The organism is Micromonospora marina, from assembly GCF_900091565.1.
Lineage (GTDB): Bacteria > Actinomycetota > Actinomycetes > Mycobacteriales > Micromonosporaceae > Micromonospora > Micromonospora marina.
The window spans coordinates 112,365-167,350 of record NZ_FMCV01000012.1; the positions used below are offsets into that span (position 1 = coordinate 112,365).

A 54,986-nucleotide genomic window follows, 5' to 3' on the forward strand; every position below is an offset into this window, starting at 1 on the left:
CCGGCCGGGTGCGTGGTGAAGACCGCCGGTGTGCCCGAGGAGTGCCTGATCTTCCGCGGCCCGGCCAAGGTCTACGAGTCTCAGGACGACGCGGTGACCGCGATCCTCGCCAAGGAGATCGTCGCCGGGGACGTGGTGGTGATCCGGTACGAGGGCCCGAAGGGCGGCCCCGGCATGCAGGAGATGCTCTACCCCACCTCGTTCCTCAAGGGCCGTGGGCTGGGGCGCTCCTGCGCGCTGCTGACCGACGGCCGGTTCTCCGGCGGCACCTCCGGCCTGTCCATCGGGCACGTCTCCCCGGAGGCGGCCTCCGGCGGGCTGATCGCGCTGGTCCGCGAGGGCGACGAGATCGTCATCGACATCCCGGGCCGGTCGATCGAGCTGAATGTGCCCGCCGACGAGCTTGAGGCGCGCCGGGTGGCCGAGGAGAAGCGGGACCGCCCGTACACCCCTGTCGACCGGCAGCGTCCGGTGTCGGCGGCGCTGCGCGCGTACGCGTCGATGGCGACCTCGGCCAGCGACGGCGCCTACCGCCGCGTCCCCGAGTGACGTAAGGAAGGGCCCCTTCTTAACGCCTCCGGTAGAGGAGGGGGCCCTTCTTAACGCCCGCGCGCCGGTAGGATCCGGCGGCGTGGAGACGACTGTGAGTTACGCGCGACTGGTCCGGCCGGCGATCGACCGGGTCTACGTGGGCGCCCGCTGGGCAGCCCGCGCCCGGATGGAGGCGTTCTACGCCGAGCGGGGCTGCACACTCGGCGCGGAGAGCAGCTTCTTCTCCGGAGTGCTGGCCCGGCCGATGCCCGCCGAGGCGCTGGCCGACGGCCTGGTCTACACGTCCGGAAGCATGGCCGAGGAGCTGGAGCAGGGCGTCGTCGTCCGGGACGCCGACGGCGCCTGGCACCTCACCGAGCTGGGCCGCGAGCTGACGCTGTTCGCCCAGCGGGCGACCGGTGAGGCCGCCGAGGAACTGTGGACCATGCTGCCCGGGGTGCTGCCCGGGCTGAGCGTCGTGCCCCGCCTCGCCGACCTGGTCGGCCGGGTGCTGACGCACGCGCAGGCCAGCGGCGGGCCGGTGTTCCGGGCGATGTCCCCGCCGTACGAGCCGGAGGGCGCCTCCCCGGCGCTGCTGCTCGTCACCCGGCTGGGCTCGCTGCGGCACCACCGCGCCGACGCGCACCGGGCCGCGTGGCGGGCCGCCGGGCTGACCGCCGACGAGATCCGCGCGCTGCCGGACGGCCCGCGACGCGCGGCGATCGAGGCGGACACCGATCGCCGCGACGAACCGGCGTACGCGGCGCTGACCGAGGCCGAGCGGTGGGAACTACTGTCCGGCCTCGCCGCCCTGCCCAACTAGCGCCCCGCGGCCTCCACCGCCACCGGGTGGAACGCCATGGGTGTCTACGGACCCTTTTGACACCCATGGCGTTCCACTCACCGCTGGGTGGGGTCCTCCTCGGCCGGTGCGGTGCCGTCGACGGGCAGGCCGAACTCCGCGGGCGAGTTCTCGTCGGTGCCGTCCAGGTCCGCGTGCGGGTCCTCCGGGGTGACGTCGTCGGGGTCGGCGCCTCCGGCGTGCAGGTCGGACAGTTCAACCGGATCAGTCATGCCGTCCTGGTACCCCGCAGGTGCCGCCCGAACCCGCCGGGACGTCAGCGCGGCCGGTGCCGCTCCAGGCCGTCGAAGAGCAGGTCGAGGGTGAACTCGAACTCGGTCTGACTGTCGCACCAGCCGAGCGTCGGGTCCGCCGCGTCGTGCGTCTCGGCGGCGACCATGGCGGCCAGGTGCGGCAGTCGTTCGGCCAGCGCCGCCATCTCGGCTTCCTCGGCCTCCGCGTCGGTCTCCTCACCCGCCGACGGCTGGAACACCTCCTGCGAGAAGCCGAGCGCCAGGCTGCCGAAGGCGTGCAGCGCCCGGTGGGCGATCCGGTACGAGAAGCCGCCGTCGACGAGTGTGGCGACGATGCCGTCGTAGTAGACGTACAACCCGGCAGGGACGGCCGGACGGCCGGTGAGCAGCGCGGGGGCCCACGGGTGCCGCAGCATGACCGCACGCGCTCCGAGGAAGCGCAGCCGCAGCCGGGCCCGCCAGTCCGCGCGGGCCGCGTCCGCCTCGGCCCGGTCGGCGGCTGAGGTGATCTCGGTGACGACAGCGTCCACGAGGCCGTCGAGCAGCCCGCCCTTGCCGGGCAGGTGGTGGTAGAGCGACATCGCCTCGACACCGAGTTCGGCGGCGAGCCGGCGCATCGTGAGCGCCGCCATCCCCTCGGCGTCGACCAGGGCGATCGCGCTGACCAGGACGCGCTCGCGGCTGAGCGGGTCCCGCGGTTTCCGCGCTCCCATCCGGCTCTCCATCTCCTCTTGACCTTACAACGTATGGTCTGCCTTACGACGTAAGGCAGCCGTTCCCCAGCGACGGCGCGTCGCACACCCCTAGGAGCCGCCATGCCACAGCTGATCCGCACCGCCCGCGCGACCGGGCTGTTCTACCTCGGGCTCGCCGTCAGCGCCGCCCTGGGGTTCCTCACCGCCCGGTCCATGATCTTCGACGCCGGCGACGCCGCCACGACGCTCGCCAACCTGGTGGCCCACGAGTCGCTGGCACGCGCCGGCATCGCCCTCGAACTGCTCGTCGTCCTCACCCAGACGCTCACCGCCGTCTGGTTCTACCGGCTGTTCCGCACGGTCGACGGCACCGCCGCGGGCAGCATCGCCGCCTTCGGGCTCGTCAACGCCGTCGCGATCCTCGGCAGCGCCGCCGTCCTCGCGACGGCGCTGCAGGTCGCGACCGACGGGCCGGCCGACGCCGGCACCATCCAGCTGCTCTACCTGGTCAGCGGAAACCTGTGGGAGGTGGGCGGGCTCTTCTTCGGGCTCTGGCTGGTGCCGATGGGCTGGTGCGTGCTCCGGTCGGGTTGGCTGCCCCGGCCGCTGGGCTGGGTCCTCGTCGCCGGTGGCGTCAGCTACGTCCTCATGACGTTCGTCGCGTACCTCGCCCCCGGCGCCGGGATCGCCGGCGACCTGCTGGTGGTCCCCGCGACAGTGGGCGAGTTGTGGATCCTCGGCTATCTGATCGTCTTCGGCGCGCGGAAGCACGCGGAGACGACCGCAGGCGCGCGGAAGCGCGAGGAGACGAGTGCGCCGCCGAGCGCCCGGGCGACGCTCAGACGAGGTCGTTGACGCAGCGCAGGACCGGGCGTCGGGTGAGCGCGTCCGCGTCGAGCGGGCCGGGCGCGTGCACGGTGAACGTCGCGCTCTCCCCCGGCAGCAGCGTCACCAGCGCCCGGTCCACCTGCGCCGCCGGCCACCGCGCGTCGCGGTCCTCGGCGAAGAACCACAGCGCGCGCTCCGCGACGGTGAGTGTCACGACGGCGGTCCGCTCCCCCGCCGGTACGGCGACCTCAGCGGTGACCCCGGCGACCGCGGCGCGTACGGTCGACGGCTCGTCGGCGGCCCGCTCGATCTCGGCGTGCGGCTCGACCCGGCCGGTGCCATCGGCCACCGTGACCACCGGCCGGACCGACGCGAACCGGGCGGTGGACCAGGCGTGCAGGCCCCGGGGAGTGTCGCCGGCGCCGCCGTCCCGGCGATCTCCGGCGGAGCGGCGGTCGCCGGAACCGTCAGTCACCACAGTCGGTGACACAAAGTGGCCGGCGCGGCGTGCAGTAGCGTCACCAGACGCCGGTGACCCGGCGGACGAGAGCGCCCGCGAGGGCCGGACACAGTGGAGGAACGCTGCGGTGAAGCGGCCGACCATCGCCGACGTCGCCCGGCGCGCCGGGGTCTCGAAGGGTGCGGTGTCGTACGCGCTCAACGGGCAGCCCGGGGTCTCCGACGCGACCCGCCGGCGGATCCTCGCCATCGCCGCCGAGATCGGGTTCCGTCCGAGCAGCGCCGCCCGCGCGCTGTCCGGCGCCACCGCCAAGGCGGTCGGCCTGGCGCTGTGCCGCCCCGCCCGGATACTCGGCATCGAGCCGTTCTTCATGGAGCTGATCAGCGGCGTCGAGGCCGAACTGTCGGCCCGGTCGTACGCGCTCACCCTCCAGGTGGTCAGCGACCAGGAGGCCGAGATCGCGGTCTACCGGCGGTGGTGGGCCGAACGCCGGGTCGACGGCGTGCTCGTCTGCGACCTGCGCACCGACGACCGGCGCGTGCCGGTGCTGGAGGAACTGCAACTGCCGGCGGTGGTGATCGGCGGGCCCGGGCACACCGGCGGCCTGGCGAGTGTCTGGGCCGACGACGCTGCGGCCCTGGTCGAGACCGTGGAATACCTGGTCGCGCTCGGTCACCGTCGCATCGCCCGGGTGGGCGGGTTGCCCTCGCTGCTGCACACCGAGATCCGCACCGAGGCGTTCACCGGCGTGTGCCGGCGGCTCGGGCTGGACGAGGCGACCACCGTGTGGTCCGACTACACCGGCGAGGAGGGCGCGCGCGCCACCCGCCGGCTGCTCAGTTCCGCCGGCCGCCCGACCGCGGTGATCTACGACAACGACGTGATGGCGATCGCCGGGCTCTCGGTGGCCCAGGAGATGGGCCTCACAGTGCCCGCCGACCTGTCCATCGTGGCCTGGGACGACTCACCGCTCTGCCGCCTGGTGCACCCGCCGCTGACCGCGCTGGGCCGGGACATCCCGGCGTACGGCGCGCATGCCGCCCGGCAACTCCTGGCCGTGATCGCGGGCGAGCCGGCCGCCGTCGTGCAGGACGAGACCGCGCACCTGACGCCACGCGGCAGCACCGCCCCACCTCGTACGACGAGCTACTGAACCGGTTCAGCTCACCGGGCGGTGGACGGGTACTCCTCGAACCACGCCTCGACCCGCTCGGCGGTCGCCGGGCGGGCCAACGCGAAGCCCTGACCGTACCGGCAGCCGGCCCGCCGCGCGCCGGCCACCTGCCCCTCCGACTCCAGCTCCTCGACCACCAGGTCCACGCCGAGCCGGTCGGCCAGGTTCGCCACCACGTCGATCAGCGGACGTCGTCCGTCCCCGCCCGGGCCGACCAGGTGCGGGCCCACCTTGAGCAGGTCGATCGGCAGCCGGCGGAGCTGCGCGAGCGAGGCGTGCTCGGCCCGGAAGTCGTCGAGCGCGATCCGCACACCGACCGACCGCAGACCGGACAGCCGGGCAACCACTGTGGACAGTTCCGCGCCCACCACCGGCTCGGCCACCTCCACCACCAGCCGTTCCGGCACCACGTCGTACGCAGCCAGCGCCGTCGCGGTACACGCCACGAAGTCCGGTGCGGCCAGCTCGCGCGGCGTCACGTTGACCGCCATCCACAGCTCGCGGCCGCCCTCCGACCACGCGGCGAGCTGACGGCAGGCCCGGTCCAGCACCCACCGCCCGATCTCGCCGGTCAGGTCGAGGTCGGCCGCCACCGGCAGCAGCTCGGCCGGGAGCACGGTGCCCAGCGCCGGGCTGCGCCAGCGCAGCAACGCCTCGGTGCCCACCGGCGTCCGGTCGGCGAGCGCCACCACCGGCTGGTAGACCAGGTCCAGCTCACCGCGCGCCACCGCGCCGGGCAGCTCCCGCTCCAGATCCAGGCGGCGGACCAGCTGCTCCTCCAGGTAGGCGTCGTACCACTCGACGCGGTCCCGGCCGAGCTGCACCGCCCGGCGGCGGGCCAGGTCCGCCTGCCGCAGCACGTCCTCCGGATCACCGCCGCCGGTCTCGGCCAGCCCGACGCTCACCCCGAGCCGGGCGACGCCTCCCGGCCGGGGGTACGGGTCGGTCAGCGCCGCCAGCAGCCGCAGGCCGAGCGCGTACGCGAGCACCGGTCCGAGATCGGTGAGGACGGCGTACTCGGAGTCGCCGAGCCGGGCGACCAGATCGCGCGTCTCGGAGCCCGCCCGCAGCCGGCGCGCGGCCTCGGCCAGCACCGGCCGCTCCGCCACGGCGCCGCCCACCCCGTGCAGGTCCACGACGAGCAGCGCGCCACCACTGCGCTCCGCCATCGCCCGGACCAGATCCGCGCGCGTCAGGCACACCGGCCCGGCCGACCGGGCGTCCGGTCCGAGCCGGCGCCGCAACCACGCCTCACGGGCCGCGAGCCGCTGCACGCGGCGGCGCTGGTCGGCGGCGGCGAGCAGCTCACCCACCATGATCGGCGGAATGACGGCCAGGCCCAGGGCCATCGCGCCGGTGCTGAACTCACCGGCCGTGCCCAGGTGGATTCCGGCGGCCAGCGCGGCGATCCCGGCCGGCGCGGTGAGGCGGGGCCAGGCGGCCGGCGCCGCGTCCCGGCCCGGCCGTTCACCGCCCGAGGTGCGCCGGGCGCCGGAGGCGGTGAGCAGCGCCCCGGCCACCAGCGGTGCAGAGACGAGCGGCAGCGCCCGGTCCGGCGCGTCGTACGCCAGCAGCACCACGAGCAGCGTCAGCCCGCCGAGCGTCAGCACGGTCCCGGCGTGGCAGCGCGCGGCGGCCGGCCGGCGGCGGCGTTCGGCGACGGCCGCCACGGCGAGCACGGCGAGCACCACCGCGCCGCCTGCCGCGACGACCCCGGCGACGCCCGGCACCGGGCCGTTCGGCAGCAGCATCCAGCCCGCGAAGACCAGGCTGACGCCGAGCGCCAGCACGTCGACGGTACGGCGCACCAGTTCCGGGCCGGACAGCCGCGACCGGCCCGGCAGGCGCAGCAGGCCCACCACGTGCAGCGGCCCGGTGAGGCACAGCCCGGCCAGCGCGATCGGCAGCCGGTGGGCGGGGTCGCTCAGCGGCAGCACCGCGACGGTGAGCCCGGCGACCAGGACGGCGCCGTCCAGGACGGCCGCGACCCGGCGGGACAGCGCTGCCCGGCGGGCCCGCCGCCCGGTCCTCGGGTCGAGCGCCGCCGCGTCGTGCGTGACGGTGAGATACAGCGCTCCGGCTGCCGGTGCGGGACGACCTGGCGACGCAGGACGGCCGGTCGACGCAGGGCGGTCCGTCGGCGCGCAGCGGTCCGTCGGCGCGGGACGGTCGGGCGGGGTGGCGCCGCCGGCGAGCCAGGCGAGCCGGACGCAGGCGAGAGCGAAGCCTCCGGCGACGGCGAGCGCGGCGGCGGAGGGGCCGGGCAGGACACCGGCGACGCCGGCCAGGAGAAAAGTCGCGCCGGTGAGCGACACGACGACATCGGGCAGGGCTGATCGCCGACGGGGATCGGCGGGAGGAGGGACGGGCACGGCGGTCGCCTTCGTGAGGGGGCACGGGGGCGGTGCGGTTGCGGTGCGCGGTACGACGTGCGGAGCCGGAGCGGGGCGGGAACGCATCGGCGGGGACCGCTGCGGCCACGCCTAGAAACGATTCCGGACGCGCCCGGTGACGTCACCGCACCAGTGACGTCCATCACATCAACATCTGGCGGCAGAGTGGCCAGGCGCAGAAGGGCGGGCGCGAAAGAGCGGGCACGGCGGGTGGCCTGACGGGGCGGTGCGGACGCCCGGGGGTGAGGTGGAGGGGACGGATGGGATCATCGGAGGGTGAGCCGCGCCGATACCGTCCGTTTCCGTCACAACCAGGCCATCCTGGTCGCCGCGATCGTCGCCTCCGTGGGCGCGCTGCCGCTGGCCTCCGCCCGCTGGTGGCTGCTCTGGGTGCTGCTCGTGCCGCTCGCCGTCGCGGTCTGGGCGTGGCGCGCCGGCACCGACGCCGATGCCCGGGAGCTGCGGCTGCGGGCGCTCGTCGGGCAGCGCCGGGTGCCGTGGAACCGGGTCGCCGAACTCGCCGGTGACCCCCGGGGCCGGGCGGTGGCCCGGCTCGACGACGGCGAGGTGGTGATGCTGCCGGCCGTACGCGCCACCGAACTGCCGAGGCTGATCGCCGTCACCGGGCAGGAGCTACCAGGCACCGGCAGCGATCAGTGAAGCCGCCGGCGGCCAGCAGCGCCACCGGCGATCAGTAGCCGTCGACCACCCGGTTCGTCAGCTCCGTCCCGGCGGCGTACCGGCGCAGCTGCTCGCCCACCAGGCGGTACGCGCGGGGCAGCAGCCCGCGTACCGAGCCGGCGACGTGTGGAGTGAGCAGCACGTTCGGCAGCTCCCACAGGGGATGGTCGGCGGGCAGCGGCTCCGGGTCGGTGACGTCCATCGCCGCGCGCAGGCGGCCCGAGGTCAGCTCGGCGACCAACGCCGGGGTACGGGCCACCGGCCCCCGGGCGGCGTTCACGAGCAGCGCGCCGTCGGGCATCGCGGCGAGGAAACGCTCGTCCACCAGGCCCCGGGTCTGCTCGGTCAGCGGCACCAGCAGCACCACCACATCCGCCTCCGGCAGCAGCGCGGGCAGCTCGTCCACCCCGTGCACGCCCTGGTCGGGGCGGGCCGTACGGGCCACGAGCGTGAAGCTCACCTCGAACGGGGCGAGCCGATCGCGGACCGCGGTGCCGATCGAGCCGGCGCCGACGATCAGCACCCGCTTGCCGGAGAGTTCGTCGGTGGGCGCCACCTCGTCGTACGCCCACTCGCGCCGCGCCTGCGCCCGGGCCAGCGGCGCGAACCCGCGCAGCGAGGCGAGGATCGCGGCGACCACCCATTCGGCGGTGGGCGAGTCGTGCACGCCCCGGGCGTCGCAGAGCGTCACGCCGTCGGGAATCCGTCCCACCCAGGCGTCCGCCCCGGCGGAGAGCAGTTGCACCACCTCGACGTCGGGCAGCTCGGCCAGGAGCGCTCCGGCGTCCGGGCCGGACAGGAACGGCGGCACCCAGAACCGCACCCCGGCCGGGGACGACGGGAGCCGCCGCGGGTCGTCCAGCAGCTCCACGGTGACGCCGGGCGGCAGCTCGCCGAGCAGCCGGCGGCCCTCGGAGTGCGGGATCCATGCCTTCACGACCGCCGACGATATCCGCCCCCGACCGGCGGCGCGGCGTGACCCGTGACGAACACCCCGCGAGGCATGTCGTGACGGCCCGGCGGGGTATAACCGAGGGCGGGACGCCGGTCGGGTGTTCCGCTTGCTGAGGGCGGTGGCGATGAGCGAGGACGGCCCGGGGCGAAGGTCCGTGCCGATTCCGGCACTCGCCGACCCGGACCGGTTGCGCTCACTCGACGAGACGCGGCTCGACGCCGTACCGGACGAGGCGTTCGACAGGTTCGCGCGGCTGGTCGGCGACCTGCTCGACGTACCCGTCGCGCTCGTCTCCCTGGTCGACGCCGACCGCCAGTTCTTCCCCGGCGCCACCGGGCTGCCGGAGCCGTGGGCGGCCCGCCGGGAGACGCCGCTGAGCCATTCGTTCTGCCATCACGTGGTCGACATCGAGATGCCGCTGGTGCTGCCCGACGCCCGCCTCTACCCCCGGGTACGCCTCAACCTGGCCATCGAGGACCTCGGCGTGGTCGCGTACGCGGGCATGCCGCTGACCGACCTCGACGGGCGGGTGCTCGGCTCGCTCTGCGCGATCGACAGCAAGCCCCGGGCCTGGACGAAGGAGCAGCTGCGTACGCTCGCCGACCTGGCCGCCGCGTGCTCCTCGGAACTGCGGCTGCGCATCGCGGTCCGGGTAGCCGAGCAGGCCCGCCGCCGCGCGGAGGAGGCGCACGACCGGCTCGCCATGCTGGCCGGGATGAGCGAGATGCTCGGCGGCACACTCGACGTGGCCACTGCGGTGGACCGGCTCGGGCACGCGATGGTGCCGCTGCTCGCCGACTGGTGCCTGATCACGCTCGTCGACCCGGCCGGCCGGCCGCGCACCGTCACCGGCGTACACCGGGACGCCGGGTGCGAGGCCGACCTGGCGCGCTTCGCCGGGCTGCTGACCACCGGGCTCAGCGCGGAGTCGCAGATCCGGTCGGTCCTGCGTACCGGCCGGCCGGTGGTGCGCGCCGAGGCCGGCCTGGACGACGTGGCGCGCGGCACCACGCACCCGGAGCTGGTGCCGCTCGCCGAACGGCTCGGCGTCGGGTCCCACCTGACCGTGCCGATCACCGCCGCCGGGGACCGGGTCATCGGAGCCGTCACGCTGGTCAACCGTCAGGGGCGGCGCGGTTTCGACGCCAGCGACCTGCGCACCGCGCAGGACATCGGGGTACGCGCCGGACAGGCGGTCGGCAACAGCCGCCTGTACGGCGAGCAGCGGCACGTCGCCGAGGTGCTCCAGCACAGCATGCTGCCGAGTCTGCCGGCCGTGCCGGGGATCGAGCTGGCCGCCCGCTACCTGCCGGCCGCCGACCGGGTGGAGGTGGGCGGCGACTGGTACGACGCCTTCGTCCAGCCCGACGGCGAGCTGATCGCCGCGATCGGCGACGTCGCGGGGCACGACATCGAGGCGGCGGCCACCATGGGCCAGTTGCGCAACCTGGTGCGGGGCAACGCCTACGGGCGGGACGATCCGGTGGAGGACCTGGTGGCCCACCTCGACCGGGCGATGGGCGGGCTGCGGGTACCCACCGTCGCCACCGCGGTACTGGCCCGGATCCGTCCGGCCGACGAGGGGCTGCGCGTCTCCTGGTGCAACGCGGGGCACCCGCCGCCGCTGCTGGTCCGCGCCGACGGCACGGTCTCGGTGGCGGGCGGTCGCGGGCCGCTGCTCGGCCTGGCCCGGCCGCCCCGGCGCACCGGCCGGACGCTGACCCTCGCCCCGGGCGACACGCTGCTGCTGCACACCGACGGGCTGATCGAGCGCCGGGACCAGCCGATCGACGAGGGGCAGGCCGACTTGATCACGCACCTCGGTGCCGGCGGGCCGGGCGTACCGCTGGATCTGCTCTGCGACCGGCTGCTCGCCGCCGCGCAGCAGTGGGAGGACGACGTCGCCCTGCTCGCGCTGCGGGCCGGCTGAACCGGCACTCCCCCGAACGGCCGGACGCGGACAGGTGTGCGTGTGACGTACCCGGTTCGCCGGTCCGCCCGGCTAGGCTGGGGCGGGTGAGCCCGCGTCTTGCGTACCCCCGTGTCCGCCGCCTCCGCACGGCGCTGGCGGCGTCCTGCGCGGCGCTGCTGCTCGGCACCGCCGGCTGCGCTCTCGGCGAGCCCGAGCCTGATCCGGCCGGCGCGCCGCCCAACCTGCCGACACCGTCGAGCACCGCGAGTGCCGGCGGGGCCGGCCAGCAGGTGGTGGCCACGGTGCTGGCCAAGGGGCTGGAGGTGCCGTGGGGCATCGCGTTCCTGCCCGACGGCGGTGCGCTGGTGACCGAGCGGGACAAGGGACGGATCCTCCAGGTCGGCCCGGAGTCCGGCCCGGACGGACTGGCCGTGCGTCCGGTGCAGACCGTGCCGGACGTGGTCGCCGGAGGCGAGGGCGGCCTGCTGGGCATCGCTGTCTCCCCCGCGTACGCCCGGGACCGCACGGTCTTCGTCTACTACACGGCCGAGGACGACAACCGGATCGCGAAGATGCAGCTCGGGCAGGCGCCGAAGCCGATCCTGACCGGCATCCCGAAGTCCGGCACGCACAACGGCGGCGGGTTGGGCTTCGGGCCGGACGGCCACCTCTACGCCAGCACCGGGGACGCCGGGCGCACCGAGAACGCACAGGACGCCGAGAGCCTCGGTGGCAAGATCCTCCGGATCACCCCGGACGGCAAGCCCGCGCCGGGCAACCCCACCGCCGGGTCGCCGGTGTGGTCGACCGGTCACCGCAACGTCCAGGGCTTCGCCTGGACGTCGGACCAGAAGATGTACGCGGTGGAGTTCGGTCAGAACACCTGGGACGAGATCAACCAGATCAACAAGGGCGGCAACTACGGCTGGCCCCGGGTCGAGGGGCGCGGCGACGACAAGCGCTACGTGAACCCGATCACGCAGTGGTCCACGGGTGACGCCTCCTGCTCCGGCCTGGCGGCGGCGGACCGCCTGCTGGTCGCCGCCTGCCTGCGCGGCCAGCGGCTCTGGCTGGTGGAGCTGGCCGGCAACGGTACCGTCCTCGGTCAGCCGCGCGACCTGCTCACCGGCCGGTACGGTCGGCTTCGCGCCGCCGCCGCGGCGCCGGACGGCTCGCTCTGGGTCAGCACCTCGAACCGGGACGGGCGGGGTACGCCCATCCCCGAGGATGACCGTATCCTGCGGCTGGTCTTCGCCGACGGGGGCGCTGGCCGAAGCTGATCCGGCCCGCCGGGTTTGCCAAGATCGCTCAAGGGGCAGGTCAGGATCTCACAATGGACGGTCACGAGAACGAACAGCACCGCGCCGGGGACGAGACGTCTTCGGAGCACGGGCGCGCCCGCCGCTTTCCGGCGTGGCGGCCGGGTCACAGGCTGCGCCGGCTCGGTGTCGTACTGGCTGTGTTCGCGGTTACGCTCGGCGGCATCCTGGTCGGCACGTACGCGGGCGGCCACGTCGGCACCGACATCGGCCCGTTCCGGGCCGAGCTGAGGCTCAGCCCGTCGCTCAGCGGCGGCACCACCGTCGACATCCCGCCGCTGGGCGCGCTGCTGCTGGACAGCCACGACGGCCCGGCGTACCTGACCGTCGAGGTCGGCTCGCTGGACCAGGGGCGCACCGAGGCGCTCATCGGCGATCCGGCCAGCATCAGCCGGGCCAGCCAGTCGGCGGTCCAGGACGTCCGCGACGGCGTGATGCGGCTCGGGCTGCGTACGCTCGCCTCGGTCGTGCTGGCCACCCTGCTGCTGGCCGCGCTCGTGTTCCGCGACGTCCGGCGTACCGCCTGGGCCGGCGGCCTGGCGCTGGTCGTGACCGCCGGCAGCCTCGGTGCCGCCGCGAGCACCCTGCGCCCGCAGGCGATCGAGGAGCCGCGGTACGAGGGCCTGCTGGTCAACGCGCCGGCGATCGTCGGTGACGCGCGGCGGATCGCCAACGACTACACCAAGTACGCCGAACAGCTCCAACGGCTGGTCGGCAACGTCAGCAAGCTCTACACCACCGTCTCCGCCCTGCCGGTGTTGCAGCCGTCGCCCGGCACCACCCGGGTGCTGCACGTGTCGGACATCCACCTCAACCCGACCGGCTGGCAGCTTATCCGTACCGTGGTCGAGCAGTTCGGCATCGACGTGGTGATCGACACCGGCGACATGACCGACTGGGGCAGCGAGCCGGAGGCGTCCTTCGTCGGCTCGATCGGCCTGCTCAAGAAGCCGTACGTGTTCATCCGCGGCAACCACGACTCGCCGCGCACCGCCGCGGCGGTAGCTCAGCAGCCGAACGCGATCGTGCTGAACAACTCGATCACGACGGTGGGAGGGCTGACCATCGCCGGCATCGGCGACCCCCGCTTCACCCCGGACAAGGAAACCTCACCGGCCGGCAGCGGCCTCACCTCGACCGTCGCCGACCAGGTGATCGGCGTCGGCGAGAAGCTCGCCGCCACGATCGAGAAGTCGCCGCGCAAGGTCGACATCGCGCTCGTCCACGACCCCGCCTCGGCCGGCCCGCTCTCGGGCGCCTGCCCGCTGGTGCTCTCCGGGCACACCCACAACCGGCAGGTGTCGAAGCTGCCGCAGGTCGAGGACGAGCAGCCGACCACGCTGATGGTGCAGGGTTCCACCGGCGGGGCCGGGCTGCGCGGCCTGGAGGGCGAGAAGCCGACCCCGCTGACCATGACGGTGCTCTACTTCGACGAGCAGAAGCTGCTCCAGGCGTACGACGACATCACGGTGGGCGGCACCGGGCAGTCGCAGGTCAACCTGGAACGGCACGTCATCCGCGACCCGGCCAAGGGCGACGAGGTGCCGGTCACCCCGACCCCGACGCGTGGACCCTCCGAGTCGCCGTCGCCGGGTACGACCACGCTGAGCCCCACCCCCACCAGCTGACCGTCCCGCTTCTGCCGCCTTCCGTGAGGCGGTCGGCCGCCACTCTGCCGCACCGGCAACCGGTCACTCCGCGTCACGAAGCCGTCCGGCACCGGGATACCTCGCCGGAGACTTTGCTCTGCACCCATCGGCGCGGCAGATACTGAGGGTCGCCGCGTGGATGGGTGCAGAGCGGCGACCCGTCCATCCCGCCCCAGCTCGGAGCGGCGCTGCGGGTATGGCTGCAGAGCAAAGGGGCCGAGGCGTGATCCCCGGTGCCGCCAGAGGTGGCTACTCTCCGCAACCGCGCCAGCCATGACTCTCCGTGAGGGGACCGCGGCCGCGCCGCCCGGATCGGCGCTGACGCGACCCGAGCCGGGAGTCGATCCGGGACCGCCGGCGGCAGGAGCACCTCCACCGCGAGGCCCCGGCCGCCCGCCCCCGCAACGGGACGCGGTCAGCGCAACGGGACGCGGTCAGCGCAACGGAGGCGCCTCAGCGCAGCGCGATCGCGGCCAGCGCGGCGTTGACGATGCTGCCGGGCAGCAGGTCGTGCAGCTCGTACAGGTCCCGGACGCTGCCGGACTGGCCGAACTCGTCCACGCCGAGCGGCACCGCCGGGGCGCCGACCGCCGAACCGAGCCAGGCCATCGCGTGCGAGGCCGCGTCGTGCACGGTGACCACCGGCACCCGGTCGGCGAACGCCGACCGCAGCGCGCCGGGCACGCTCGGCACGGTCGCGGTCCGCACGCCCTGGCGCAGCGTCCGCTGCCACGCCCGGTAGAGCCGGTCCAGGCTGGTCACATCGACCACGTGCGCGGCCACACCCTCCTCCGCCAGCTCCGCGGCGGCCGCGAGCACCTCCGGCAGCACCGCACCGGAGGCGGCGAGCTGCACGACCGGGGCATCAGCCAGATCGGGGTACGCCTGGTGCGCGTCGACGAGCCGGTACGCGCCGGCCACCACCTGCCGTCGCAGCACGGCGTCCCCGAGTCGCGCCCGGGCCGCCTCGAACGGCGCCTGGTCGATCGGCCGGGTGCTGAGCCGGAAGTAGTACGCCCCGTCCTCGGCCGGAGCGGCTGTGGCGGCCGGAGCGGAGCCACCGGCGATCTGCCCGAACGCGTCGCAGAGCAGCCAGTCGAGACTGCCGGCGTACGCGGGCTCCAGGAACGTCACCCCGGGCAGCTCCAAGCCGACCGAGGCGGTGATGGTGGACTGGTGGGCCCCGCCCTCGGGGGCCAGCGTGATGCCGGACGGGGTGCCGGCCACCACGAACCGGGAGCCGGAGTACGTGCCGTAGAGGAACGCGTCGAGTCCGCGCAGCACGAACGGGTCGTAGACGGTGCCCACCGGCAGCAGTGGCTGGCCGGACAGGTCCCACGACAGGCCGAGCTGGCCCAGCAGCAGGAACAGGTTCATCTCCGAGATGCCCAGCTCGATGTGCTGCCCGGCGGGGCTCTCGGTCCAGCGCAGCATCCGGTCCTCGGTCCAGGACCGCTGCTCGGTCGGGGCGAAGACACCAGTCTTGTTGATGAATCCGGCCAGGTTGGTCGAGGTGGCCACGTCCGGCGCGGTGGTCACCAGGTAGGGCGCCACCTGCGGATCGCGGGCCAGGTCGACGAGCACCCGGCCGAAGACCTCCTGGGTGGAGACCGGCTTGTTCGCGCGTACCCGCGTGGTCTCCGGAACGGTGACGCCCAGCGCCCGCTCGCGCGGCGGGCGGGACAGCGCCTCCCGGCGCTCGCCGGCCCGGATGCCGGCCGGGGACGCCGGGTCGAGGCGGTCCCACTCGGTCTCGGCGGTCAGGCCCTGCGCGGCGCGCAGCGCGTCGACCTGCTCGGTGGTCAGCAGCGCCGAGTGGTTGCGCGGGTTGCCGGCGATCGGCAGGCCCCAGCCCTTGACCGTGTACGCGAAGACGACGCTGGGCCGGTCGGTGACCGCGTCGCACTGGGCGTACGCGTCGAGCATCGCCTGTGCGTCGTGCCCGCCCAGGTCGGTGACGAGCGGGCCCAGCTCGTCGTCGCCGATGTCGGCGACGAACGCGGCCACCTCGGCCGACGCGCCGTCCAGGAACTGCTTGCGCAGCGCCGGGCCGGCCAGCCCGAACAGCGACTGGTACTGCTCGTTGGGCATCCGGTCGATCCAGTCGCGCAGCGTCTCACCACCCGGCCGGGCGTACGCCTCGGCCAGCTTGCGGCCGTACTTGACCTCCACGACGTGCCAGCCGGCCGCCTCGAACTGGCCACGCCACTGGTTGATCCGGATGCCGGGGACGACCCGGTCCAGCGACTGGCGGTTGAAGTCGACGAGCCACATCACGTTGCCGAGCCCAGTGGTGGCCGGGTCGGCGACCGCCTCCCAGATGTTGCCCTCGTCCAGCTCGGCGTCGCCGATGATGGCGACGAACCGGGAGTGCGGGCGCGGGCCGAAGTGCGCGTCGACGTAGCGGCGGGTGACGGCGGCGAACAGCGGCGCGGCGGCGCCCAGGCCGACCGAGCCGGTGGAGAAGTCCACCTCGTCCGGGTCCTTGGTGCGCGACGGGTACGACTGGAGCCCGCCGCGCGCCCGCAGCTTCGGCAGGTACGACTTGTCGAGGTTGCCCAGCAGGTACTGGATCGCGTGGAACACCGGCGAGGCGTGCGGCTTCACCGCGACGCGGTCCTCGGCGTCCAGGTGGTGGAACCAGAGTGCTGTCATCGCGGTCACCAGGGAGGCACTGGACGCCTGGTGGCCGCCGACCTTCACCCCGTCACCGGTGTCGCGGTCGTGGTTGGCCGCGTCGACGATGCGGGTGGCGAGCCAGAGCACCCGGCGCTGGATCTCGTCGAGGACGTCGAGGTCGTGCTGGTTCACGGTGACTCCATCCGGGCGTCGCCGTTGACGCCCTGTCCGGGAAGGGGGTGGCGAGGCGTTAGGAAGGGCCCCTTCCCATGCACCAGGCGTTAAGAAGGGGCCCTTCCTTACACGTCAGGCGCCGAGGCGGGCCAGGATCAGCTCGCGGACGGTCTTCGCGTCCGCCTGGCCGCGGGTGGTCTTCATGACCGCGCCGACGAGCGCGCCGGCCGCCGCGACCTTGCCGCTGCGGATCTTGTCGGCGACGTCCGGGTTGGCGGCGATCGCCTCGTCCACGGCGGCGGTGAGCGCGCCGGTGTCCGAGACGACCTCCAGGTTGCGGTTGGTCATGATCTCGGTCGGCGAGCCCTCGCCGGCCACCACGCCCTCCAGCACGGTACGGGCCAGCTTGTCGTTGAGCTTGCCGGCATCGACCAGGCCCTGCAGCTCGGCGACCTGGGCCGGGGTGGCGCCCACGTCGGCCAGCTCCACGCCGGTCTCGTTGGCGCGGCGGGACAGCTCACCCAGCCACCACTTGCGGGCGGCGGCCGGGGTGGCGCCGGCGGCGACAGTCGCCTCGATCAGCTCGACCGCGCCGGCGTTCACCACCGACTGCATGTCGAGGTCGGACAGGCCCCACTCCTGCTGGATCCGCTTGCGGCGCAGCCGCGGCAGCTCCGGCAGGGCGGCCTTCAGCTCGGCCACCCACGCGGTGTCCGGGGCCAGCGGCACCAGGTCCGGCTCCGGGAAGTACCGGTAGTCGGTGGCGGTCTCCTTGGACCGGCCCGACGTGGTGTCGCCGGTGTCCTCGTGGAAGTGCCGGGTCTCCTGCGTGATCCGGCCGCCGGCCTCCAGCACCGACGCCTGGCGCAGCATCTCCGAGCGCACCGCCCGCTCGACCGAGCGCAGCGAGTTGACGTTCTTGGTCTCGGTGCGGGTGCCCCACTCCTCGCCCGGCCGGTTCAGCGACGTGTTGACATCGCAGCGCAGCGACCCCTCCTCCATCCGCACGTCGGAGACGCCGAGCGAGCGGATCACGTCGCGCAGCTCGGTGACGTACGCGCGGGCGACCTCGGGCGCGAGCGCTCCGGTGCCGGGGATCGGCTTGGTGACGATCTCGACGAGCGGGATGCCGGCCCGGTTGTAGTCGACGAGCGACTCGGTGGCGCCGTGGATGCGGCCGGTGGCGCCGCCGACGTGCAGCGTCTTACCGGTGTCCTCCTCCAGGTGCACCCGTTCGATGCCGATGCGGACCAGCTCGCCGTTCACCTCGACGTCCAGGTAGCCGTCGAAGCACAGCGGCTCGTCGTACTGGCTGATCTGGAAGTTCTTCGGCATGTCCGGGTAGAAGTAGTTCTTCCGGGCGAACCGGCACCACTCGGCGATCGAGCAGTTCAGCGCCAGCCCGATCCGGATGGTCGCCTCGATGGCGGCCTTGTTCGCCACCGGCAGCGAACCGGGCAGGCCGAGGCAGACCGGACAGACCCGGGTGTTCGGCTCGCCGCCGAAGTCGGTCGGGCAGCCGCACCACATCTTGGTGTTCGTGCCCAGCTCGACGTGGGTCTCCAGGCCGATCACCGGTTCGAAGCGCGCGACGACCTCGTCGTACGCGGGCAGTGTCGTCGTCATCTGAGCTCCAGGCGCGATCCGGACAGAACCGTTCCAGCCTAATCGGCTGGCCCGGCCACCCCGCTGCCGGGCTTCGAGATCACCGCGCGGGGCGTGCCACGCCCGCATGGGAGAAGCAGCGCTGGGGTACGAGTCGACGATGACGAATGCGGGGGACGACTCGACGACACGGCGCGGCCGCGATGAACCAGCGATACCACCAGTACTACCACACAGCCGGCAGGTCGTGGTGGCCGTGGTCGCCGTCCTCGTCGTGGCGGTGACGCTCAGCGCGATCCAGTGGTACCTCTCCGATGACCCGAAGCCCGAGCGCTTCGGGGTTCTGCTGCGCGACCGCGTCCCCGGCGTCGTCGGCACGATCGTCGGACTCCTCCTCGCGCGCTGGCTGACCGGTTCCGGGCGGCGCTGGCAGAAGAACCGATGAGCCGAGGGCCGGTGACGACCGGCACCGTGCTGGTGGCCGGGGCGGTGGCTCTCGGCATGCCCGCGTTGGCGGCCGGGATGTGGGCGACCGGAGGCGAGCGCGACTACCAGGACGTGGTGGGCCTGTTCCTCGTCACGGCCGTGCCCGCACTCGTCGGTGCCGGTGCGGCGCTGCTGCTCGGGCGGCGCCTGGTGCCGCGGATGCGTCCCTCCTCCGCAAGCCCGGCCGCAGCCGTGCGGGACGCGCTGCGCGCGGGCCGCGCCACCGATCCGGCCGTGGACGCCGCCGCCCGCCGGGAGGCCCGCCGCTACCTGGCGGCGACGGAACGCTCCGCGACGACGGCCGGGCCCGGGACGGACGTCACTCGGGTGCCGTGAAGCGCCGCCGCCGGTTGTACGCCAGCACGAGCAGGATGCCGCCGACCGAGAAGGCCACGACGCTCAACAGCAGCAGTACGAGCGGTGAACCCGGTCCGGTGATCGGCAGCCACGCGCCGCCCACAGTCGACGGCGAGGCGGTCGGCTGAGGCGTCGCGGGGAGGCTGCTCTCCGACGGCGTGGCGGCCGGATCGCTCGGCGTCGGCGTGGCCGCCGGGGCGGTGGGAGTGGGCGTCGAGCCGGTCGGGGGCGCCGTCGGGGTGCCGGGGGTCCGGGCGGCGACGGTCAGCGAGACCTGCTTCGTGGCACTGGTGCTGTATCCCTTCGCCGCGACGGTGAAGGCGAACGTGCCGGCCTTGCTCGGGGTGCCGCTGAGCTTGCCCTCCTCGTCGAGGGTGAGACCGCCCGGCAGGGCACCGGCGGCCACGGCGAATGCGATGTCCGAGTCACCGTCGGCGGTGAAGCGGAAGGAGTAGGGCTTCCCGACGGTGGCGGCGGGCGGTTCACCGGAGGTGAAGGCGGTCGCTGCCACGGCGACGACGACGATGGCGTCCTGCTCGTCGAAGCGGTTTTTCTGGTCGGTCATCCGCAGCGTGAACGGGTACGTGCCCGGCGTGGTCGGCGCGCCCCCCAGCGACGTCCCCACCACGAGCATCCCCGGCGGCAGACTCCCCGACACCACCGACAACCGGTACGGCCCGGTACCACCTGCCGCCTCGACGGTGTGGATCGCGTACACCCGCCCGAGGTACATGACCGGCCGCGGCTTGCCCGACGTGATGGCGACCTTCTGTTCGCGTACCTCGATCGTCGCCGACTGCTCGTCGAAGAGGTCGTTCTGGTCGGTCATCCGCAGCGTGAACGGGTACGTGCCAGGGGTGGTCGGCGCGCCCCCCAGCGACGTCCCCACCACGAGCATCCCCGGCGGCAGACTCCCCGACACCACCGACAACCGGTACGGCCCGGTGCCGCCTGCCGCCTCGACGGTGTGGATCGCGTAGACCTGCCCGAGGTACATGACCGGCCGCGGCTTGCCCGAGGTGATGGTGACCGTCCCGGCGGCGGGTTGCGCGGCGGCGGGTTGCGCGGCTCCCAGCAGCAACGCCGCAACCATCGTCAGGGCCATGACCGGGCGAAGTGTCCCCATCGCACATCCAGGTCTCGGTCGGAACCGCTCGCGGCCGCCAGCGGGGCAGAATCCAGTCGATTCAGCAGACTCGGAGTCTATGCAACCAGCGCCAGTGATCCGGCACAATCCACTTGCCGGCGTGCGTCGTGTCGCCGCGACGACAGCCGCGCCCGGCGCGGTCGTGGTGACCGCACCGGGCGCGGGACGTCTTCCGGTACGGAGGCGGACGGCCCGCCTCCGTACCCCTGGGGTCAGAGCGTCGGCGGGGTGAGCGTGCCGACGGCGCCCTCCAGCGCGGCGGCGACCCGGTACATCCGGTCGTCGGCCAGGGTCGGCGCCATGATCTGGAAGCCGACCGGGAGCCCGTCGGACAGGCCGCACGGCACGGAGATGGCCGGGCCGCCGTACAGGTTCGCCGGGATGGTGAACAGGTCGGCCAGGTACATCTGGTACGGGTCGGCGGTGCGCGACCCGATCGGGAACGCCACGAACGGCGTGGTCGGCGAGATCAACGCGTCGACCTGCTCGAACGCGCTGGTGAAGTCCCGCGTGATCAGCGTGCGGACCTTCTGCGCCTGGCCGTAGTAGGCGTCGTAGTAGCCCGATGAGAGCGCGTACGTGCCGATCATGATGCGCCGCTTGACCTCGGGGCCGAAGCCGGCCTCGCGGGTCAGCGACATGACCTCCTCCAACGACCGGTTGCCGTCGTCGCCGACCCGCAGGCCGAACCGGACGCCGTCGAACCGGGCCAGGTTGGAGGAGCACTCGCTGGGCGCGATCAGGTAGTACGCCGGCAGCGCGTAGCTGAAGTGCGGGCAGGAGACCTCGACGATCTCCGCACCGAGCTTCGCCAGCGCCTCGGCGGCGTCCCGGAACGCGGCCATCACGCCCGGCTCCGCGCCCTCACCGGTGAACTCGGTGACCACGCCGAGCTTGACGCCGGTCAGGTCGCCGGTGGCGCCGAGCCGCGCCGCGGCCACCACGTCCGGCACCGGGACCGGGATCGAGGTGGAGTCGCGCGGGTCGTGCCCGCCGATCACCTGGTGCAGCAACGCGGCGTCGAGCACGGTACGCGCGCACGGGCCGGGTGTGTCCAGCGACGAGGAGAACGCGACCAGGCCGTAGCGGGAGGTGCCGCCATAGGTGGGCTTCGCGCCGACCGTGCCGGTGACCGCACCGGGCTGGCGGATCGAGCCGCCGGTGTCCGAGCCGATCGACAGCGGCGCCTCGTACGCGGCCAGCGCCGCCGCGCTGCCGCCGCCGGAGCCGCCCGGGATCCGGTCGGTGTCCCACGGGTTTCGGGTCGGCCCGTACGCCGAGTATTCGGTGGAGGAGCCCATCGCGAACTCGTCCATGTTGGTCTTGCCGAGCATCACCGTGCCGGCGTCGCGCAGCCGCTCGACGATCGTCGAGTCGTACGGCGGGCGCCAGCCCTCCAGGATCTTCGAACCGACAGTGGTCGGCACGCCCTTCGTGGTCAGGACGTCCTTCACCGCGACCGGCACACCGGCGAGCGGGCCCAGTTCCGCACCGGCGGCGCGGCGCTCGTCCACGGCACGCGCGGCCGCCAGGGCCCCCTCGGTGTCGACGTGCAGGAACGCGTGCACCCGGTCGTCGACGTCGCCGATGCGGTCCAGGTGGGCCCGGGTGACCTCGACCGCGGAGGTCTCGCCGCTCGCCACCAGTCCGGCGATCTCGACGGCACTGAGCCTGGTCAGGTCGCTCATGCCGGCACTCCGCTTCGCTCCGTGCCGTCACGACCGACAGCCACGCTGAGCCTGATGATTCGCTCGCTGCGCTCGCTCATGAGGCCACATCCTCGTCCAGGATCCGCGGTACGCGGAACCGCTGTTCCTCGGCGTCGGGGGCGCCCGACAGCGCCTCCTGCGGGGTCAGGCCGGGCCGCACCACGTCCTCGCGGAGCACGTTCGTCAGCGGCACGGAGTGGGACGTCGGCGGGATGTCCGCCGCGGCGACCTCGCCGACCTGCGCGACCGACTGGAGGATCACACCCAGCTGGCCGGCGAAGGTGTCCAGTTCCTCCTCCGTGACGGCGAGCCGCGACAGTCGCGCGAGGTGCGCGACCTCCTCGCGGGAGATGGCGGCCATCAGTGCCCCCTTCGTGGCTGTCCTGAGACGTCTGCGGTGGGCCGGCCGCGCGTACGGGCGTGCTCGACGACGCGCGGTGACCGGAGCGAGTCTATTGTCCCGCCGTCACGACGACGCCTTCGACTCCCCCTCCGGCGCCGGACCGCTGCGGCTCCCCGCCTCCGCCGGGCGCACCGGACGGTAGCGGGACAGCCACGCCACCAGGTCCTCGGCGGGCATCGGCCGGGCGTGGAACCAGCCCTGCGCCACGTCGCACCCGGCGGCGTGCAGCATCCGCCAGGTGCGCTCGTCCTCCACCCCCTCGGCCACCACCCGCAGCCCGAGCGCACCGGCCAGCTCGATCGTCGAGCGGACGATCGCCGCGTCGTCCGGGTCGTCGGCCATCCCGAGGACGAACGACCGGTCCACCTTCACCTCGGACAGCGGGAGCCGGCGCAGGTGCTGCAGCGACGAGTAGCCGGTGCCGAAGTCGTCGAGCGCGATGCCGACGCCGATCCGGTGCAACTGGGTGATGCTGGCGAGCACCCGCCGCGGGTCGGCCATCAGCGCGCCCTCGGTGATCTCCACCTGGAGGCGCTCCGGCGGCACGCCGTACCGGTTCAGCCGGTCGGCGATCTGGTCGGCGATCTCACCGGTGTGCAGGTCACGGACGCTGACGTTGAGCGCGGCCCGCAGCGTGAGCCCGGCCGCCGACCACTTGGCGAGCTGCTCCACCACGTCGTCCACCACCCGCCGGGTGAGCAGCCGCATCACCGCGCTCTGCTCGGCGACCTGGATCAGCTCGCCCGGGTCGACCATGCCCCGGCGCGGATGCCGCCAGCGCAGCAGCGCCTCGACGCCCACCACCTCGCCGGTCGCGATGGCGATCTGCGGCTGGTAGTACATGGTGATCTCGCCCGGGTGCCCGGCCTGCTCGTCCGGCTCGGCCGTCGTACTCCCGTCGGCGGTCGGCCCGACGACCCCCGGCGCGCCGGTGCTCACGGCGGCCTCCGCGTCGTGCCCGGTGTCGGCCTCGCGGCCGGTGCCGGCGTCCGGCACCGGCTCCCCGCCACCGACGACGAGCGGTGCCGCCACCGGGGCGGCGGCACCGCCCCGGGCGGCGTGGCGGCGGATCGGGTCGGCGCCGGTGAGGATCCGTTCGATCAGGTCGTCGTCGTGCCGCTCCTCGACGCGCTCGCGGCGACGCCGCAGCCACCGGTTCGGCCGGTCGCCGGACCGCCGTCCGCCGTCGCGCGCCGGACGCTGGTTGCGGGCCGGGCGGTCGGCCCGGACCGGCAGCGCCGCCTCCAGCGCGGCGCCGTCACCCCCGCGTACGCCGATCGTCTCCCCGCCCTGCGCGGACGGGCCGGATTCCAGCACCCGGCGCAGGTCGGCCAGCAGGCTCAGCCGCTCGGCCGAGTTGTGGTCGGACTCCGGCGCGTAGACCGCCACCGTGTCGTTGCGGTGCTTCGCGTCGTACATGGCCACGTCGGCGTGGCGCATCAGGGTGGCGAAGTCCTCGCCGTGGTCGGGGTAGAGCGCGATGCCGATGGCACCGCCCACGTCCAGCGGCAGCCCGTCCAGCGGCACCGGCTCGGCGAGCGCGGCGACCACCCGGTCGGCCCGCTCGCGGGCCTGGTCGATGTCGGTGAGCCGGGGTACGACGATGGCGAACTCGTCGCCGCCGAGCCGCGCCACCATGTCACCGGCGCCCACGGCGCCCATCAGCCGGGCGCTCACCTCGACCAGCAGGCGGTCCCCCACCGCGTGGCCGAGCGCGTCGTTGACGTGCTTGAACCGGTCGAGGTCGAGCAGCAGCAGCGCCAGGTGAGCGTCCGGCGCGCCCCGGGCGGCCCGGTCGCCGTGCAGGTGCACCTGCTCGGCCACCTCGGTCAGCAGCGCCTTGCGGTTGGGCAGCCCGGTGAGTGGGTCCACGTCGGCGAGCTGTTCCCGTTCGGCGGAGAGCCGGGCCATCCGGTAGACCGCGAACAGCGGCACCAGCACCAGCGGGATCAGCGCCGCGCTGGCCCGGGCGGCGGCCACCAGCACCGGCGCGAGCAGCAGCAGCGAACCGGTGGCGAGCAGTTCGTAGGCCAGGCCGCTGCGGACACTCGGCCACCACCTGTCGCCGAAGCGCAACCGGACCGCGGAGCTGACCAGCCCGTAGTTGACCACGAACCAGGCGAGCGTCGCGCCGCCCACCGCCGCCACGTCGGTCCAGTGCAGACGGCCGCCGCCGAACAGCTCACCCGGGCCGAGCCGGGTGACCGCGTACGCGGCGGCGAGCGCCCACGCGTACTGCGCGACGTTGAAGCCGGTGCGCCAGGGGGCGTACCCGAGCCGCCAGCCGCTGACCGCGACCGCCACGGCCTGCACGGCGACGGCCGGGCCGAAGCCCCAGCCGAGCAGGATGGCGAAGGTGAAGCAGGTCGACGGGAACACCGCCGACGTCTGCCGCCGGCCGGGTGGGACGAACGGGCGGGCGTCGCAGGCGACGGCGAGCGCCGCCATGGTCCAGAACGCGGCCGGCAGTTCGCTCCACCGATCGGCGAGCGCGACGAGCGGGCCGGCCGAGACCACCAGGGCGACCACGCCGATCGCGCCGACGAAGCCGAAGAACGGCCCGTTCCGCCCGGGCGGGACGGAGTTGCGCGGGTCGCCGGTCTCCATCGCACCTCCCGGGGAACGTCCTGGCGCGCGCCGTCACGCGTCGTACGCCAATGAAACGCCCTCCGAGGCGATTTCCCCGACACGACAGTCACGAATCGGTCGTAGTCGTAATTAACTTGGTATCCGCCGGACAATCGCTGTGACCAGCCTGTCAGTCCTCCACCCGGGCCACCTCGCGGGCGGCCTCCGGGCCGGAGTCCAGCAGCACGCGGAATCCGTCCTCGTCGAGGATGGGCAGTTTGAGCGTGGCGGCCTTGTCGGCCTTGGAGCCGGGATTGTCGCCGACCACCACGAAGCCCGTCTTCTTGGAGACCGAGCCGGTCACCTTGCCACCCCGGGCCTGGATCGCCTCGGCCGCCTGGTCGCGGCTGAACCCGCTGAGCGTGCCGGTGACCACCACAGTGACGCCGTCGAGCGGTCGCGGCCCCTCGTCGGCGGCCTCCTCGGCCATCCGTACGCCCGCCTCGGCCCACGTGCGCACCACGTCGCGGTGCCAGTCGACGGCGAACCACTCCTTCACGCTCGCCGCGATGGTCGGGCCGACGCCGTCCACCGAGGACAGCTCGTCCTCACCGGCGGCCTCGATCGCGGCGACCGAGCGAAAGTGCCGGGCGAGCGCCTGGGCGGCGGTCGGGCCGACGTGCCGGATGGACAGCGCCACCAGCACCCGCCACAGGTCGCGTTCCTTGGCCTCGGCGAGGTTGTCGAGCAGCTTGGTGGCGTTGCTGCCCAGGCTGCCGTCCTTGTTGACGAAGAACGGCGACCGGCTCAACTGCTCGGCGTCGAGCTGGAACAGGTCGCCCTCGTTGGTGATGATCTGGGCGTCGAGCAGCGCCGCCGCGCCCTTCTCGCCGAGCACCTCGATGTCGAGCACCTTGCGGCTGGCCAGGTAGAAGACCCGCTCGCGGATCTGACCGGGGCAGGCCCGCCCGTTGGGGCAGCGGATGTCGACGTCGCTCTCCTTGGCCGGCGCGAGCGGCGTGCCGCAGGCCGGGCAGGTGGTCGGCATGACGAACGGGCGGGCGTCGGCCGGCCGCAGTTCGACCACCGGGCCGAGCACCTCGGGAATCACGTCGCCGGCCTTGCGCAGCACCACCGTGTCGCCGATGAGCACACCCTTGCGCTCGACCTCGCGGGCGTTGTGCAGGGTCGCCAGCGCGACTGTGGAGCCCGCCACCCGGACCGGTTCGAGGACGGCGAACGGGGTGACCCGGCCGGTGCGCCCGACGTTGACGTCGATGTCGAGCAGCTTGGTGTTGACCTCCTCCGGCGGGTATTTGAAGGCGATGGCCCAGCGGGGTGCCCGGCTGGTCGAGCCGAGGCGGCCCTGGATGGAGACCGGGTCGACCTTGACCACCACACCGTCGATCTCGTGCTCGACGTCGTGCCGGTGCCTGCCGTAATAGGCGATGTAGTCAGCGACGCCGGCCAGGTCGTCCACCACCCGCCACCGGTCGCTGGTGGGCAGCCCCCATGCCTTGAGCGCGGCGTACGACTCGGACTGCGCGGCCGGCCGGAACCCGGTGCGCGCGCCGATGCCGTGCACCACCAGGCGCAGCGGGCGGGAGGCGGTCACCCGCGGGTCCTTCTGCCGCAGGCTGCCGGCAGCGGCGTTGCGCGGGTTGGCGAACGGCGCCTTGCCCTGCTCGACCAGGCTCGCGTTCAGGTCGGCGAACGCGGCCACCGGGAAGTAGATCTCGCCGCGTACCTCGATCAGATCCGGCACGTCGGGGAAGTCGCCGGCCGGGGCCAGCCGCGCCGGCACGCCCTTGATGCTCCGCACGTTCGCGGTGACGTCCTCGCCGGTGCGGCCGTCGCCCCGGGTGGCGGCGCGCACGAGCCGGCCCTTCTCGTAGGTCAGGTTGATGGCGAGCCCGTCCACCTTCAGCTCGCACAGATAGGGCACCGGGCCGCCCGCGTCGCGCTCGACCCGCTCGGACCAGGCGGCCAGCTCCTCGTCGGCGAAGGCGTTGTCGAGCGAGAGCATCCGCTCGGCGTGCGCGACCGGCGTGAAGTCGGTGGAGAAGGTGCCGCCGACCCGCTGGGTGGGCGAGTCGGGGGTGCGCAGCGCCGGGTATTCGGCCTCCAGCGCCTCCAGCTCCCGCAGCTGCCTGTCGAACTCCGCGTCGGTGACGGTCGGCGCGTCGAGCACGTAGTAGCGGTACTGGTGCTCGGTCAGCTCCTGGCTGAGCGTGGCGTGCCGCTCCCGGGCCGCCGGGGTCGGCTCGGCGCCCGCCGCCGCGTCCTGGGCCGCGTCGACCGCTGGGGGAACCGCTTCTTCGGACACACCGCCGCCTTCGGACACCGCTGTCGCCTCCCGTGCTCGTGCTACCCGGGAACCGTAGCGGTCGGCTGTGACAGTCATCCGGCCACCCACGCCGAGCAGGGCGAACGGGTACCCGTCGCGCCGTTCGGGCGGCCCGGTCCCGGCCGTGCGACGATCGCGTCGGCGGTACTGGGCGACAACGGTCGGAAGGCGGGCGACGGATGCGCGACGGGGTGATCTGGGCGCTGGTGATCGTGGCCTGCGTCGCGGCCGGCTGGCTGTGGGACGAGTGGCGGCGCCGGGCGGCCGGACGCGCCGCCGGGACGCGCGACCGGGTCGACGGACGGCGGCCGCGCTCCGGCCGTGGCAGCCGGACCGGCGGGCCGGGCACCGACCGGCCCGGTCGCGGGCGTGGCGACGGGCGGACCGGCGGTGACCGGGCCGGCACCGGGCCCCGGGGTGACCGCACCGCGACGCCGCCGAGGCCGCGCGGCGCCGGGCGGACCGGCCGGGACGAGCCCCGGCCCGGGGAGATCTGGTGGGCCGACGTGCCCTACGCCGACGGCACCGGCTCCAAGGTGCGTCCCTGTCTGGTGCTGCGGGTCGACGGCCGGGACGCCGAGGTACTGAAGATCACCAGCCAGGACAAGTCGGACCGGGACGACCACCTGCCGATCCCGACCCGGGACTGGGATCCGGACGCCGACCACGACAGCTACCTCGACGTGAGCGAGCCGATCCCGGTGGCGCTGGACGCGTTCGCCGACCGGGCCGGCACCTGCGACCCGGACCTGTGGCGGGGTGTCCGGCGGCTGACTCACCTCACCGGCTGACGCCGCCTCGGCCCGGCCTCACCCGGGCGGCGGGTCACGCCGCCGGTCCCCGGCCGTCACCGGTTGAGCCGGCGCCGGACGCCTCCCCGTCGAACGCGGCGGCGAGCGCGGTGAGCTGGCCGGCGTACTCGATCCGGCCGGCCCACCCGGCGGGCCAGGCGGCCATGCCGTGCGCGGCCCCGACGAACGCGCCGGCCAGCGCGGCGATGGAGTCCGAGTCACCGGCCGTGGTGGCGCCCCGGGCCAGCGCGCCGACCGGGTCGTCGGGGTGGCGCAGTGCGCAGAGCAGCGCGGTGGCGAGCGCCTCCTCGGCGATCCACCCCTCGCCGGTGAGCCGGCACGGGTCGCCGCCGTCGTCCGGGCGGTCCAGCGCCGCCTCCAACCGGCCCAGCACGCGCAGGCAGTCGGCCCAGCCCCGGGCGACGAACTCGGCCGCGCTGGTCTCGCCGGGCCGCTGCCACAGGTCACCGAGCCAGTCCTCCCGGTAGACGGTGCGCTGCTCCCGGGCCCGGTCGGTGAGCAGACCGGGCAGCTCCGGCAGTGCCGCGCCGTCGCGCAGCAGCCGGACCGCGTACGCGGTCAGCTCGCTGGCCGCCAGCCCGGTCGGGTGGCCGTGGGTGAGTCCGGCCTGGAGCTGGGCCAGCCCGGCCATCGTGTCCAGGTCGACGTCGAGCAGCCCGACCGGCGTGACGCGCATGTTCGCGCCGCAGCCCTTCGAACCGGCGACCGTGGCCTCCTGCCAGCGGGCACCCCGGGCCAGCTCGGCGCAGGCCCGCAGGCAGGTCATGCCCGGGGCACGGTTGTTCTCCGGGCTGACCGACCAGTCGACGAAGCGCTGCCGCAGCAGCGGCTCCACCGCCCCGGCCGTGTACGCGGGCGCGTCGTGCAGCGCCCACGCCACCGCGAGCGCCATCTGCGTGTCGTCGGTGACCAGAGCCGGGTCGCCGGTCAGCTCACGCGGACCGGACGGGCCGTAGCGCCGGATGATCTCGGTGACGGTGAGGAACTCGGTCGGCTTGCCCAGGGCGTCGCCGTAGGCCAGGCCGAACAGCGAACCGGCGGCGCGGCCGGTGGCGGTGGAGGGGGTCACGGTGGCGATCATGCCCCCGCCGCGCAAGTGGCGGAAGATCAACCCCAGCAGAGGCAGAACGGATGGCCGGCCGGGGCGGCGTAGACCCGGAAGCCCTCCCCCTCACCGGGGAGCCGCCGCGCGCCGAGCGCCAGCGCCGCCGGTCATCGTGCCCGGCGGGTACGACGGAGACGTCAGTCCTCGGCGAGCCGCCGGCCCGCGTCGCGGCAGGCGGTGAGCACCGCGCGGGCGTACCCCGGGGTGGCCCCGGCCAGGCCGCACGCGGGAGTGACCACCACCTGCTCGGCCAGCCGACGGCGGGGGAAGCCGAGCTGGCCCCAGACCCGCCGGACCCGGTCGGCGACCTCGGCCGACGTCGGCGCCCGGCCGGACGGCGGCGGCAGCGTCGGCGCGGCCCCGGCCAGCAGCCCGAGCCCGGCGTCGATCGCCTCGCCGAGCGGGTCGAGGTCGGCGACCAGCGACAGGTCGAGCGCGACACCTGCCGCCCCGGCGGTCCGGATCAGCTCCAGCGGCACGTCGGGCGCGCAGCAGTGCACGAGCGCCGGGACGCCGGCCGCCCCGATCACGTCGCGCAGCAGCCCCCGCGCCGTCTCGGTCTCGACCGGACGGTGGGTGCCGAAGCCGCTCTCGGTGGGCACCCGGCCGGCCAGCACCGCCGGCAGCGACGGCTCGTCGAGCTGGAGCAGCACCGAGGCGCGGGGCAGCCGCCGGGTCACCGCCTCGACGTGCCCGCGCAGTCCTTCGCCGAGCGAACCGGCGAGGTCGCGTACCGCACCCGGGTCGCGCAGCATCCGGCCGCCGATCGGCAGCTCCAGCACGGCGGCGAGGGTGAACGGGCCGGCGGTCTGGACCTTGACCGGCCCGGCGTACTCCTCGGCCTGCTCGGCGAGCTGGTCGAGGTCGCGTTCCATCAGGTCCCGGGCGCGGCGCAGATCCCGGCCGGGGCGCGGGGCGATCCGCCAGCGGGCCGCGTACAGCTCGACCGGGAGTTCGACGAGCAGACCGGCGGTGCGGCCGATGATGTCCGCGCCCGGCCCACGGGCGGGCAGCTCGGGCAGGTGCGGCAGGGCGGGCAGCTCACCGAGCACGATCCGCTGCGCCTCGGCGATGTCGGTGCCGGGCAGCGACCCGATCCCCGTCGCCGCACCGGTGGGCCAGGGCCACGCCTGCTCAGTCACCGCAGCAGCCTATCCGCTGCCCGCCGGAGGGCGGACGGGGACGCGGCCCGGTGGTGCCGCACGCCGCCGGGCCGCTGTCAGCCGGTGATGGTGGCGGAGCCGAGGACCACGTCGCCGGCCGGGTCCGGCCGGTAGGCCACGATCGCCTGGCCGGCGGCCACCCCCCGGACCGGGCGGCGCAGCGACGCGCGCAGGCCGTCGGCGTCCACCTCGACGGCGGCCGGCACCACGTCGCCGTGCGCCCGCAGCTGCACCCCGCACTCGACCGGCCCGGCCGGGCGCGGCCCGCCGGTCCACACCGGGCGGGTGGCGCGCACGTCGGAGACCTCCAGCGCCTCGGCCGGCCCGACCGTCACCGTGTTCGTGATCGGGGTGATGGACAGCACGTAGCGGGGGCGGCCGTCCGGTGCCGGGCGGTCCAGGTGCAGGCCGCGCCGCTGCCCGACGGTGTACTGGTAGGCGCCGCTGTGGCTGCCCACCACCGCGCCGGTGAGCGCGTCCACCACCTGGCCCGGCGCCTCGCCGAGCCGCTCGGCGAGGAAGCCGCGGGTGTCGCCGTCGGCGATGAAGCAGATGTCGTGCGAGTCCGGCTTGTCGGCCACGGCGAGGCCACGCCGGGCGGCCTCCGCGCGCACCTCGGCCTTCGTCGAGTCGCCGAGCGGGAAGATCGACCGGTCGAGCTGCGCGCGGGTCAGCACCGCCAGCACGTACGACTGGTCCTTGGCCGCGTCGACGCTGCGCCGCAGCAGGCCGTCGGCGCCGAGCCGGGCGTGGTGGCCGGTCACCACCGCGTCGAAGCCCAGGGCCACGGCCCGGTCCAGCACCGCCGCGAACTTGATCTTCTCGTTGCAGCGCAGGCAGGGATTCGGCGTACGCCCGGCCGCGTACTCGGCCACGAAGTCGTCCACCACGTCGTCGTGGAACCGGTCGGCCATGTCCCACACGTAGAAGGGGATGCCGAGCACGTCGGCGGCCCGCCGGGCGTCCCGGGAGTCCTCCAGGGTGCAGCAGCCCCGGGCGCCGGTGCGGTAGGTCTGCGGGTTGCGGGCCAGGGCCAGGTGCACGCCCGTCACGTCGTGCCCGGCCTCCACCGCCCGTGCCGCCGCGACGGCGGAGTCCACCCCGCCCGACATCGCCGCCAGAACCCTCACCGGCCCACTCCCCTCGTCCTCACCGAGGGTATCCGGGTCAGCGGGGCGTGCGGAGGGCGGCCGCTCGGCGGGCCCGCTCCACCGCGGCCGGCAGCGCCGCGATCAGCGCGTCCACGTCCGCGCCGGTGCTCGTGTGCCCGAGGGTGAAGCGCAGCGAGGACCGGGCCCGGTCGTCGTCGGCGCCCATGGCCAGCAGCACGTGCGAGGGCTGGGCCACGCCGGCCGAGCAGGCCGACCCGGTCGAGCAGGCGATGCCCTGGGCGTCCAGGAGCAGCAGCAGTGCGTCCCCCTCGCAGCCCGGGAAGGAGAAGTGCGCGTTGCCGGGGAGCCGGTCGGCCGGGTCACCGTTGAAGATCACCTCGGGGACGGCCTGCCGGACCCGCTCGACCAGTTCGTCGCGGAGCGCGGCGATCCGGGCGGCGTACTCCTGCTGACCTTTGACCGCGCTCTCGACGGCGACCGCGAACGCCACGATGCCCGCGGTGTCCAGCGTCCCGGAGCGGACGTCGCGCTCCTGGCCGCCGCCGTGCAGCAGCGGGGTGGCCGCCACGTCGCGGCCCAGCAGCAGCGCGCCCACGCCGGCCGGGCCGCCGAGCTTGTGGCCGGTCACGGTGAGCGCCGACACGCCGCTGGCGGCGAAGTCGACAGGCACCTGCCCGACCGCCTGGATGGCGTCGGTGTGGAACGGCACCCCGTGCTCGGCGGCGACGGTGGCCAGCTCGGTCACCGGCTGCACGGTGCCCACCTCGTTGTTCGCCCACATGGCGGTGACCACCGCGACGTGCGCGCCGTGCTCGGTCAGCTCGGCGCGCAGGCGTTCCGGGTCGAGCCGCCCGGTCGCGTCGACCGGCAGCCAGCCGGCCTGCGCGCCCTCGTGCTCGACCAGCCAGTCCACCGCGTCGAGGACGGCGTGGTGCTCGACCGCGCTGGAGACCACCCGGACCCGGTCGGCGCGGGCGGCGCGGCGAGCCCAGAAGACGCCCTTCACGGCGAGGTTGTCGCTCTCGGTACCGCCGCCGGTGAAGATCACCTCGGAGGGGCGGGCGCCGAGCGCGGCGGCCACCCGCTCGCGGGACTCCTCCACCCGCCGCCGGGCCCGGCGACCAGCCGCGTGCAACGACGAGGCGTTGCCGACCTCGCGGGCGACAGCGACGTACGCCTCGAGTGCCTCGTCCAGCATCGGGGTCGTCGCCGCGTGATCAAGGTATGCCATCACGGTTCAGCCTAACGGCCTGCGTACCCGGCACCGGGGGCCGGACCGCCCCGTCCCACCCGGGGCGGTCCGGCCCGCTCACGCGGAACGGCAGTGATCACGCGGGCACGGCGGTGACCACGATGTTGTCCCGGTAGCTGCGGGTGTTCGCGTCGAACGGCCCGCCGCAGGTGATCAACGTGAGGCGGGGCTTGCCGTCGCGCGCGAAGTACCGCTCCAGCGGGATCTTCGACTTCCGGTACTCCTCCCGGGCCACCACCCGGTAGGAGCGCTCGCGGCCGTCCGAGCCGGTGGCGGTGAGCCTGTCCCCCCGGCCCAGCTCACGCAGCCGGAAGAACGCGCCCTTGCCCTGCTCGGCGCTGTCGACGTGCCCGGCGATCACCACCGAGCCGGCGTCGGTCTCCAGCCCCGGGCCGTAGCGGTACCAGCCGACCTGGTCCACGCTGGGCGGCACCTCGAACTCGTCGGTGCGCTCGTTGACGCCCACCGGGTTGACGGTGGCGGTCACCCGGATCGGCGGGATGCTCAGCTTCACCGGCGGCACGGTCTCGCTGCCGGCGGGCAGGGTGCCCGGGTTCACCGGGACCGCGCCGCCGCCGGCCGACGCCGACGCCGGCGGCGTAAGCGTGGCACCGGCCAGGGCGGCCACCTCGTCGCCGCCGACGTCCTCGGCGGGCTCGGATCCGCACGCCACCACTGTCGCCAGGGTGAGCGCGGCGGCGCCGGCGGCCATCGCCGCCAGCGCCCCGCGGTTGCGCACCGTCACCGGCGACCGGCCCGGGCGGTTGCCGCCACCCGCGCCCCGCCGCCGACCAGGAGCAGCACGCCGGCCCCGGCCAGCACGTACCACCAGGTGTCCACGCCGGTGCCGGCCTGGCCGCCGGTGCCGCTGGGCACGCCGCCCGGCGCCGAGTGCAGACCGCTGATGGTCTGGGCGACCACGCTCAGGTTCTTCGCCTCGGCCGAGCCGATCGCGTAGACGATGGTGGCGGTGCCCTCCTTGAGGTTCAGGTCGGCCGGGCCGATCGCGACGGTGTCGGTGCCGGCGAGCACCACGTCCGCCTCGACCGAGCCGGCGTCCACGTCCGCCTTGGCCTCCTTCGGGTTGGTCAGGTCCTCGAAGACCGGCGTGCCGCCGGCCCGCACGTCGACGGCCGGGGCGGCGGCGGTGTGCCGGACGATCAGCCGGGCCTTGCCGGCGCCCACCTTGGACACGTCGTTGACGAACGGGGTGATCTGCGGGTTGCCGTCGGCGCTCAGGTGGGCGGCGAGGCTGATGTTCGCCCCGCCGGGCACCGCGGCGTCGTCCACCTTCAGGATCGCCTTGTCGATCGCCTCGCCCGGCTTGGTCAGGGCGATGTCGTAGTCGCCCTCGGGCAGGGTGAGCGGGCCGGCGACGTCGCCGGGCTTGAAGTTGTTGAGCGTCTTCTCGCCGTTGACGTACACGTCGACCGGGGTGTCCGGGATGCCGTGGACCACGGAGACCTTCGACGAGGCGGCGTAGGCCGGGCTCATGGTGGCGGCGCCGACACCGGCGAAGGTGAGGGCGGCCACCGCGCCGCCCGCGGCGACCCGACGGAACATCGCGTACTGCATTGTCTGCCTCCTGGTGGTTGATGCTGATTCGTCAGGCCTGGCTTGCAGAACGGGTTACGCCGGCCCCGTCGCCCCCGGATGCGCCCGGATCGGATTTCTTTTTCCCGTCTCCGGGCGCATCCGCCGGAGGCTCCGGCGACGAAGGAGAGGTGACGAGGGTCGTGACCGACACACCGGGAGAGTGGGGCGAGGGCTGTGGGAGTTACAGTCGGGCATGCCCCACGGAAGGCGAGCCGCCCGGTGACGGCGGCGAGGCAGGGCCCCGAACCGCCGCCGGGTGAGGACGACCTCGCCACCCGGTTCCGCGACGGCGACGAGGCGGCCCTGCGACAGGCGTACGACAGGTACGGCCGAGCGGTGCTGCACCTGGCCACCACGACGCTTGTGAACCGCAGCGACGCCGAGGACGTGACCCAGGCGACGTTCGTCGCCGCCTGGCTCGGCCGGGAGACGTTCGACCCGGCGAAAGGCTCACTGGTCGGCTGGCTGCTCGGGATCGGGCGGCGCAAGGTGGTCGACCGGATCCGGGCCACGGCCCGGGAGACCCGGGTGGTCGAGACGGTGAAGCAACTGCCGGAACCGGCCTCCACCGGCCCCGACCCGGACACCGTGGTCGACCGGCTGGTGGTCGCCGACGAGCTGGCGCGGCTCCCCGACGAACAGCGCCGGATGCTCGAGCTGGCGTTCTACGACGACCTGACACACCAGCAGATCGCGGCGGTGACCGGAGTGCCGCTCGGCACGGTCAAGAGTCACATCAGACGCGGCATGCAGAGCCTGAAACGCAGATGGGAGGTGGACGGTGCAGCACCTGGACCACGACCGGCTGGTCTTTCTGGCGCTCGGTGAGAGCGAGGCGGCTGACGGCGAGGCCACCCATCTGGACACCTGCGACCACTGCCGGAGCGAGATGGAGACGCTCCAGCACGTCGCCGGGCTCGGCGCGGGCACCCAGGGCCTGGCCGAGCTGCCCGACCCGCCGGAGCACATCTGGCAGGGCATCGTGGCCGAGATCCGGGCCGCCGAGGAACTGCCGGCGCTGAGGGAGCGGCGCCTGCCGCGCCCGGCCGACCCGGTGGAGCCGGCCGCCGTACCCGTCGTGGCACGTCGTCCGCGGCGGAGCCGGCGCTGGCCTGGGTGGGCGACCACGGTGGTCACCGCCACCGCCGCCGCGGTGATCGGTGTGGCCGGCACCGCCGCGGTGCTCGGCGGCGGCGAGCCGGCCGATCCGCAGCCGCCGGTGCTGGCCAGCGCCCCGCTCGCCGCGTTCGGTACGACGCCGAAGGACGCCTCCGGCGACGCCCGGGTGCTCGGCGACCACCGATTGCATCTGCACGTGACGAATCTCCCGACCGTTCCGGGGTACTACGAGGTCTGGCTGATCGATCCGAGCACGATGAAGATGTTCTCCGTGGGTACGCTGAGCGACGGATCAGGGGACGCGCTCCTGCCGATCCCCCCGAACGTGGACCTGCGTACCTACACCGTGGTCGACGTCAGCGCGGAACAGTACGACAACAAGCCCGCCCACTCCGGCGACAGCCTGCTGAGGGGCACCCTGACGGGCTGATCGGCGGGCCGGCTCAGCTCCCCGGCCCGCCGATCAGCTCCCTACGAAGAAAGGCCGCCGCCCGGTGCACCGGGCGGCGGCCCTTCTTCACGCGGCGCTCACTTGCGCTTGCGGATCTCCTCGGCGGCCTGCGGGACGATCTTGAACAGGTCGCCGACCACGCCGTAGTCGGCCAGCTCGAAGATCGGCGCCTCGCCGTCCTTGTTCACCGCGACGATGGTCTTCGAGGTCTGCATGCCGGCCCGGTGCTGGATCGCACCGGAGATACCCAGCGCGACGTAGAGCTGCGGGGAGACGGTCTTGCCGGTCTGGCCCACCTGGAACTGGTGCGGGTAGAAGCCGGAGTCGACCGCCGCGCGGGACGCGCCGACCGCGCCGCCGAGCAGGTCGGCCAGCTCCTCGACCAGCTTGAAGTTGTCGGCGTTGCCGACACCGCGACCGCCGGAGACGACCACCGAAGCCTCGGTCAGCTCGGGGCGGGAGCCCTTCTGCTCGGCGACCCGGTCGACGACCTTCGCGAGCTTGTCCGCGTCGGTGACCGACACGGTGAGCTGCTCGACCGCCGGGGTGGCCGCGGCCGGGGCCGGGTTGAGCGAGTTCGGCCGGACGGTGACCAGCGGCAGGCCCTTGGTGACCTTGGACTTGACGATGGTGGAGCCGGCGAACGCGACCTGGGTGGCGGTGCCGTCGGCGGCCAGGCCGACCACGTCGGTCAGGATGCCGTTGTCCAGCTTGACCGCCAGGCGGGCGGCGATCTCCTTGCCCTCCTGCGAGGAGGCGAGCAGCACGGCGGCCGGCTGGACGCGCTTGACCAGCTCGGCGACCACGGTCGCCTTGGGGGCCACCAGGTAGCCGTCGATCTCCTCGCCCTCGGCGGCGTAGATCTTCTCCGCGCCGTACTCGCCGAGCTTGGCGCTGAGCGCCTCGGCGGCACCGGCGCCGCCGAGGACGACAGCACTCGGGGTGCCCAGCTCGCGGGCGAGGGTGAGCATCTCGAGGGTGACCTTCTTGACGCCGAATTCCTTGGTGGCTTCGACGACGACGAGAACCTCAGACATGTCCAGACCCCTCACACGAACTTCTCGGTGGCGAGGAACTCGACCAGCTTCACGCCGCCCTCGCCCTCGTCGGTGATCTTCTCGCCGCCGGAGCGCGGCGGGCGCTTGGAGTGCTCCACCACGGCGCTGGTGGCACCGTCGAAGCCCACCTCGGCCGGGGCCACGCCCAGGTCGCCCAGGGAGAGCGTCTGCACCGGCTTCTTCTTGGCGGCCATGATGCCCTTGAAGGACGGGTAGCGCGGCTCGTTGATGGTGTCCCAGACGGAGACCACGGCCGGGGTCGAGGCGGTGACCACCTCGTAGCCCTCCTCGGTCTGCCGCTCGACGGTCAGGGCGGACCCGTCGACGGTGAGCTTGCGCGCGCCGGTCAGGGCGGCCACGCCCAGCCGCTCGGCGATCATGTGCGGCATGACCTGGACCCGGCCGTCGGTCGACTCCGCGCCGCAGATGACCAGGTCGGCGCCCAACTGCCCGAGGGCGGCGGCGAGCACCTTCGAGGTGGCCACCGCGCAGGAGCCGTGCAGGGCGTCGTCCACCACGTGGACGGCCTTGTCCGGGCCCATGGAGAGCGCCTTGCGGATCGACTCGGTCGCCCGGTCCGGACCCATGGTCAGGATGGTGACCTCGCCGCCGTGCGCCTCCTTGATCTTCAACGCCTCTTCGATGGCGTACTCGTCCATCTCGTTGATGACGTTGTTCGCCGAACCGCGGTCGACGGTGTTGTCGTCAGAACGCAGGTTGCGGTCCGCGCCCGAATCGGGCACCTGCTTGACGAGTACGACGATGTTCATCGCGCTTCGACGACCCTCCTGTTTGGTGTAGCGATCACTCGCCCGGTCACGGGCGCAGCCTCCCGCGTGACGCAACGTGGGTCAACCGCGGGCTGCTGTGCACTTCCCCACGAGGCAATGTTACCCGCAAGTAGCATGGTCGCCCCGGCGGCCCGGAGTGACCCAACTCACCACCGTCACGCCGGCTCGGCAAGCGCACGCCGGATCTTCTCGATGGCCGCCGCCTCGGCCGGCTCGATCCCCCGGTGCGCCTGCGCCACCCGCTCCGCCGCGGCCAGCACCACCGACCGGTACGTCTCGACGTCGCCCGACGACTTCGCGGACAGGATCGCCACCGAGCGGCCCAGCGCGGGCAGCACCACCGACTCGACCTCCAGGGCCGAGTCCCGGGGGAGCTGCGGCAGCGGCCCGGTGGTCAGCGCCTCCTTCACCACGCCCCCCACCTCGGCGAGCGCGCCGGAGGCGGCGAAGCTCTCCCGCACCATGGCCAGCACCCCGGGCACGGCGTTGGAGACCAGGAACACGGCACCGAACGCGCCGGTCTTCAGGGTGAGCCGTTCGTCAGCCGTCAACCGTTCCATGATCACGGAGTGTAGACGTAGGCCGTGGCGGTGGTGACCGCAACGAGCCCGAGCCGCTCCAGGATGGGGCGGCTGTCCGGCGAGCAGTCCACCTGCAGCAACGCCTTGCCGCGCTGCTGGGCCAGCCGCGCCCGGTGGGCCACGAGCGCCCGGTAGACGCCCTTCCTGCGCCACTGCGGCAGCGTCGAGCCGCCCCAGAGGCTGGCGAAGCCGGTCCCGCGCTGGTAGCGGATCCAACCGGCGCTGATCACCATCTCGCCCGCCTCCGCCACCACGATCGTGATCGACTGCGGATCCGCCTCGATCTCCCGGAGCAGGCCGATCACCAGGTGGCTGCGGTCTTCGTGCCAGACCTCCTCCTCCATCGCCGCGATTCGTTCCAGGTCGGCCCGGCTGGTGACCTCACGCAGGCGTACCCCCTCGGGGAGCACCGGGACGGCGGCGGCGAGCGGAGCGACCGGGCCGACCACTACGGTCTCCTGGTCCTCCGGCACGAACCCGGCGGCGCGCAGCCGTTCACCCAGGTCGGCCGGCTCGTCGTGACCGGCCGCCTTCCACTCGACCGACTCGCCCCGGTCCCGGAAGACCTCGACCTGCCGGGCGATCAGCGCGTCCAGCTCGGCACCGGCCAGACCGTCGAGCGTCCGATACGTCAGGAAACCGCGGTGGTCGAGCCCGAGCACCCGGAACAACGGACCGTCGCGCTCGACGGTCACCCCGTCCGGCAGCGGGTCCGGCAGCTCCGGTCGGATCTGGCTGTCGTAGGCGTCGCGCAGCCCGCGCGCGTCAAGATCGGTCATCCCCCCAGGCTAGGCGCGGGGCAAAGCGGATAATCGGCAGCGTGTGGGAGTCGATCAAGAACTGGTTCGACCCGCGTGAGCTGCGTTCGGTCGGCACCCCGCCGGACTACCGCTTCTCACTGGCGAACGAACGGACGTTCCTGGCCTGGCTGCGAACAGGTCTCGCGCTGGTGGCGGGCGGGCTGGCCGCGGCGCAGTTCCTCCCGCCGCTGCGCCTGGCCCACCTGCGTGAGGGCCTCGCGGTCGGGCTGCTGCTGCTCGGCGCCGCCGTCGCGATCCGGGCGGTCGACCACTGGGCGCGCACCGAACGCGCCATGCGGCTGAACGAGGAGTTGCCCGCGTCCCGATTCCCGGCCGTCCTCGCGCTCGTCGTCGCGGTCGGCGCGCTGCTGCTGGTGGCCGCCGTGCTGCTGGGCGGCGCGCGGTGACCCGTGACCCCGGCCTGCAACCCGAGCGCACCCGGCTGGCCTGGCGGCGGACGCTGCTCACGTTCACCGCGGTGCTGCTGCTCCAGCTCCGGCCGGCGTTCGGCGGCCGGGCCGCGGACGCGGCGACGGCCGGGCTCGCGGTGGTGGTCTGGCTCGCCGTGCTGGTGGTGACGTGGCACCGGGCCACCGGCACCGGGCCGCGCCGGTTCGACCGCTGGTCGGTGCCGCTGACCGCGCTCGGCGCGGCCGGACTGGCGGTACTCGGCGTGGCGCACGTGCTCGGCGGGGTGCGCTGACGAGCGCGCGTGCGCCATCATGAGGCATGGCCCGCCTCTACGTGCTGCTCTTCCTGGTCCAGATCGTCCTCGCCGTGTGCGCGCTGATCAGCTGCCTCTCCGCCGACGAGGAGAAGGTCAGGGCGCTGCCCCGGATGATCTGGGTGCTGATCATTCTCTTCTTCCCGCTGGTCGGCTCGATCGCCTGGTTCCTCGTGGGCCGCGAGCGCCCGGCCGGGACCGCCGGTGTCACCGGCACGGCACGTCCCGCCGCTCCGGCCCGCCGCCCGCTCGCACCGGACGACGACCCGGAGTTCCTCGCCTCGCTCGACGAACGCTCCCACCGCGAGGACCAGGAACGCCTGCGTCTGTGGGAGGAAGACCTGCGCCGCCGCGAAGGGGAGCTGCGCGACCGCCCCGAAGACCGGGACCGCCCGGAGGTCTGAGACGCGCCGCGGGCCGCCCGCCGGTCACCCGGCGGACGGCCCGCACGCGCCGTGCTCAGGCCAGGTTCGACGAACGGGGGTACGCGTCCGCGGGGTCGGTCAACACGTTCACCAGGTACGGCACGCCCGAGTCGAACGCGCGCCCCAGCGCGGGCCCGAGGTCGGTGGCCTTCTCCACCGTCTCGCCCGCGCCGCCGAGCGCCTCGACCACCTTGTCGTAGCGCAGGCCGGGCTGGAGGTCGGCGGCCACGTCGTAGCCGTACATCGCCCGCATCGGGTGCTTCTCCAGCCCCCAGATCCCGTTGTTGCCGACCACGATCACCACCGGCAGCTTCTGCCGGACCAGTGACTCCACATCCATCAGCGAGAAGCCGGCCGCGCCGTCGCCCATCAGCACGCAGATCTGCCGGTCCGGGTGGCTGACCCGGGCGCCCATCGCATAGCCCATGCCGGTGCCGAGGCACCCGTACGGGCCGGGGTCGAGCCACGTGCCGGGCTGGGCCGGCTCCAGGTACCTCCCGGCGTACGACACGAAGTCACCGCCGTCGCCGATGGTGACGGCGTCCGGGGCGAGCACCTTGCGCAGCTCGCCGTAGATCCGGGCGGGCCGGATCGGGTCGCTCTCGGCCGCCATCTCCTCCGCGTCGCGGGCCTTCGCCGCGTCCTCGGCGGTCCGCAGCTCGGCGATCCAGTCGGCGTGGTCGGCCCGGCCACCGGCGTGGTCGGCGAACGCGCCGAGGATCAGCCGCAGGTCACCGGCCGGCGCGGCGGCCGGCTGCACGTGCCCGGCACGCTGGCTGGGCGCGTCCACGACGTGCACCACCTGCGCGTCGCCGAAGTCGCCGAAGGAGAGCCGGAAGTCCAGCGGGGTGCCGATCACCACGACCACGTCGGCGCCCTTGAGCGCGACCCGGCGGGCCTTGGCGAAGGCGAGCGGATGCTCCGGCGGCAGCGCGCCCCGGCCCATGCCGTTTGTGAACACCGGCACCCGCAACGACTCGGCGGCGGCGCGCAGCGCCTCGACGGCGTCGCCCGCGTACACGTCGGAGCCGGCGATGATCACCGGCCGGGACGCGCCCGCGATCAGCCCGGCCGCCTTCGCCACCTCGTCCGGATCCGGCTCGATCGGCGCCGGCGGCGTGACCGCCGGCAGGCCGGCGTCACCGACGGAGAAGACCGCCTCCAGCGGGAAGTCCAGGAAGACCGGGCCGCGGTGCGGGGTGAGCGCGGTGGTCAGCGCCGCCGACACCGCGCGCGGGATGTCGTCGGCGCTGAACACCGTCTCGGCGTGCTTGGTCACCGGCGCGACGAGCGGCAGGTGGTCCATCTCCTGGAGGCTGCCCGAGCCCCAGCGGAACTGCGGCGCCCGCCCACCGAGCACCAGCACCGGCGAGGCGTTGAAGAACGCGCTGGTCAGGCCGGAGATCCCGTTGGTGACGCCGGGGCCGGCGGTGAGCACGGCCAGGCCCGGGCGGCGCTGGAGCTTGGCCACCGCCTCGGCGGCGAACACGGCGGACTGCTCGTGCCGCACGTCGTAGAGGGGGAAGCCCTCCTTGTGCGCGGCGTCGTAGAGCGGGAAGACGTGCCCGCCGGAGAGCGTGAACATCTCCTGTACGCCGTGCGCGCGTAGTGCCGCGAGTGCCAGATCGCCCCCGTGGCCCTCGATCCGCTCCGTCATGCCATTCCCCTTCGTCGACCGACCGGGGTCACGCTACTGGCCGGTACAGCGGATGTGAACAGCCCTCGCGTCAGCGGCCGGTGAAGCCCGGCTTGCGCTTCTCCACGAACGCGGCCATGCCCTCGCGCCGGTCGTCGGTGGCGAACAGCGCCGCGAAGAGCTGGCTCTCCCAGGCCAGGCCGGAGGTGAGGTCCATGTCCAGACCGCCGTCGACAGCCACCTTCGCCGCGCGCAGCGCCTGCACCGGCCCGGTCAGGAACGGCTTCACGTACGCCACCGCGGCGTCGTAGACCTCGCCGGCCGGGACCACCCGGTCGGCCAGACCGATCCGCAGCGCCTCGGCGGCGTCCACCATCCGCCCGGTCATGATCAGATCCTTGGCGCGGGCCGGGCCGACCAGACGGGCCAGCCGCTGGGTGCCACCGGCACCCGGAATGATGCCGAGCTTGATCTCCGGCTGGCCGAGCTTGGCGTCCTCGGCGACGATCCGCCAGTCGCACGCCAGCGCCAGCTCGCAGCCGCCGCCGAGCGCGTACCCGGTGATCGCGGCGACGACCGGCTTGGGGATGCGGGCGATCGCGCCGAGCGCGCTGGACAGGTCGGCCGCGCGCTCCGCCATGTCCACGTAGGACATGTCGGCCATCTCCTTGATGTCCGCACCGGCCGCGAAGACCTTCTCGCCGCCGTACACGATCACGGCGCGGACCTCGGCATCGGCGGTGGCCGCCGACGCGGCGGCGCGCAACTCCTCCTGCACCTGGGTGTTGAGCGCGTTCATCGGCGGCCGCTCCAGCCGGATGGTGCCGACGCCGTCCTTCACTTCCAGCCTGACGAACTCGCCCACGCTGCCCTCACTTCCTCGTCGAAGTCGCGTGCCAACCTTACGACTCGCCTCGTTGGGGTAGACAGTGTGGTGTCGGCGACTCCCCAGGTCGCCGCCGGAGTCGCCGCCGCCCCGACCACCGGGAGTAAGGCCATGATCACTTACTACGACGACCACTCCGTCCAGGTCACCTCCACCGCGGTACGGGTGGACGGGCACAGCTACCCGCTGACCGAACTGACCAGCGTGTGGCACCGGCGGGGCGACCGCTCCTGGCGGGTGCTCGCCGGACGCGGCGCGATCGGGGCCGCGCTCGCCGGGCCGCTGGTGACCGCCGTGCTGGGCATCGCGCTGGCCGTCTGGCTCCAGCGCTCGGCGGTGGTCACCATCGCCATCGTCGGGGCCTCGGTGCTGGCCGGCCTCGCGGTCGGGCCGCTCGCGGACTTCCTCTTCGAACACCTGGACCGCTCCTACGCCCGGGGCAGCCGGGAGATGGAGATGTGGGCGCAATGGCGGGGCCGGCCGGTGCGGCTGCTGCACACCCGCGACGCGATGCGTTTCGGCCAGGTCTACCGGGCGGTGCAGCGGGCCATGGAGGCCCTGTCGTCCGCGCCGGCCCGTCCGGCACCCCGGCCGGGTCGCCCCGCGACCGGTCAGAACGTGATCGGCTCGTCCGGCAGCAGGCCGAGCCCGCGCAACAGGCCGTAGGTGTCCTGCTCGCCCCAGAACTGCACGATCCGGCCGCCGGCCAGGCGGTACATCTTGCAGGCGCCCTGCACCGCCGTCGCCCCGGTCGCGTCCCGCCGGTACGTCTGCGCCAGCGACACCACCACCCGGTCCCCGGCCGCGAAGATCTCCCGGATCTCCTGGTCGAGCACTGTGAGGCCGGGTGAGGAGACGGCGGCCTCGGGGTAGCGCCGGCCGCGTACCGCGCTGCCGGAGCCGTAGATCTCCACGTCCTCGTCGACCACGTCGGCCAGTTCGGTCAGGTCCTTCGTGACGAAGGTGCGCAGGTAGCGCCGGACCACCTCGACGTTGCGCGCCTGCTCGTCACCGCCGGTTCCGGCCCCGCTCCGGTCCGTCATGCCGGCCACCCTACCGGCGCACGATCGCCGACGCCGCCCCGCGCGGTTAGGCTGATTCATGGTCCTCTATTACCGGGACGACGCCGTGCAGGTCACCTCGGAGGCGATCCACGCGGGCGGCCAGGTCGTCGCGCTCGCCGACGTCACGTACGTCTGGCACGCGCGCGGCACCACCACACTCGCCGTCCGGGGGCGGGTGCTGGGCCGCGGCATGCTGGTCCTGCTGCTGTCGCTGCCGCCACTGGTCGCGGTGGTCTGCGTGCTCTCGCTGGCCTGGTCCGCGCAGGACCGCGGCGAGTGGAAGCTCGCCCTGATCATCCTGGCCGCGTTCGTGGTGGCCGGGCTGGCGCTCACCCCGTTCCTGGAGGTGCCGCTCGGCTGGCTGGACCGCTCCTACGAGCGCGGCAACCGGGTGCACGAGCTGTGGGTGCAGCACCACGGCCGGGAGACGATGCTGGTCCGCACACCGGACGCGCTGCGGTTCGGGCAGATCTACCGGGCCGTGCAGCGGGCCGTCGAGCAGGGCGACCTGCGGTGAGCCGGCCCGGCGCGCGGCGGCCACCTCATCCGGCGGCACTGGCCGCGACGCCGCACACTGGATGCCATGGCGATCCCTCTTCCCCGGCCCGGCGCCCTGCTCGGCCTCACCCGTACCGCAGTGGACCAGGCGCTCGGCTCGGCCGCCACGGTGGCCTCGGTACCCGCTCGCGCCTTCGCCGTCCTCGACCAGGTGGAGGCGCTGGTCCGGCGGATCGACGGGGTGGTGGACCGGATCGAGGGCACGCTCGACCGCACCGACCGGGTGCTCACCGACGCGGAGACGGCGGTCCGCGAGGTGGCGGTGATCAGCGCCGCCGCCACTGCGGCGATCGACACGGCGACCGAGGTGGCCGCCGCGGCGACTGTGGTGGTCGGCGAGGCGCAGCGGGTCTCCGAGGCGGCGGCCACTGTGGTCGGCGAGGCCGACCGGGTGGCCCGGGCGGCGGCCGGTGTGGTGACCGAGGCGGAGACGGTGACCACGCGGGCGGCGGGCACGCTGGCGACCGCCGAGAAGGCGACGGGCGTCGCGACCGAGCTGCTCGGGGCGTACGAGGCGACGCTGCGCCGGGCCGCGCCGATGGCGGCCCGTTTCGTGGAGCAGCTCAGCCCGGAGGAGGTGACCGCCGCGATCCGGCTCGTGGACGAGTTGCCGAAGCTCAAGGACCACCTCACCTCGGACGTGCTGCCGATCCTGGCCACGCTGGACCGGGTCGGCCCGGACCTGCACGACCTGCTGGACGTCACACGCGACCTCAAGCTCGCGGTCGCCGGCATCCCCGGGCTCGGCATGCTGCGCCGACGCGGCGAGCGCCTCACCGACGAGGTGTAAGGAAGGGCCCCCTCTTAACGCCTCCGGTAGGGAAAGGGACCCTTCTTAACCGCCGGGGAACAGCTCGTCGATCTCCGCGCGGTGCGGCAGCGCCACCGACGCGCCGAGCTTGCGCACGCACGCCGCACCGGCGGCCGCCGCCCAGCGCACCGCGTCGGCCAGATCCCGCCCCTCGCCCCAGGCCACGGCGAGCGCCGCGGTGAACGCGTCCCCGGCGGCGGTCGAGTCGACCACGTCCACCGGCACCGCGGGCACGTGCGTCGGCGGCCGCTCCCGGTCGACGTACCAGGCGCCGTCGCCGCCGAGCGTGAGCACCGCCCGGGGCACCAGGTCGAGCAGCGCCGCCGGTTCGTCCCGGCCGCGGCCGGTCAGCGCCTGCGCCTCCGGTTCGTTCACCACGAGCAGGTCGGTGGCCGCCAGCAGCTCGGCCGGCACCGACCGGGCCGGCGCGGCGTTGAGCACCACCCGGGTGCCCGCGGACCGGGCCGCCAGCGCCGCCTCGGTCACCGTCTCGACCGGCACCTCCAGCTGCGCGACCAACACATCCGCATCGCGTACGGCGGAAAGCTCGTCCGCGGTCGGCGACGTGAACGCGGCGTTCGCCCCGGGGGTGACCAGGATGGCGTTCTCCCCCGCGCCGCCCACCATCACCAGCGCTACGCCGGACGGGCCGTAGACCACCCGCAGGTGGCCGGTGTCCACGCCGGCCGCCGTCATCCGGGCCCGCAGCGTGACGCCGAACGAGTCCGAGCCGATCGCGCCGAGGAAGACGCAGGACGCGCCGGCGCGTACGGCGGCGACCGCCTGGTTGGCGCCCTTGCCGCCGGGCAGCATGACGAAGTCGTCGCCCAGCACCGTCTCACCGGGCCGGGGCAGCGCGGCGCCGATGCCGACCAGGTCCATGTTGGCGCTGCCGACGACGGCGATCCGGGTCTGCCGCACGGTGTCGTCCCGTCGCTCAGGCGGCGCGGGCGGCCCAGCGGTCACCGGACCGCGTCACCACCAGCGGCAGGCCGAACGCCTTCGACAGGTTGTCGGCGGTGAGCACGTCGGCGAGCAGGCCCTGCGCCACCACGCCGCCCTCGCGCAGCAGCAGCGCGTGGGTGAAGCCCGGCGGGATCTCCTCGACGTGGTGGGTGACGAGCACCATGGCCGGCGCGTCCGGGTCGTACGCCAGCTCGGCCAGCCGGGCCACCAGGTCCTCACGCCCGCCCAGGTCGAGACCGGCGGCGGGCTCGTCGAGCAGCAGCAGCTCCGGGTCGGTCATCAGGGCGCGGGCGATCTGGACGCGCTTGCGCTCCCCCTCGGACAGCGTGCCGTACGTGCGGTCGCTGAGGTGGCCTACGCCGAGCTGCCGCAGCAGCGCGGCGGCGCGCGCCTCGTCGGTGCGGTCGTAACTCTCCCGCCAGCGGCCGACCACCGACCAGGCGGCGGTCACCACCACGTCGACGACCCGCTCGTCGGCGGGGATCCGCTCGGCGAGCGTCGCGGTGGACAGGCCGATGCGGGTGCGCAGCTCGTTGACGTCGGTGCGGCCGATGCGCTCGCCGAGCACGTGCGCGACGCCGCTTGTCGGGTGCAGCCGGCCGGCGGCCAGGTTGAGCAGCGTGGTCTTGCCCGCGCCGTTCGGCCCGAGCACCACCCACCGTTCGTCCAGCTCGACCCGCCAGTCGACGTCGTGCACCAGCGCCGTGCCGGAGCGTTTGACGCCGACCCCGTCGAGGCTGACCACCAGATCCGCGTCCACGGTCGAGGGGGCGGGGGCGCCCGGGGCGCCGGGGATCAGGTCACCAGTCACCGCCCCATCCAATCACGCACCCGGCCCGGCGCCCCCCACGGGCGGCGCCGCCGCCATAGGGTGAGGCACCGTGTCGTTGGTCACCGCTTCCGGAAGGACACCCATGCCCGACCGTTGCCGGGAGGCGCGCGGATGAGCGCGGTCATCGAGATCGCCGGCCTCCGCAAGACGTTCCACACGCTGCGACACGGGCGCCGGGTCGCCGTCGACGGCTTCGACATGCTGGTCGAGGCGGGCCAGGTGCACGGCTTCCTGGGGCCGAACGGGTCCGGGAAGACCACCACCCTGCGTGCGCTGCTGGGGCTGGTCCGGCCGGACGCCGGGCGGATGCGCGTGCTGGGCGCCGACTCCCCCGAGCACCTGCCGGACGTGGCCGGCCGGGTCGGCGCGATCGTGGAGAGCCCGCAGTTCTTCGCGAACTTCACCGCGCACCGGACGCTGCGGCTGCTGGCCCTGGCCGGGGGTGTGCCGACCGCCCGGGTGGACGAGGTGCTGGAGCAGGTCGGGCTGCGCGATCGGGGCGACGAGCGGGTCAAGGGCTACTCGCTGGGCATGAAGCAGCGGCTGGCGGTCGCGTCGGCCCTGCTGAAGAACCCGGAGCTGCTGATCCTCGACGAACCGGCGAACGGCCTGGACCCGGCCGGCATCCGGGAGATGCGCGACCTGACCCGGTCGCTGGCCGAGGCCGGGGTGACGGTGCTGCTGTCCAGTCACATCCTCGCCGAGATCCAGTTGATCTGTGACCACGTGACGATCGTGAGCCGGGGCCGGCGGGTCGCGTACGGGCCGGTGGAGGAGGTGCTGGCGGGCTTCGACCAGCACCAGTGGCGGGTCCGGGTGGCCGACCCGGAGCAGGCCGGGCAGGTGCTGGGCCGGGCCGGGCTGTCGGTGGCCGTCGCGCCGGACCACCTGGTGGTGACCGGCGTGGAGGATCCGGAGACGATCAGCCGGACGCTCGGCGAGCAGGGCGTGTGGGTACGCGAGCTGGTCCCGCTCCGGCCGGACCTGGAGAGCGTCTTCCTGGAGCTGACCGGCGGCCACGAGCACGTGGCGGTGCCGCGGCAGGTCGACGGCGCACCGCCGAGCGACGGAGTGATCGATCTCGACGTCCGGGAGAGCCGGGAGGTGGACGCGTGAACCTGGTCCGTGCCGAGTTGGAGCGGCTGGCCGCCCGGCGCTTCGTGCAGCTCATGGTGGTGCTGCTGGCTGCCGCCTTCGCGGTGACGGTGGTGACCACGCTCGCCGGTTCGCACCGGCCGAGCCCGGCGGAGCTGAGCCGGGCGCAGGCGCAGGCGGCGGAGAACGTGCGCCAGATGGAGATGACGTACGACCGCTGCCTGCGGATCCGCGAGGGCTCGCTCCCGCCGGGCGAGAACGACTACCTGCCGCGCGACTGCGCCCAGATCGACCCGGCCCAGATCGAGGAGCTGCCGAGCGCGGCCGACTACCTCAGCGGCGTGTTCGTCTTCGCCAAGGAGGCCGAGCCGCTGCTCTACTTCCTGATCGCGTTCCTGACGCTGTTCGGGTTCCTGGTCGGCGCCTCCTACATCGGGGCCGACCTCAACTCGGGTGGCGTGGTCAACCTGCTGCTGTGGCGGCCCCGGCGGCCGGCGGTGCTCGCCGCGAAGCTGGGCACCCTGCTGGGTGGCCTGCTCGGCCTGTCGGTGCTGGCGTCGGCGGCGTACCTCGGGGCGTTCTGGTTGATCGGCCAGGCATCCGGCCTGGTCGGGCGGACCGGCGGCGACTTCTGGCCGTCGCTGGGCGCGATCTGGGTACGCGGGCTGATGCTGGTGCTGCTCGCCGCGGCGCTCGGGTTCGCCGTCGCCACGCTGGGCCGGCACACGTCGGCGGCGCTCGGCACGGTGGCCGCGTACGTGGTGGTGTGGGAGTTGGGCGCGCGGCTGGTGTTCCAGATGCTGGAGGTCGGCCGGCCGGACCGGTTCATGCTGTCCAGCTATCTGGCGGCGTGGCTGTCCGGTGAGGTGCGGCTGTGGGACAACAACGCCTGCGGCCCCGGGATTTCCGGCTACTGCGACGGCTCGTACACGTTGACGTGGACGTCGGGCCTGGTGGTGCTGCTCGGGCTCACCGGCGCGCTGGTGGCCGCGGCGTTCACCGTGTTCCGCCGCCGCGACCTGATCTGACCGCAAGCCCCGGCGACTCCTTGCAAACCCTGACGCCATGATGAAGGATTCCTTCACATGGCGCCAGGGTCCACGACGCGGTCAGCCGACCGTCGAGCCGAACACCTCGTCGCGTACGGCGTCCAGCGCGGTCCGCAGCGCGCCGCGCAGGATCGGCTCCTCGGTCAGGCCGGTGGTCACCACCCGGGGCCGCACGAGCGTGATCGCGGCGACCTCGTGCTGCACCCGTTCGGCCAGCGCCGCCCCGCCCGCCTGCCCGACCGCGCCGGCGAGCACCACGAGCGGCGGGTCCAGCACCACGCAGGTGCTCGCCACACCCAGTGCCAGCCGCCGGGCCAGCTCGTCGAGCATCGGACCACCGGCGGTGCCGGCGGCGATGGCAGCGCGTACCACCTCGGCGGCTCGGGCCGCCGCGACGCCCCGCTCGGCCGCCTCCGGGCTGGCGAAGCCGTGCTCGGCGGCCACCGCGCGCACCGCGTCGGCACCGGCGAGCTGCTGGAACGCCGGTTTGGCCCGCTTGGACACGTCGCGCGGGATGGGCGCGCCGGGCACCGGCAGGTAGCCGATCTCGCCCGCCGCGCCGCTGCTGCCGTGGTGCAGCCGCCCGCCCAGCATGATCGCCAGGCCCACGCCCGCGTCCACCCAGACCAGCACGAAGTCGGCGGTGCCACGGGCCGCGCCGGACTGCGCCTCGGCCACCGCCGCGAGGTTCACGTCGTTCTCGAACACGACGGGGGTGTCCAGGTCCTCGCGCAGGGCGGCGAGCAGGCCGCTGTGCCAGCGCGGCAGGTTGAACGCGAAGGTGATGTCGCCGGTCTGCGGGTCGACCAGGCCGGGGGTGCCGAGCACGACGCGCCGGACGGCGGACAGCTCCGCCCCGGCGCTGCCGGCCGCCTGGACCACCGCGTTGTGCACCACGCCGACCGGGTCGTCGGTGTCCTTGGTGGACTGCTCGATCCGCCCGGCCACCGTGCCGGTGATGTCGGCACAGGCCGCCACCACCCGCTCCGCGCCCACCTCCACGCCGACCACGTACGCGCTGCTCGGCCGGACGGCGTAGAGCTGCGCGTTCGGGCCCCGCCCGCCGGCCTGCTCGCCGACCCGGGCGACCAGGCCGCGCTCCTCAAGCCGCTCGACGAGCTGGGACGCGGTGACCTTGGACAGCCCGGTCAGCTCACCGATCCGGGCCCGGGTCAGGGGGCCGCGTTCGAGCAGCAGCTCCAGCGCCGCACGATCGTTGAGCGCCCGCAGGAGTCGGGGGGTGCCGGGCAGCCGGGTCGCACTCATGCCGTCGTCCTCAATTTTCAGTAAAGTTTTCTAACCACAAAACGCCTGCCGAGGGGTGCCCGTTAGCGTATCGGCCACCCCCACCCGCAGAGGTCGGACGACCCGGCAGGGAAAGGGGACACTCGTGGGTCTGGATCCAGGACTGCGCCGGCTCGCGCTGGGCACGCTGCTGGCCGCGTACCCGGGACCGGTCCCGCCGGACTGGGCGGTCGACCTGCTCGCCGACGGGCTCGCCGGGCACACCCTGTTCGGCACCAACATCCACGACCCGGCCCAGGTGGCGGCGTCCACCGCGGCGCTGCGCGCCGGCCGCCCCGACGTGATCGTCGCGATCGACGAGGAGGGCGGCGACGTCACCCGGCTGGCGCACGCCACCGGCAGCCCGTACCCCGGGAACGCCGCGCTCGGCGCGGTGGACGACCCCGACCTCACCCGCCGGGTGTACGCGGCGATCGGCGCGGAACTGGCCGCGCTCGGCGTCACGGTCGACCTGGCGCCCACCGTCGACGTGAACACCGCCGACGAGAACCCGGTGATCGGCACCCGCTCGTTCGGGGCGGACCCGAAGCGGGTCGCCGTGCACTCGGCCGCCGCCGTCGCCGGTCTCCAGTCGACCGGGGTGGCCGCCTGCGCCAAGCACTTCCCCGGGCACGGCGCCACAGTCGCCGACTCCCACCACGAACTGCCCACCGTCGACGTGCCGCCGGCCGTCCTGCGGGAGCGTGACCTGCCGCCGTTCGCCGCAGTGGTCGACGCGGGCGTCCGCGCGGTGATGAGCGCGCACATCCGGGTGCCGGCGCTGACCGGCGACGGCCCGGCCACGTTCAGCCGCGCGGTCCTGCACGACCTGCTGCGCGTCGAGTACGGGTTCACCGGGGCGATCATCACCGACGCGCTGGAGATGAAGGGCGCGGTGCTCGCCGCCGGCGGCGTCGGCGCGGGCGCGGTCCGGGCCCTGGCCGCCGGTGCGGACCTGCTGTGCATCGGTGCCCGGGTCGACGCCGAGCTGGTCGAGTCGGTCGCCGCCGAGATCGTCGCGGCCGTCGCCGACGGCCGGCTGGCTCGGGAGCGGGTCGAGGAGGCGGCCGGCCGCACCGCCGCGCTCGCGGCCGCCTCCGGTCCCGCCGACGCCCCGCCCCCAGCCGTCGACGGACTCGGCTACGCCGCCGCGCTGCGGGCGGTACGCGTCGAGGGCGACCTCACCCGAGACACCGTGCCCCTGGTGGTGCAGGTGCACGCCCCCTCCACCGTCGCCGAGGGGCGGGTGCCGTGGGGGCTCGGCCCGCACCTGGCCGCCGGGGTCGAGCAGGCTCGCGCGGTGGCGGGCGAGACCGGCCCGGAGCAGTTGCGGCGGCTCGCCGGGGACCGGCCGGTCGTGCTGGTCGGGCGGCACCTGCACCGGCTGCCCGGCGCGCGCGAGCTGGTCGAGGCGCTGGCCGCCACGCATCAGGTGACTGTGGTCGAGATGGGCTGGCCGGGCGCGTGGCGACCGGCGGGCGCGCGCGCGTTCGTCGCCACCCACGGCGCCAGCCACGCCAACGGCCGTGCCGCCGCCGACGCGCTCGGCCTGACCGCCTGACCGCACCCCACGCGGCCCGCTGCCCGGAAGGGCGGCGGGCCGCTGTCTTGAACACGTTCAAAATCTGTCGTACGCTCAGGGCGTCAGCGATTTGAACACGTTCAAGAAGGGTTAGGGGGATGGACGTGAAGGTCTGGATGTACCTGGCCTACCTGACGGTGAGCATCGGCCTCACCATCTGGGTGGCGCGGGCGCTGTCCCGCAACGGGCTGGTGTTCCTGGAGGACGTGTTCGCCGACAGCCGGCTGGCCGGGGCGGTCAACAGCCTGCTGGTGGTCGGCTTCTACCTGCTCAACCTCGGCTACGTCACGGTGGCGATGAAGGAGTCCGATCCGGTCGGCGACACCAGCCAGGCGCTGGAGCAGCTCTCCATGAAGGTGGGATTCGTCCTGCTGGTGCTGGGCGCGCTGCACTTCTTCAACGTCTTCGCGCTCGGCCGCTACCGGCGCGACCGCCTGCGCCAGCAGGCCACCCACCCGCCGCTGCCGCCGGTCAGGATGCTCCCGCCGCAGGGTGGGCCCGTACCGGCGGCGGGCCCGAACCCGCCGGCCCGGTGACGTCCGCCGCGGGCGGGCACCAGCAGGATCCCACCGGGCACGGGGCCGGTGGGATCCGCGGGTTCACCGTCCTGTTCGACGCGGACTGCCCGATGCGCCGGGCCGCCCGGCGCTGGCTCGCCTCCCGCGCCCAGCTCGTACCGCTGGAGTTCGTGCCGGCCGGATCGCCCGAGGCCCGGCGGCGCTTCCCCGGGCTGGACCACGACGCCACCCTGCGCGACCTGACGGTGGTGGCCGACACCGGTGCGGTCTACCGCGGCGACGGCGCCTGGTTCGCCTGCCTCTGGGCGCTCGCCGAGCATCGCGGCACGGCCGAGCGGCTGGCCCGCCCGCACCTGCTGCCGCTGGCCCGGCGGGTGGTGGCGGCGGCCTCCGCGGTCCGCGAACGGATCCGGGAACCGGGATACGGTGACGACGATGACCGAGCAGAGTGCGCCGACGACCGCTGCGGGTGGGCAGGGGTCGACGGCCCGGGGTGAGCAGACCCGCCAGCTGATCCTCGACACCGCGATGCGGCTGTTCCGCGAGCGCGGATACGCGCGGACGACGATGCGCGCCGTCGCCCAGGAGGCGGGCGTGGCGGTGGGCAACGCCTACTACTACTTCGGCTCCAAGGAGCACCTGGTCCAGGAGTTCTACGCGGGCACCCAGCGCGAGCACCGGGAGGCGGCCGCGCCGGTGCTCGCCCGGGAGCGGGACTTCGGCCCGCGACTGGCCGGGGTTCTGCACGCGGGCGTCGACGTGCTGAGCCCGTACCACGCGTTCGCGGGCGCCTTCTTCAAGACGGCGGCCGAGCCGACCTCACCGCTCAGCCCGTTCTCCGCCGAGTCGTCGGCGCCCCGGGACATGTCCATCGCGCTGTTCCGCGAGGCGCTGACCGGGTCCACCGTCAAGCTCGACGAGGAGCTGCGCGAGGCTCTGCCCGAGCTGCTCTGGCTCGGCTACATGGGTGTGGTGCTCTACTGGGTGCACGACCGCTCGGAGGGGCAGGTCAAGACCCGGCAGCTCATCGACGGCGTGGTGCCGCTCGTGGACCGGCTGGTGGGGCTGTCCCGGCTGCGCGTGCTGCGGCCGGTCACCCGACAGGCGCTCACCCTGATCCACACGCTGCGTCACTGATCCCGCCGACGCGACGGCAAGCGATTCCGCAGGTGAGAGTCCGTAACCGGACAGCAACGCACCCCTTGCTCCCGACAGGAACTGACACATAGCGTTACCGATGTCGGGCCTGGGGAGAGAGCTGCGGACCGTGGATTCGGCCCGGGATCCACGGTCCGCGCCAGACACGGCCGGCGGGGCGGGTCAGCGGGGGAAGACGCCGAACCCGGTGAAGCCCCGGTCCGGGAACCCGGCCGCCTCGGCCACCCGCCCGGACGCCGCGTTGCCCGGGTCGTGCAGGTAGGTGGGGATCGCCCCCTCGTCCAGCACCCGGCGCGCGGCCTGCGCGACCAGCCGCCGGGCCAGGCCGCACCCGCGCGCCGCCGGCACCGTGCCCACCGCCAGCTCGTGCCCGTACGCGTCGTGCCGTTTGATCCCCACGCCGGCCCGGTACGCGCCGTCGGCGCCCCGGACCACGAGCACCTCCCGGTCGAACAGCCGCAGCCACGGCGGCAGCCCGGGCAGCGTGGGCGGCACCCACTCCCCCACCTCGGGCAGCGGCGCCGGGTCGGTGCACCAGCGGAAGACCGAGGTGTGCGCGACGAACTCGGGCGTGCCGACAGCGACCGGCAGGTCGGGCAGCCACTCCCCGAGCGGCCGGTCGCGTACCAGCGTCCGTACCGCCTCCACCCGGTCGGCGGCCACCGAGAGGACGGTGCTGCCGCCCGCGGTCACCGCGACGGCGGGGCGCAGCCGCCCGTCCCAGGCCGGGCGGGCGCGGCGGTACGACCTGACCACGTGCAGCCCGGGGCCCGCCGGCCACTGTCCCAACCAGGTCGCCAGATGGAGGAAGACCCGCCGGTCGAGCACGTGATCATGGTACGCCCGCACGCCGCGCCCGTGCCCGCGGAATTCGCCGATCGCGGCGCGGTTGAGACGTGCGGCAGACGGGTAGAGGGTCGGCACGCCAGCGACGGATGCCGATCCCTGGTCCCGCCACCGGCCGCAGGAGTCCCGGCGCCGCACGGAACCGAAGGCATCGCCCCTGCGTCATATTCATTTCCATACATGGACAAGTTTCTCTGGGACGGTAGTGGTCATGCCTCACGAACCGAATGACCGATTCCAGCAGGACGCGGAGCGCGGCTGGCGGGCCGCCGCAGACGCCGGGCGGTTCCCGGCACAGCCGGCGTACCGCGAGGCCCGCGACCGAGGGCCCTCCTGGGCCGAGCTGAACGCGCAGCCGGCCGGCACCGCCGCCTGGCGTGGCCTCTCACCCCTCTAGGAACGCGGGCGGCGACACACCGGCCGGGCGGGCGTACCGGCCTTCGCACACCTGTGCGGTAGCGTCTTGTGGTCCGATTTCCGGCCTACGACAGGAGAAGCTCCGCGCATGGGCAAGAAGACGATCCACGTCTCCGACTTCACCGGTCAGGTGCTCAGCCCCGACGACGAGGTGGTCAAGGTCGTCGTCCTGGAGCACCCGGACCTGG

57 protein-coding genes (2 of these 57 cut by a window edge) are annotated in these 54,986 nt (G+C 74.1%); 27 read left to right on the forward strand and 30 right to left on the reverse strand.

The window, feature by feature from the left end; genetic code table 11:
• Window positions 1–549, forward strand: partial view of a dihydroxy-acid dehydratase gene (ilvD, locus tag GA0070215_RS16060; protein ID WP_091046880.1) — the end only. It extends 1,299 nt beyond the left edge of the window; only the last 549 of its 1,848 coding nucleotides appear in the window; its start codon lies beyond the left edge, outside the window; the stop codon is at window positions 547–549.
• Window positions 550–631: 82 nt separating this feature from the next.
• Window positions 632–1,354: a hypothetical protein gene (locus GA0070215_RS16065; RefSeq protein WP_244167019.1), complete on the forward strand. Its 723-nt coding sequence runs from the start codon at window positions 632–634 to the stop codon at window positions 1,352–1,354.
• Window positions 1,355–1,431: 77 nt separating this feature from the next.
• Here GA0070215_RS16065 and GA0070215_RS28460 read toward each other — a convergent pair whose 3' ends face one another.
• Together GA0070215_RS28460 and GA0070215_RS16070 are read right to left on the reverse strand one after the other, a co-directional pair.
• Complete coding sequence (locus GA0070215_RS28460) at window positions 1,432–1,605, reverse strand: hypothetical protein (RefSeq protein WP_018786252.1); 174 nt, start codon at window positions 1,603–1,605, stop codon at window positions 1,432–1,434.
• Window positions 1,606–1,649: 44 nt separating this feature from the next.
• Window positions 1,650–2,351: a TetR/AcrR family transcriptional regulator gene (locus GA0070215_RS16070; RefSeq protein ID WP_091046884.1), complete on the reverse strand. Its 702-nt coding sequence runs from the start codon at window positions 2,349–2,351 to the stop codon at window positions 1,650–1,652.
• Window positions 2,352–2,441: 90 nt separating this feature from the next.
• Between GA0070215_RS16070 and GA0070215_RS16075 the strand changes: the two genes are divergently transcribed.
• Complete coding sequence (locus tag GA0070215_RS16075; RefSeq protein WP_091046887.1) at window positions 2,442–3,176, forward strand: DUF4386 domain-containing protein; 735 nt, start codon at window positions 2,442–2,444, stop codon at window positions 3,174–3,176.
• Here GA0070215_RS16075 and GA0070215_RS29115 read toward each other — a convergent pair.
• The gene (locus GA0070215_RS29115; RefSeq protein WP_244167020.1) at window positions 3,160–3,624 is read right to left on the reverse strand and encodes a hypothetical protein; all 465 of its coding nucleotides are present in this window, start codon (window positions 3,622–3,624) and stop codon (window positions 3,160–3,162) included. The genes GA0070215_RS16075 and GA0070215_RS29115 overlap by 17 nt on opposite strands.
• 112 nt (window positions 3,625–3,736) lie before the next feature.
• Between GA0070215_RS29115 and GA0070215_RS16085 the strand changes: the two genes are divergently transcribed.
• Window positions 3,737–4,762 carry a LacI family DNA-binding transcriptional regulator gene (locus GA0070215_RS16085; protein WP_091046890.1) on the forward strand — a complete coding sequence of 342 codons (1,026 nt, stop codon included), beginning with the start codon at window positions 3,737–3,739 and terminating at the stop codon, window positions 4,760–4,762.
• A gap of 11 nt (window positions 4,763–4,773) precedes the next feature.
• Here the strand turns inward: GA0070215_RS16085 and GA0070215_RS16090 are convergent, their stop codons facing one another.
• Window positions 4,774–7,098, reverse strand: a complete 2,325-nt coding sequence (locus GA0070215_RS16090; protein ID WP_091046894.1) for a bifunctional diguanylate cyclase/phosphodiesterase — start codon at window positions 7,096–7,098, stop codon at window positions 4,774–4,776.
• Between the two features lie 354 nt (window positions 7,099–7,452).
• On the opposite strand from GA0070215_RS16090, the gene GA0070215_RS16095 reads away from it, so the two are divergent.
• A complete protein-coding gene (locus GA0070215_RS16095; RefSeq protein ID WP_018786246.1) occupies window positions 7,453–7,836 on the forward strand; it encodes a PH domain-containing protein in 384 nt (127 codons plus the stop codon).
• A gap of 31 nt (window positions 7,837–7,867) precedes the next feature.
• On the opposite strand, the gene GA0070215_RS16100 is transcribed toward GA0070215_RS16095, so the two are convergent.
• Window positions 7,868–8,794 (reverse strand): 2-hydroxyacid dehydrogenase, encoded by a 927-nt coding sequence (locus tag GA0070215_RS16100; RefSeq protein ID WP_018786245.1) that lies wholly within the window; start codon window positions 8,792–8,794, stop codon window positions 7,868–7,870.
• A gap of 142 nt (window positions 8,795–8,936) precedes the next feature.
• Between GA0070215_RS16100 and GA0070215_RS16105 the strand changes: the two genes are divergently transcribed.
• The 3 genes from GA0070215_RS16105 (at window position 8,937) to GA0070215_RS16115 (ending at window position 13,671) form a co-directional block, all read left to right on the forward strand.
• On the forward strand, window positions 8,937–10,742 hold the full coding sequence (locus GA0070215_RS16105; RefSeq protein WP_091047002.1) for a SpoIIE family protein phosphatase: 1,806 nt from the start codon (window positions 8,937–8,939) through the stop codon (window positions 10,740–10,742).
• 86 nt (window positions 10,743–10,828) lie between these two features.
• Window positions 10,829–12,004 (forward strand): PQQ-dependent sugar dehydrogenase, encoded by a 1,176-nt coding sequence (locus tag GA0070215_RS16110; protein ID WP_091046897.1) that lies wholly within the window; start codon window positions 10,829–10,831, stop codon window positions 12,002–12,004.
• Between the two features lie 53 nt (window positions 12,005–12,057).
• A complete protein-coding gene (locus tag GA0070215_RS16115; RefSeq protein ID WP_091046901.1) occupies window positions 12,058–13,671 on the forward strand; it encodes a metallophosphoesterase family protein in 1,614 nt (537 codons plus the stop codon).
• A 474-nt stretch (window positions 13,672–14,145) separates the two neighbouring features.
• Here GA0070215_RS16115 and GA0070215_RS16120 read toward each other — a convergent pair whose 3' ends face one another.
• Both GA0070215_RS16120 and gatB read right to left on the reverse strand, forming a co-directional pair.
• A complete protein-coding gene (locus GA0070215_RS16120) occupies window positions 14,146–16,503 on the reverse strand; it encodes a transketolase-like TK C-terminal-containing protein (protein ID WP_018786241.1) in 2,358 nt (785 codons plus the stop codon).
• 114 nt (window positions 16,504–16,617) lie between these two features.
• The gene (gene gatB / locus GA0070215_RS16125) at window positions 16,618–18,111 is read right to left on the reverse strand and encodes an Asp-tRNA(Asn)/Glu-tRNA(Gln) amidotransferase subunit GatB (protein ID WP_018786240.1); all 1,494 of its coding nucleotides are present in this window, start codon (window positions 18,109–18,111) and stop codon (window positions 16,618–16,620) included.
• A 226-nt stretch (window positions 18,112–18,337) separates the two neighbouring features.
• Between gatB and GA0070215_RS16130 the strand changes: the two genes are divergently transcribed.
• On the forward strand, window positions 18,338–18,535 hold the full coding sequence (locus tag GA0070215_RS16130) for a hypothetical protein (protein ID WP_091046905.1): 198 nt from the start codon (window positions 18,338–18,340) through the stop codon (window positions 18,533–18,535).
• Window positions 18,532–18,912, forward strand: a complete 381-nt coding sequence (locus GA0070215_RS16135) for a hypothetical protein (protein WP_141708204.1) — start codon at window positions 18,532–18,534, stop codon at window positions 18,910–18,912. Before GA0070215_RS16130 ends, GA0070215_RS16135 begins: the two co-directional genes overlap by 4 nt.
• On the opposite strand, the gene GA0070215_RS16140 is transcribed toward GA0070215_RS16135, so the two are convergent.
• From GA0070215_RS16140 to ligA, 5 genes are all read right to left on the reverse strand, one after another.
• Complete coding sequence (locus GA0070215_RS16140) at window positions 18,896–20,038, reverse strand: putative Ig domain-containing protein (RefSeq protein ID WP_244167021.1); 1,143 nt, start codon at window positions 20,036–20,038, stop codon at window positions 18,896–18,898. The two genes, GA0070215_RS16135 and GA0070215_RS16140, sit on opposite strands and share 17 nt — an antisense overlap.
• Window positions 20,039–20,292: 254 nt before the next feature.
• Entirely contained in the window at window positions 20,293–21,768 is a 1,476-nt protein-coding gene (gene gatA, locus GA0070215_RS16145; protein ID WP_018786238.1) for an Asp-tRNA(Asn)/Glu-tRNA(Gln) amidotransferase subunit GatA, read from the reverse strand.
• Between the two features lie 76 nt (window positions 21,769–21,844).
• Window positions 21,845–22,150 carry an Asp-tRNA(Asn)/Glu-tRNA(Gln) amidotransferase subunit GatC gene (gatC, locus tag GA0070215_RS16150; protein ID WP_018786237.1) on the reverse strand — a complete coding sequence of 102 codons (306 nt, stop codon included), beginning with the start codon at window positions 22,148–22,150 and terminating at the stop codon, window positions 21,845–21,847.
• Between the two features lie 105 nt (window positions 22,151–22,255).
• Complete coding sequence (locus GA0070215_RS16155) at window positions 22,256–24,799, reverse strand: putative bifunctional diguanylate cyclase/phosphodiesterase (RefSeq protein WP_018786236.1); 2,544 nt, start codon at window positions 24,797–24,799, stop codon at window positions 22,256–22,258.
• Between the two features lie 151 nt (window positions 24,800–24,950).
• Window positions 24,951–27,104: an NAD-dependent DNA ligase LigA gene (gene ligA / locus GA0070215_RS16160; RefSeq protein ID WP_018786235.1), complete on the reverse strand. Its 2,154-nt coding sequence runs from the start codon at window positions 27,102–27,104 to the stop codon at window positions 24,951–24,953.
• Window positions 27,105–27,286: 182 nt separating this feature from the next.
• Here ligA and GA0070215_RS16165 point away from each other — a divergent pair, with 182 nt between their 5' ends.
• On the forward strand, window positions 27,287–27,898 hold the full coding sequence (locus tag GA0070215_RS16165) for a type II toxin-antitoxin system PemK/MazF family toxin (RefSeq protein WP_091046916.1): 612 nt from the start codon (window positions 27,287–27,289) through the stop codon (window positions 27,896–27,898).
• Window positions 27,899–27,932: 34 nt separating this feature from the next.
• Here the strand turns inward: GA0070215_RS16165 and GA0070215_RS16170 are convergent, their stop codons facing one another.
• From GA0070215_RS16170 to GA0070215_RS16200, 7 genes are all read right to left on the reverse strand, one after another.
• Complete coding sequence (locus GA0070215_RS16170) at window positions 27,933–29,000, reverse strand: ADP-ribosylglycohydrolase family protein (RefSeq protein WP_091046919.1); 1,068 nt, start codon at window positions 28,998–29,000, stop codon at window positions 27,933–27,935.
• A gap of 26 nt (window positions 29,001–29,026) precedes the next feature.
• A complete protein-coding gene (locus tag GA0070215_RS29710) occupies window positions 29,027–29,122 on the reverse strand; it encodes a VOC family protein (protein WP_341844992.1) in 96 nt (31 codons plus the stop codon).
• A 39-nt stretch (window positions 29,123–29,161) separates the two neighbouring features.
• Window positions 29,162–30,166 (reverse strand): methionine synthase, encoded by a 1,005-nt coding sequence (locus GA0070215_RS16180; protein WP_091046923.1) that lies wholly within the window; start codon window positions 30,164–30,166, stop codon window positions 29,162–29,164.
• 77 nt (window positions 30,167–30,243) lie between these two features.
• Window positions 30,244–31,317 carry a tRNA 2-thiouridine(34) synthase MnmA gene (gene mnmA / locus GA0070215_RS16185; RefSeq protein WP_091046926.1) on the reverse strand — a complete coding sequence of 358 codons (1,074 nt, stop codon included), beginning with the start codon at window positions 31,315–31,317 and terminating at the stop codon, window positions 30,244–30,246.
• A 37-nt stretch (window positions 31,318–31,354) separates the two neighbouring features.
• A complete protein-coding gene (locus tag GA0070215_RS16190; protein WP_091046928.1) occupies window positions 31,355–32,530 on the reverse strand; it encodes a cysteine desulfurase family protein in 1,176 nt (391 codons plus the stop codon).
• Between the two features lie 97 nt (window positions 32,531–32,627).
• Window positions 32,628–33,296, reverse strand: coding sequence for a class F sortase (locus GA0070215_RS16195; RefSeq protein WP_091046931.1), 669 nt, complete (start codon window positions 33,294–33,296; stop codon window positions 32,628–32,630).
• The gene (locus GA0070215_RS16200; RefSeq protein WP_018786228.1) at window positions 33,293–34,126 is read right to left on the reverse strand and encodes a DUF4397 domain-containing protein; all 834 of its coding nucleotides are present in this window, start codon (window positions 34,124–34,126) and stop codon (window positions 33,293–33,295) included. The genes GA0070215_RS16195 and GA0070215_RS16200 overlap by 4 nt, the downstream gene beginning before the upstream one ends.
• Window positions 34,127–34,366: 240 nt before the next feature.
• Between GA0070215_RS16200 and GA0070215_RS16205 the strand changes: the two genes are divergently transcribed.
• Window positions 34,367–34,975 carry an RNA polymerase sigma factor gene (locus GA0070215_RS16205; protein ID WP_091046934.1) on the forward strand — a complete coding sequence of 203 codons (609 nt, stop codon included), beginning with the start codon at window positions 34,367–34,369 and terminating at the stop codon, window positions 34,973–34,975.
• Window positions 34,929–35,696 (forward strand): anti-sigma factor, encoded by a 768-nt coding sequence (locus GA0070215_RS16210; RefSeq protein ID WP_018786226.1) that lies wholly within the window; start codon window positions 34,929–34,931, stop codon window positions 35,694–35,696. The genes GA0070215_RS16205 and GA0070215_RS16210 overlap by 47 nt, the downstream gene beginning before the upstream one ends.
• Before the next feature lie 98 nt (window positions 35,697–35,794).
• Here the strand turns inward: GA0070215_RS16210 and GA0070215_RS16215 are convergent, their stop codons facing one another.
• The 4 genes from GA0070215_RS16215 to GA0070215_RS16230 form a co-directional block, all read right to left on the reverse strand.
• Entirely contained in the window at window positions 35,795–36,754 is a 960-nt protein-coding gene (locus tag GA0070215_RS16215; protein ID WP_018786225.1) for an electron transfer flavoprotein subunit alpha/FixB family protein, read from the reverse strand.
• Between the two features lie 11 nt (window positions 36,755–36,765).
• Window positions 36,766–37,545 carry an electron transfer flavoprotein subunit beta/FixA family protein gene (locus GA0070215_RS16220; RefSeq protein WP_018786224.1) on the reverse strand — a complete coding sequence of 260 codons (780 nt, stop codon included), beginning with the start codon at window positions 37,543–37,545 and terminating at the stop codon, window positions 36,766–36,768.
• 176 nt (window positions 37,546–37,721) lie between these two features.
• On the reverse strand, window positions 37,722–38,126 hold the full coding sequence (locus GA0070215_RS16225) for a hypothetical protein (protein ID WP_036345746.1): 405 nt from the start codon (window positions 38,124–38,126) through the stop codon (window positions 37,722–37,724).
• Between the two features lie 2 nt (window positions 38,127–38,128).
• The gene (locus GA0070215_RS16230; protein WP_091046938.1) at window positions 38,129–38,926 is read right to left on the reverse strand and encodes a GNAT family N-acetyltransferase; all 798 of its coding nucleotides are present in this window, start codon (window positions 38,924–38,926) and stop codon (window positions 38,129–38,131) included.
• Between the two features lie 41 nt (window positions 38,927–38,967).
• Between GA0070215_RS16230 and GA0070215_RS16235 the strand changes: the two genes are divergently transcribed.
• Genes GA0070215_RS16235 through GA0070215_RS16245 form a run of 3 tightly spaced genes read left to right on the forward strand, consistent with a single transcriptional unit; the run spans window position 38,968 to window position 40,075 of the window.
• Entirely contained in the window at window positions 38,968–39,354 is a 387-nt protein-coding gene (locus GA0070215_RS16235) for a DUF202 domain-containing protein (RefSeq protein WP_018786221.1), read from the forward strand.
• Window positions 39,351–39,650, forward strand: a complete 300-nt coding sequence (locus GA0070215_RS16240) for a DUF202 domain-containing protein (protein ID WP_091046942.1) — start codon at window positions 39,351–39,353, stop codon at window positions 39,648–39,650. Before GA0070215_RS16235 ends, GA0070215_RS16240 begins: the two co-directional genes overlap by 4 nt.
• 26 nt (window positions 39,651–39,676) lie before the next feature.
• Window positions 39,677–40,075 (forward strand): PLD nuclease N-terminal domain-containing protein, encoded by a 399-nt coding sequence (locus GA0070215_RS16245; RefSeq protein WP_018786219.1) that lies wholly within the window; start codon window positions 39,677–39,679, stop codon window positions 40,073–40,075.
• 55 nt (window positions 40,076–40,130) lie between these two features.
• Here the strand turns inward: GA0070215_RS16245 and GA0070215_RS16250 are convergent, their stop codons facing one another.
• Window positions 40,131–41,753, reverse strand: a complete 1,623-nt coding sequence (locus tag GA0070215_RS16250) for an acetolactate synthase (RefSeq protein ID WP_091046945.1) — start codon at window positions 41,751–41,753, stop codon at window positions 40,131–40,133.
• Between the two features lie 70 nt (window positions 41,754–41,823).
• Entirely contained in the window at window positions 41,824–42,597 is a 774-nt protein-coding gene (locus GA0070215_RS16255) for an enoyl-CoA hydratase-related protein (protein WP_018786217.1), read from the reverse strand.
• Between the two features lie 132 nt (window positions 42,598–42,729).
• Between GA0070215_RS16255 and GA0070215_RS16260 the strand changes: the two genes are divergently transcribed.
• Window positions 42,730–43,284 carry a DUF6232 family protein gene (locus GA0070215_RS16260; protein WP_036345773.1) on the forward strand — a complete coding sequence of 185 codons (555 nt, stop codon included), beginning with the start codon at window positions 42,730–42,732 and terminating at the stop codon, window positions 43,282–43,284.
• On the opposite strand, the gene GA0070215_RS16265 is transcribed toward GA0070215_RS16260, so the two are convergent.
• Window positions 43,230–43,661: a nuclear transport factor 2 family protein gene (locus tag GA0070215_RS16265; protein ID WP_091047006.1), complete on the reverse strand. Its 432-nt coding sequence runs from the start codon at window positions 43,659–43,661 to the stop codon at window positions 43,230–43,232. The genes GA0070215_RS16260 and GA0070215_RS16265 overlap by 55 nt on opposite strands.
• Before the next feature lie 58 nt (window positions 43,662–43,719).
• Between GA0070215_RS16265 and GA0070215_RS16270 the strand changes: the two genes are divergently transcribed.
• Both GA0070215_RS16270 and GA0070215_RS16275 read left to right on the forward strand, forming a co-directional pair.
• Window positions 43,720–44,199 (forward strand): DUF6232 family protein, encoded by a 480-nt coding sequence (locus GA0070215_RS16270; protein WP_091046949.1) that lies wholly within the window; start codon window positions 43,720–43,722, stop codon window positions 44,197–44,199.
• A 66-nt stretch (window positions 44,200–44,265) separates the two neighbouring features.
• Complete coding sequence (locus tag GA0070215_RS16275; protein WP_091046953.1) at window positions 44,266–45,030, forward strand: hypothetical protein; 765 nt, start codon at window positions 44,266–44,268, stop codon at window positions 45,028–45,030.
• Between the two features lie 45 nt (window positions 45,031–45,075).
• Here the strand turns inward: GA0070215_RS16275 and GA0070215_RS16280 are convergent, their stop codons facing one another.
• Complete coding sequence (locus GA0070215_RS16280; protein ID WP_026268085.1) at window positions 45,076–45,972, reverse strand: ribokinase; 897 nt, start codon at window positions 45,970–45,972, stop codon at window positions 45,076–45,078.
• Between the two features lie 16 nt (window positions 45,973–45,988).
• Window positions 45,989–46,828: an ABC transporter ATP-binding protein gene (locus tag GA0070215_RS16285; RefSeq protein ID WP_091046956.1), complete on the reverse strand. Its 840-nt coding sequence runs from the start codon at window positions 46,826–46,828 to the stop codon at window positions 45,989–45,991.
• A gap of 132 nt (window positions 46,829–46,960) precedes the next feature.
• On the opposite strand from GA0070215_RS16285, the gene GA0070215_RS16290 reads away from it, so the two are divergent.
• Together GA0070215_RS16290 and GA0070215_RS16295 are read left to right on the forward strand one after the other, a co-directional pair.
• The gene (locus tag GA0070215_RS16290; RefSeq protein ID WP_091046959.1) at window positions 46,961–47,965 is read left to right on the forward strand and encodes an ABC transporter ATP-binding protein; all 1,005 of its coding nucleotides are present in this window, start codon (window positions 46,961–46,963) and stop codon (window positions 47,963–47,965) included.
• Window positions 47,962–48,972, forward strand: a complete 1,011-nt coding sequence (locus GA0070215_RS16295; RefSeq protein ID WP_018786209.1) for an ABC transporter permease subunit — start codon at window positions 47,962–47,964, stop codon at window positions 48,970–48,972. Before GA0070215_RS16290 ends, GA0070215_RS16295 begins: the two co-directional genes overlap by 4 nt.
• 81 nt (window positions 48,973–49,053) lie before the next feature.
• Here the strand turns inward: GA0070215_RS16295 and GA0070215_RS16300 are convergent, their stop codons facing one another.
• Window positions 49,054–50,259, reverse strand: a complete 1,206-nt coding sequence (locus tag GA0070215_RS16300) for an ROK family transcriptional regulator (protein ID WP_091046963.1) — start codon at window positions 50,257–50,259, stop codon at window positions 49,054–49,056.
• Between the two features lie 124 nt (window positions 50,260–50,383).
• Here GA0070215_RS16300 and GA0070215_RS16305 point away from each other — a divergent pair, with 124 nt between their 5' ends.
• From GA0070215_RS16305 to GA0070215_RS16320, 4 genes are all read left to right on the forward strand, one after another.
• Window positions 50,384–51,838 (forward strand): glycoside hydrolase family 3 protein, encoded by a 1,455-nt coding sequence (locus GA0070215_RS16305; RefSeq protein ID WP_091046967.1) that lies wholly within the window; start codon window positions 50,384–50,386, stop codon window positions 51,836–51,838.
• Window positions 51,839–51,957: 119 nt separating this feature from the next.
• The gene (locus tag GA0070215_RS16310; RefSeq protein WP_018786206.1) at window positions 51,958–52,395 is read left to right on the forward strand and encodes a hypothetical protein; all 438 of its coding nucleotides are present in this window, start codon (window positions 51,958–51,960) and stop codon (window positions 52,393–52,395) included.
• Entirely contained in the window at window positions 52,392–52,874 is a 483-nt protein-coding gene (locus tag GA0070215_RS16315; RefSeq protein ID WP_091046970.1) for a thiol-disulfide oxidoreductase DCC family protein, read from the forward strand. Before GA0070215_RS16310 ends, GA0070215_RS16315 begins: the two co-directional genes overlap by 4 nt.
• Complete coding sequence (locus GA0070215_RS16320) at window positions 52,813–53,514, forward strand: TetR/AcrR family transcriptional regulator (protein WP_018786204.1); 702 nt, start codon at window positions 52,813–52,815, stop codon at window positions 53,512–53,514. The genes GA0070215_RS16315 and GA0070215_RS16320 overlap by 62 nt, the downstream gene beginning before the upstream one ends.
• 183 nt (window positions 53,515–53,697) lie before the next feature.
• On the opposite strand, the gene GA0070215_RS16325 is transcribed toward GA0070215_RS16320, so the two are convergent.
• Window positions 53,698–54,363, reverse strand: a complete 666-nt coding sequence (locus tag GA0070215_RS16325) for a GNAT family N-acetyltransferase (RefSeq protein WP_208600354.1) — start codon at window positions 54,361–54,363, stop codon at window positions 53,698–53,700.
• A 229-nt stretch (window positions 54,364–54,592) separates the two neighbouring features.
• On the opposite strand from GA0070215_RS16325, the gene GA0070215_RS16330 reads away from it, so the two are divergent.
• Together GA0070215_RS16330 and GA0070215_RS16335 are read left to right on the forward strand one after the other, a co-directional pair.
• Window positions 54,593–54,778, forward strand: a complete 186-nt coding sequence (locus tag GA0070215_RS16330; protein ID WP_091047011.1) for a DNA repair protein — start codon at window positions 54,593–54,595, stop codon at window positions 54,776–54,778.
• Window positions 54,779–54,886: 108 nt separating this feature from the next.
• Window positions 54,887–54,986: the 5' portion of a hypothetical protein gene (locus GA0070215_RS16335; RefSeq protein WP_091046979.1), read on the forward strand. It continues 419 nt past the right edge of the window; 100 of the gene's 519 nt are visible here — the first part of the coding sequence; it begins with the start codon at window positions 54,887–54,889; its stop codon lies off the right edge, out of view.

Excerpts from the sequence above, each read along its gene's own strand:
- GA0070215_RS16220 (WP_018786224.1), bottom strand. The coding sequence starts at position 37,545 with ATGAACATCGTCGTACTCGTCAAGCAGGTGCCCGATTCGGGCGCGGAC.
- GA0070215_RS16190 (WP_091046928.1), bottom strand. The coding sequence starts at position 32,530 with ATGGCATACCTTGATCACGCGGCGACGACCCCGATGCTGGACGAGGCA.
- GA0070215_RS16200 (WP_018786228.1), bottom strand. The coding sequence starts at position 34,126 with ATGCAGTACGCGATGTTCCGTCGGGTCGCCGCGGGCGGCGCGGTGGCC.
- GA0070215_RS16250 (WP_091046945.1), bottom strand. The coding sequence starts at position 41,753 with ATGACGGAGCGGATCGAGGGCCACGGGGGCGATCTGGCACTCGCGGCA.
- GA0070215_RS16260 (WP_036345773.1), top strand. The coding sequence starts at position 42,730 with ATGATCACTTACTACGACGACCACTCCGTCCAGGTCACCTCCACCGCG.
- GA0070215_RS16155 (WP_018786236.1), bottom strand. The coding sequence starts at position 24,799 with ATGGAGACCGGCGACCCGCGCAACTCCGTCCCGCCCGGGCGGAACGGG.
- GA0070215_RS28460 (WP_018786252.1), bottom strand. The coding sequence starts at position 1,605 with ATGACTGATCCGGTTGAACTGTCCGACCTGCACGCCGGAGGCGCCGAC.
- GA0070215_RS16225 (WP_036345746.1), bottom strand. The coding sequence starts at position 38,126 with ATGGAACGGTTGACGGCTGACGAACGGCTCACCCTGAAGACCGGCGCG.
- GA0070215_RS16135 (WP_141708204.1), top strand. The coding sequence starts at position 18,532 with ATGAGCCGAGGGCCGGTGACGACCGGCACCGTGCTGGTGGCCGGGGCG.
- GA0070215_RS16270 (WP_091046949.1), top strand. The coding sequence starts at position 43,720 with ATGGTCCTCTATTACCGGGACGACGCCGTGCAGGTCACCTCGGAGGCG.
- GA0070215_RS16330 (WP_091047011.1), top strand. The coding sequence starts at position 54,593 with ATGCCTCACGAACCGAATGACCGATTCCAGCAGGACGCGGAGCGCGGC.
- GA0070215_RS16105 (WP_091047002.1), top strand. The coding sequence starts at position 8,937 with ATGAGCGAGGACGGCCCGGGGCGAAGGTCCGTGCCGATTCCGGCACTC.
- GA0070215_RS16070 (WP_091046884.1), bottom strand. The coding sequence starts at position 2,351 with ATGGAGAGCCGGATGGGAGCGCGGAAACCGCGGGACCCGCTCAGCCGC.
- gatB (WP_018786240.1), bottom strand. The coding sequence starts at position 18,111 with ATGACGACGACACTGCCCGCGTACGACGAGGTCGTCGCGCGCTTCGAA.
- GA0070215_RS16165 (WP_091046916.1), top strand. The coding sequence starts at position 27,287 with ATGCGCGACGGGGTGATCTGGGCGCTGGTGATCGTGGCCTGCGTCGCG.
- GA0070215_RS16290 (WP_091046959.1), top strand. The coding sequence starts at position 46,961 with ATGAGCGCGGTCATCGAGATCGCCGGCCTCCGCAAGACGTTCCACACG.
- GA0070215_RS16230 (WP_091046938.1), bottom strand. The coding sequence starts at position 38,926 with ATGACCGATCTTGACGCGCGCGGGCTGCGCGACGCCTACGACAGCCAG.
- GA0070215_RS16140 (WP_244167021.1), bottom strand. The coding sequence starts at position 20,038 with ATGGCCCTGACGATGGTTGCGGCGTTGCTGCTGGGAGCCGCGCAACCC.
- GA0070215_RS16320 (WP_018786204.1), top strand. The coding sequence starts at position 52,813 with ATGACCGAGCAGAGTGCGCCGACGACCGCTGCGGGTGGGCAGGGGTCG.
- gatA (WP_018786238.1), bottom strand. The coding sequence starts at position 21,768 with ATGAGCGACCTGACCAGGCTCAGTGCCGTCGAGATCGCCGGACTGGTG.
- GA0070215_RS16115 (WP_091046901.1), top strand. The coding sequence starts at position 12,058 with ATGGACGGTCACGAGAACGAACAGCACCGCGCCGGGGACGAGACGTCT.
- gatC (WP_018786237.1), bottom strand. The coding sequence starts at position 22,150 with ATGGCCGCCATCTCCCGCGAGGAGGTCGCGCACCTCGCGCGACTGTCG.
- GA0070215_RS16300 (WP_091046963.1), bottom strand. The coding sequence starts at position 50,259 with ATGAGTGCGACCCGGCTGCCCGGCACCCCCCGACTCCTGCGGGCGCTC.
- GA0070215_RS16170 (WP_091046919.1), bottom strand. The coding sequence starts at position 29,000 with ATGATCGCCACCGTGACCCCCTCCACCGCCACCGGCCGCGCCGCCGGT.
- GA0070215_RS16265 (WP_091047006.1), bottom strand. The coding sequence starts at position 43,661 with ATGACGGACCGGAGCGGGGCCGGAACCGGCGGTGACGAGCAGGCGCGC.
- GA0070215_RS16215 (WP_018786225.1), bottom strand. The coding sequence starts at position 36,754 with ATGTCTGAGGTTCTCGTCGTCGTCGAAGCCACCAAGGAATTCGGCGTC.
- GA0070215_RS16310 (WP_018786206.1), top strand. The coding sequence starts at position 51,958 with ATGGACGTGAAGGTCTGGATGTACCTGGCCTACCTGACGGTGAGCATC.
- GA0070215_RS16075 (WP_091046887.1), top strand. The coding sequence starts at position 2,442 with ATGCCACAGCTGATCCGCACCGCCCGCGCGACCGGGCTGTTCTACCTC.
- GA0070215_RS16245 (WP_018786219.1), top strand. The coding sequence starts at position 39,677 with ATGGCCCGCCTCTACGTGCTGCTCTTCCTGGTCCAGATCGTCCTCGCC.
- GA0070215_RS16275 (WP_091046953.1), top strand. The coding sequence starts at position 44,266 with ATGGCGATCCCTCTTCCCCGGCCCGGCGCCCTGCTCGGCCTCACCCGT.